The sequence below is a fragment of the Pseudotabrizicola sp. genome (genome assembly GCF_030684215.1).
Classification (GTDB): Bacteria; Pseudomonadota; Alphaproteobacteria; order Rhodobacterales; family Rhodobacteraceae; genus Pseudotabrizicola.
Genome location: NZ_JAUXOV010000021.1, coordinates 54,354 through 110,976, shown reverse-complemented (window position 1 = coordinate 110,976; position 56,623 = coordinate 54,354). Strand labels below are relative to the sequence as shown.

Below are 56,623 nucleotides of genomic sequence, written 5' to 3'. Positions count from 1 at the left end.
GGCATATGCGCCACCGCATCACGCGAGACCTTTGGCGGCACGGCGTTATCGCCGTCGGATGCGATCAGCAGCACCGGGTTGGCAAGTGAGGGCAGGCGGGCCATCAGCCCCTCTAGCCGCCATTGCGCCATCATCCCCAGAGTGCCGCTGACATGGGCTGAATCGCGCACCAACGCCAGATATTGCGCTTGGCCAGCCGCATCCAGCGGCGACCCGGTGCCTGACAAAAGCTTGGCCACCGTCGCCGGAGTGCCCCACAGCTTTGACACGGCAGAGCCGACAAAGGGCGTGGCCGCCAAGGCCCGCGCCATCAGTGGAAACATCACCCCCGCCGCGCCGTCAAAGGTGCCAAGGGCCGCGTTGATGCCAACGATCCCCTTCAGCGGCAACAGATCCGCCATGCGCAAGCCAATCGCCGCCCCCGCCGAATGGCCGATTACCGCTTGTGGGGCCACGCCCCCCGACAGGCAAAGCCGCGTCAGGTCTTCGGCCATGGCATCAAGACCCAAGCGGCGCATACCGCCCGCACGGGTGCAGCCTTGGCCCGGCAGGTCGGGCACGATCACCCGGTAGTGGTCTGACAAAACAGGGATCAGCGCGCGAAAACTGTGGCCAGATCCGCCCGCGCCATGCAGCAAAAGCAGCACGGGGGCATCCTGTGGCCCGGTGTCGATCACATACCAATCATGCGGAGTCACGCGCATACGGCGGGATTGCGCACGGTATGGCCAGTCTTGCGGCAGGCGGGCGCTGTCCATGCCCTAGCCCCCCAATGCCGCGCCCAAGACGCCCGACAGCCGCCGCGCATCGGCGCGGGGCAGCGCGAGATAGGGCGCATCCATCGCGCGGGCCATCGCGGCAAGGCTGGGTTGTGGACGGTTGGCGGTATCAATCACCACGGCGGGCATGCCGGTTGCGCGGATCGCGCGGGCAAGGCGCAGCGCGTCTTCCTCGGCCTGCGCGCGGTTGGCGCTGCCGTCCAGCGCGATATTGCCGCGACCGTCGGTCAGCAAAGCAATCGTGGGGGTCAGGCCACGCGCGCGCGCCAGTGTGGCGGTCGCCATCGCCGCCTGCATACCAGCGGCCAGCGGTGTGCCGCCGCCCCCCGGCAGACCGGCCAGGCGGCGCTTGGTCTGCACAAGGCTGCGGGTGGGCGGCAGGATCACCTCGGCCCCGGTCCCGCGAAAGGCGACCAGTGCCACGTGATCGCGCCGGGCATAGGCGGCGGCCAGCAGCAGTTCCACCGCACCCTTCGCTTCGGCCAGACGGGCAAAGGCGGCAGAGCCAGAGGCATCGACCGCAAAGATCAGCACCCGGTCCGACGCCTCAACGAACCGTTTGATGCGGATGTCGGATGCGCGCACCAAAAGCACCGCATCGGACGGTGCGGTGCGGCGGCGCAGCGGTTGCCAAGGGGCGGCGGCGCGCAAGGTGGCCACCAGATCGAGCCGCGCGCCAGACCCCAGTTTGCCGGGGCGCGACGGCAGCGGGCGCCCACGTCGGTTGCCGCCCCGTTCTGCCCCGGTGCCGGTGGCGCCCTTGGCACTGCGTGCGGCGCGGCCTGCCGCCAGTTGCGCCAAAAGGTCGGCGGGCAGGGCGGCGCGGGCGGCTTCCACCAGCATCTCCTCGGGGATGGATTGGGCTTGATGTTCCATGTCTTGCGCTTGGTCTTCGCCCGGATCGGGGGGCGGCGGTTCGGGTTGGTCTTGCGCGGTGGCATCTGGCAGCGGCAGGGCGCGGTGGCCATAGATCAGCTCGGCGGCCTGTTGCAAATCATTGTCGCCGACTGTGTCGCGACCAGCATGTGCGGCCAGCGCACGGGCGGCGGCCATCGCCAGCAAAGGCGCGCGCAAAGACCTAATGCCCAGTTCCGCCGCCGCACGGGTCAGCGCGCTTGCGGCGTCAGGGGGCAGGGTGACAGAGGGAAGCCGCGCACGCGCCTTAGACAAAGTATTGATATTCATAAATATATCCGTGGTGTCAGACCACGCCAGCCCGTCCAGATCGACAAACAGACCTAAGCGGTCGGTCAGGGCGGCGGGCAGGCCCTCGCCATCCTCGGCCGCTTCATCCAGCGCGATCAGGCAATGGCGGCGGGTATCCAGCGCATGGGCCAGCCGTGCCGATAGACCCGGCGGCACCCGTTCTGCCATGGTCAGGATCAGGGCGGCAGGGGACGAGAGCAGCCCGCGCGATTGCACCGGGCGGCCTGTTGCAAGGGTGGCAGACAGATCCAGCCCGCCATACAGCGCATCATCGGCCACGCCGGGGTGCAGGCGCACCAAGGGCAGCGGCAGGGCGGCAAGCGCCGTCGTGATCCGGTCGCGCACCGCACTGGCGCGGGCACGCAGCCACAATCCCTTGACGCCTTCGGGGTCAATCGCCAGCACGTTTAGCGCCAGGGTGATACGGTCCCACTCCATGACAGCCTTACGGCAGCACCTCGTCCAGCATGCGCACCACCCGCACGCCCGATCCGGCCTCATCCAGCGGATCACGGCGCAGACGGTGCGACAGGGCCATCACGGCCACCGCCTTCAGATGCGCACGGCCCACGGTTGCATCGCCGTCAAACGCGGCCTGCGCACGGGCGGCGCGCAAAAGCGTCAGCTCGCCGCGCAAGCCGTCAGACCCAAGCGCGATGCACAGCGATGCGCAATCGTGAAGCACGGTGGCGGGGGTTTTCAGCGCGGGCAGGGCGGCGCGGGCGGCAAGGATACGGGCCTGCAAGGCGGCATCTGCGGCCTGCCAATCGGGCATGAACGCATCATACCCCGTCTCATAGGCATCGCGGCGCAAGATCACCTCAACCCGAGTGTCCACATCGCGCGGGCTTGTCACCTCAACCGACAGACCAAAGCGGTCAAGAAGTTGCGGGCGCAATTCGCCTTCTTCGGGATTGCCCGATCCGACCAGCACAAAGCGCGCGGCATGGCGGATCGACAGGCCTTCGCGCTCGACCACGTTTTCGCCCGATTGTGCCACGTCCAGCAAAAGATCAACGATGTGGTCTTCCAGCAGGTTGACCTCATCGATATACAAGTACCCCCGGTTTGCGCGGGCCAAAAGCCCCGGCTCGAACGCCTTTTCGCCCCGCGTCAACGCGCGTTCAATGTCCAGCGCGCCGACCACGCGGTCTTCGGTCACGCCAAGCGGCAGGTCGACCACGGGGGTTGGTTTGCGGATGATCTGGGTAGACGTTACCTGTGCCCAATCGGGGCACTGGTCTGCGCGGGCGGAATTGACCGGGCAGCCTTCCACGGCGTCGATCTCGGGCAAAAGGGCGGCAAGCGCGCGCACGGCGGTGGATTTTCCGGTGCCCCGGTCGCCAAACACCAGCACACCGCCGATGGCAGGGTCGATGGCGGTCAGCACCATGGCTTGCTTCATCGCCTGCTGGCCCACAATGGCCGAGAACGGAAACGGCTGGCGCGGGGCCGCACGCGATGGCAAGGCGTGGATTTTGGGCGCGGTGTCAGCAGGCATCAGGCAGCGTCCTTTTCTGAAGTGAGCCGGGCCAGCGGATCGCCACCCTCCCAGCGGCCCACCGTGCCCAACAGGGCAAAGCGGGCATAAAGCTCTTCGGCAAACCAGTCGCCGTTGCGCACGGCTTTGATGGCCTGACCATGCGGGCCATCGCCGCGCGCAAAATGTGCCATGCTGGCAGCATCGGGCCAGACCGAAAACGTCACCTGATGCAGCAATGGCACCTCGCCGATGCCGATCTTGAAAACCACATTTGGGTCGGCACCAATCACGGCAGAGATATCAGGCACTCGGTTCCAGAACCTCAATGCACGGCTGGGGCGCACCGTGGCGCGGGTCAGCGCGATGATCGGGCCTGTGTTGGAGGCAAGATCACAGGGGGAAAACGGGTTCACCCCTGCCCATGACCCACGCGCCGAAGTCGGGTTCAAAAATACTGTCCAGCTTTCCGATGCCTTGGCGCGCCAGCGTTCAAAAACTGGGCTGGTCGCCACTGCGTCGCGCGCGGTCGCCTCATCCGGCCATGTCGCAAGGATCGCCCAGACGCCCCAGTTGGGTTTGGGCGTGAACCCCTGTCCAGTGCCCGATCCACACAGCTTCCAGAACTGCGCCCGTCGTTCGCCAGCAAGGCGCAGGCGCGCCGCCCCCATCTGGCCAATCACCCAGAGCCGGGTTGCGATCCCGTCAAAGCGGAACAGGCTGAGTGTGGCGACAGGAATGATCAGGCCTCCGATAGGTGACTGTGTAAACTTAGTCTGACATTATTTGTGCGCAAGAGAAAGGATCAACTCTGTAGTTCTGAACGGAAAGCCTATTGTTGTAAATTAAACTAGACAGGTTATCATCGCATCATGCAGAACAAACCGCACCCCGTTGCCCCGCCATCCCATCCTGATCAGGCTATCGTCATTGGGGCGGGGCTTGGTGGTCTTGCATCCGCGATGCGTCTGGGCGCCAAAGGGTATCGTGTGACCGTGATTGACCGGCTGGACCGGGCGGGCGGGCGCGGGTCGTCGATTACACAGGGCGGGCACCGATTCGACCTTGGGCCAACGATTGTGACCGTGCCGCAGGGCTTGCGCGACCTGTGGGCGGCCTGCGGGCGTGACTTTGATGCGGATGTGGCGCTTAAACCGATGGACCCGTTCTATGAGATCCGGTTTGCCGATGGCCAGACCTTTACCGCACGTCAGGATGATGCCGCGATAAAGGCCGAGGTGGCGCGGATTTCACCATCGGATTCAAAGGGCTATGAGCGGTTCCTCAAAGATTCCGAGGCGCGCTATTGGTTCGGGTATGAAGACCTTGGCCGCAAGGCGATGCACAAGGTCTGGGACACGCTGAAGGTGATCCCCAAATTTGCCATGCTGCGCGCTGACCGGTCGGTTTACGCCCATGCGGCGGCGCGGGTCAAAGACGAACACCTGCGCTTTGCGCTGTCGTTCCATCCACTGTTCATCGGCGGCGATCCGTTCAACGTGACGTCGATGTATATCCTTGTCAGCCATCTGGAAAAGGCGTTTGGCGTGCACTACGCCATGGGTGGCGTGCAGGCGATTGCCGATGCCATGGTGGGTGTGATCGAATCGCAGGGTGGCGAGGTGGTTCGCAATACCGAAGTGGATGAGATCACCATTTCAGGTGGCCGTGCATCAGGTGTGCGGCTTGTATCGGGTGAAACTCTGCCCGCATCGGTGGTCGTATCCAACGCCGATGCAGGCCACACCTATGACCGGTTGCTGCGGAATGCTCCCAAAAAGCGCTGGACGCCGGCCAAGCTGAAGCGCGCGCGCTGGTCGATGGGGCTTTATGTCTGGTATTTCGGCACCAAGGGCACGCGTGGCATGTGGGGCGATGTGGGCCATCACTCTATCGTCGTCGGCCCCCGCTACCGCGAGCATATCAAGGATATCTTCATCCACGGGCGTCTGGCCGATGACATGAGCCTGTATGTCCACCGCCCCAGCGTCACCGACCCGTCTTGCGCGCCCGAAGGGGATGATACGTTCTATGTGCTGTCGCCGGTCCCACATCTGGGCCATGACAACGGGGTGGATTGGGAGCGCGAGGAAGAACCGTACCGCGCCAAGATGCTGAAGGTGCTGGAGGAACGGCTGCTGCCGGGGGTGACAGACCGTATCAGTGAAAGCCTGACCTTCACGCCAGAGACCTTCCGCGACCGCTATCTGTCACCCTTTGGTGCGGGGTTCTCGATCGAGCCGCGCATTCTGCAATCGGCATGGTTTCGGCCCCATAATGTGAGTGAGGAACTGCCGGGCCTGTATCTGGCCGGGGCGGGGACGCATCCCGGCGCAGGGCTGCCGGGGGTGATCGGCACAGCGGAAGTGCTGGGCAAACTGGTGCCCGACCCGATGGTGCGCGCCGAGACAGCGGCGCAAACTGCGCTGCGGATGGCGGCAGAATGATCGCGCCCGCAGACATGGCGGCCTGCCGCGCCGCGATCCGCACCGGCAGCCTGTCGTTTCATGCCGCATCAAAGGTGTTGCCCGCCCGCGTGCGCGACCCGGCGCTGGCGCTTTATGCGTTCTGCCGGGTGGCGGATGACGAGGTGGATGAGGGCACAGACAAAGCGGGGGCGGTTTTGCGCCTGCGCGACCGGCTGGATCTGGTTTACCTTGGCCGCCCGCGCAACGGCTATGCCGACCGGGCCTTTGCCTCGGTGGTGGAAGATTTCGACATGCCGCGCGCATTGCCCGAGGCTTTGCTGGAAGGCTTGGCCTGGGATGCGATCGGGCGGCGCTATGAGACGCTGTCGGGGGTTCTGGATTACTCCGCCCGCGTGGCGGCGGCGGTGGGTGCCATGATGTGCGTGTTGATGCGGGTGCGCGATGCCGACGCATTGGCGCGGGCCTGCGATCTGGGGCTGGCGATGCAATTGACCAACATCAGCCGCGATGTGGGCGAAGACGCGCGGGCAGGGCGGGTGTTCTTGCCGCTGGACTGGCTGCGCGATGAGGGCGTTGATCTGGCGCGCTTTTTGACCACACCTGCCGCCTGTGACGGGGTGCGCCGGGTGACCGCGCGCCTGTTGCGCGAGGCGGATCGTCTGTATCTTCGGGCCGAAGCGGGGGTGCCTGCGCTGCCGCTTGCCTGCCGTCCGGGCATTTTTGCAGCCCGGCATATCTACGCGGGCATCGGTGGCCATGTGGCGCGCACGGGTTACGACTCTGTCAACCACAGGGCCCGCACCGGGCGCGGGCAAAAGCTGGGCTGGCTGATGTTGTCGGGGCTGCGCGCAGTCGTCACCCCGCTGTTGCCGCATTCGGCTACGCTGCACGCCCGCCCCGCCGCCGAGGTGGCGTTTCTGGTCGATGCTGCCGCGCGCAAGGCAGGCGCAAGGGGCCGCTCGGACGCTTTGTTTGAAGTGTTGGCGCAACTGGAGGCCCGGTCGCGCGGCATTGCCTGACACGTCGGTTGTTTGATCGGCCTGCAAAGAAGGGCGGCGGATAAGGCCTCTATCAAGACCAGCGGCAGCCCTTCATGGCGGGATGAAAGCGCAAACACATCGGCCATCTGCAGCATGTTTCCCAAATCGGGCACCTCACCGGAAAACCGCACCCGATCTGCCAGCTGCAATGATTTTGCCTGTTGCTCCAGTGCTATACGTTCCTGACCTTCGCCAACGATCAGCAAAAGCGCCTGCGGCGTAGTCTTCACCGCCTGAGCAAAGGCAGAAAGGAGAACGTCAAATCCCTTCTGGGGCACCAATCGGCCCGCCGCTAGAACCACAATATCAGAGTCGGCAATTCCGGCAGCCTTTCGCAACAAATGCCGCGCCTCTGGCGACAGGTGTTGCGCCGGTCTGATCTTGTTGGAGACCGTGACCAAGGGCGTTTTTCCCACGCGGGGGGACTGAATTTTTGCAATTTTCGGGCCACAAGCGATGGCGACAACAGTCATCTGACGCAGAGCGAACTGTTCAAGCCAGCCGCGTACCTTGTCTGTGAAACCCGTCGCTGCCGCCTTTTCATTGTGTATGGTCGCAACATGCGGCACCTTCAGCAACCGTGCGAGAACTGATCCGATAACTGTCGCATACAGCAGGTGCGAGTGAATAAGATCGGGTCGCCACTCAGCCAGCTCTCGGCGCAACTTCAGCATGGCACGCAGATCGGTCAGGCGCATTCCGCCCTGTGAAACCACGTCCACGCCTTGCGCGGCGAAACTGTGGGCCAGATCTGTTGCCGGTCCAAGGTTGATGATGCGCAAATGGTGTGTCTTGCTCATTTCCGAGATTTGAACATGCAGCAATTTCTGCGCGCCACCAAGACCCAGATTGTCAATGATGATAACGATCCGTCGCGGATCTTTGTCGTCAGGATGGGGCGTCATAGGGTGCTTCTGTTCAGGTTGGGCAGGGTTTTCTTGATTTGATCCAGCAACAGTTTTGCGTTCTTTCGTTGGTCGAATTCTTCGTCCACCAAGGCACGCCCTGCCTCTGCCCATTGTGCCGCTTGAGCCAAATCAGACGATATCCGGACCAGTGCGTTGGCCAGGCCGGCCTCGTCTTCCATTTCAAAAAGCAGGCCAGTCACATCATGCAGGACAATCTCGGGAATGCCGGTAAGGCGGGTCGCCACAACGGGTAGCCGGGCAGAAAAAGCCTCCACGATCACCGTGGGCAGGCCTTCGGTCTGATTGCGTGCACCAATCCGGCTTGGAACCACCAAAAGCGACGATTGCAGCATGGCAGCGCGCACGTTTTCATTGGTTTGTGCGCCTTTGAACGTGACACTTGCCGCGAGGCTTTCCGTTCGTGCCAGAGCTTCAAGGTTTGCCCTTTCGGGACCATCACCGATAATCTCTAGCTGCCAGTCTGGTTGGCGCGCACGGGCAAAGGCGCGCAGCAGCAGATCGACGCCCTTTCGCTGTTCCAGCGATCCCACATAAAGAATGCGGAAACCATCTATCTGGTCCAACGGCACCCGTTGATCGTTGTCCGTAAGGTAGGTTCCGACATGGATCACCTGCGGTGGTCGCTCTGCAAGCTGTGGAACATGCTCGATCAAAAAACGCTTGTTGAAATTGCTGATCGTCCTGACCAGCTCTGCCTCCGGCAATTTCGTCGTCAGCAAGGCCTGTGTCTCGAACAGATCATGCGCGTGGCTGCTGGCGCTGAAGGGAATTCCTGTCATCCGCTTTATAATCCATGCCGCTGTCGCTGGATGCCCGGCATAGGCGGCGTGAATATGATCTGCCTGCCAAAGCATTAGCTCTCGTGCGATACGCAGAGACTTCGGCAGAATGAAAAGTGATTTCAGAAGCGTGGCCGGGTGACGCCAACTGCCACGCAAGATATCATAAACAACGCGCGTCAGTTTTCGCGGCGCGCGCCACATAAAATAAGCCACTGCCGCAATCACATCCGGTGATGCGAAATAAGCGTAATCCCGAGCCCAGGCGCGGGTCGGCTTGGCGAAATCATGCAGCAAATCAAGCTTGTTGAAATGGGTCAGCGAGAAGATGAGCAATTCACACCCATGACCGCTGAACTCCATGACATCACGCATGATGAAGGTTTCGGTCGTCTTGGGGTATTCTGTAACGATGAACGCGATTTTGAGGGAGCTGCTCTCGAAACAGGACGAAGTTTTCTCTGGTATCATTGCGTCCATTCAATCGCTGGTTTGGCATCGTATTCACGTTGCCAAATCTGGCAGGGGCTTACCATTCGATCACTAAAGTTGCAACAAATTTAGACATACAGCCCAATTGTGGTCTTTGTATGATTTGCCAGTTTCCGCTGCGGTCTGCCACATAGTTTCTGCCCTGATGCTGCGCGAAACGTGGTGTAAGACCGCGTTTTCCACGGGTGACTGTGGGCCAAAGGGCTTGGTTAAGAGTCTGACACATAGTAGGAGATTGCTTTGATCCATCCAGATCGCAAATGTGCGATGGCCTGACCGAAACTCAAACGCAAAGCGGCGTTTCACGCAGACTGTGTCTTGCACCCGATTTGTGAATTAAGTGTATGATATAATTATGAAATATAAAAGCCACAGATTGTCCGTAGCGCCGATGATGGATTGGACAGATCGTCATTGCCGGGTCTTTCATCGCATGATGTCGCGGCGGGTGATGCTGTATACAGAAATGGTAACCGCCCCGGCGATCTTGCATGGGCCGCGCCCGAAGCTGTTGGATTTCAGTGCGGTGGAGCATCCGGTGGCGTTGCAGCTGGGCGGATCGGTGCCTGTCGAACTTGCGATGGCGGTGCGGATCGCGCGCGACTGGGGCTATGACGAGATTAACCTGAACGTTGGCTGCCCGTCAGACCGGGTGCAGTCTGGCTGTTTTGGCGCGGTGCTGATGGAGCGTCCGGCGCTGGTGGCCGAATGCGTGGCGGCGATGATCGGGGAAAGCCCGGTGCCGGTCACGGTGAAATGCCGGATCGGGGTCGATGACCAGAACCCGGCTCAGGTGCTGCCTGACTTCATAGATCAGGTGTCCCGCGCCGGAGTTCGGCACTTTGTCATCCATGCCCGCAAGGCGTGGTTGCAGGGCCTGTCCCCCAAGGAAAACCGTGAGATTCCGCCGCTGGACTATCCGCTTGTGCTGCAAATGAAGCAAGACTTCCCGGATCTGACCATTTGTATCAATGGCGGCATCAGCACATTGGCACAGGCCAAAGACCTGCTGGACCAAGGGCTTGACGGGGTGATGATCGGGCGCGCGGCCTATCACGACCCGTCTGCCACGCTGATCGGTGCCGATGCGCTGTGGGGCGAAGATTACGCCCCCGATGCGCACCGTGTGGTCCAAGATATGAAACCTTATATCGCCGCGCATCTGGCATCAGGCGGGCGGCTGCACCAGATCACCCGGCATATGTTGGGGCTGTTTGCAGGTCGCCCTGGTGCGCGCGGCTGGCGCCGCGTGCTGTCCGAAGGCGCCACGCGCGACGGCGCGGGGCTGGACTTGTTGGATGCCGCCCTCGCGCAGGTTCAGGTGACCGCCGCCTGAACCCGGACCCCGCGCGACAGGGCAAGTGCAATGGTGCCGCACACGGCAATCGCTGCCAGCATCGGCAAAGCGGTGCCGTCAAAGAAGGGTGCTGTCAACGCAATCATCACGCCTCCCGCCAACATTTGCAGCGTGCCACCCAGCGACGAGGCCAGCCCCGCGATATCGCCATGCTCCTCCAGCGCCAGTACCATCACGGTGGGAATGACCAGCCCAAGGAAGGCGTTGGCGACAAACAACCCGGCCAGCACCACGGGCAGTGAGGCAAAGCCAAGCGTGCCAACAAGGACAAGACTTACGGTGCTGGCAAAGAACCCCAAAACAGCCACCCGCACCACGCGCGCGGCCCCAAAGCGCATCCCGAACCCGGCCGCCAGTTGCGACGCTGCAAAGAACCCGATGGCGTTCACCGCAAAGGCCAGCGAAAATCCGGTCGGCGACAGACCAAAGGCCTGCGTATAGACAAACGGCCCCGAGGCGATGAAGACAAAGAAGCTTGCCATCGCAAAGCCACCCAGAAAGGTCAGTGCCATGAAACCCCGGTCGCTCAGCAAGCGCTTTGCACCGCGCAATGTATCTGTCAGATCAAAATGCTGGCGCTGCATGGGTGGCAGCGTCTCGGCCAGCACAAAGCGGATCATCAGCAGCGACAGCAGTGCGGCGACAGCCAGCACGCCAAAGATCCAGCGCCAGCTTGCCACCGCCATCACTCCAGCCCCCGCCAAAGGCGCCAGCATGGGCGAGACCGAGATCACCAGCATGATCGCCGCCATCAACCGCGTGGCCTGATGCCCGGTTGCCATGTCGCGGATGATAGCGCGCGGCACCACCATCACAGCCGCCCCGCCAAGCCCCTGCACAAAGCGCCCCATTGTCAGCCATGTGATTGACGGAGCCAGTGTGCAGATCAGCGTGCCCAGCAAGAACACCGCCAACCCGGCATACAGCGGCGGCTTGCGCCCGGCCTGATCGGCCCAGGGCCCGTAAAACAGTTGCGCCACCCCAAAGGCCAGAAAATATGCGGTGATCGTGCCCTGCATGGCCGCGACGCTGGTGCCAAGGTCGGCACCGATATCGGGCATTGCGGGCAGATACATGTCGATGGCAAACGGACCGACACAGGACAAAAGGCCCAGCACAAGCGCCGGGCGCAGCAAAGATGAAGACATGGGGCAAGACTCGCATCGGATGAGTTAGTTCACCGCTCTACACCTTTCGGTCGGTATCGGTAAGGCCGCACTGGCCCTTGTTGCAGCCGCGCGCTATCACAAAGCGCGGCAAGTCTGCCCGCCAGAAGGAGCCCGACATGCCTGACGCAAGCCTGCTGATCCCGATGATCGGTCTTTTAGCGGTGATCGGTGCCGTCGCCGGAGTGATTGCCGGGCTTTTGGGGGTCGGGGGCGGTATCGTGCTGGTGCCCGCGTTCTTTTACGCCTTTGGGGCCTTGGGTTACGGCGGGCCGCAATTGATGCAGGTCTGCCTTGCAACCTCGCTTGCCACGATTGTCGTGACCTCGCTGCGATCTGTCATGGCGCACAATAAGAAGGGCGCAGTAGATTGGGAGATTTTGCGGACATGGGCCCCGGCAATCGGAGCAGGGGCGGTCATTGGCGTCTTCACGGCCTCGGCGCTGAAATCGGTGACCTTGCAGGCGATCTTCGGCGTGTTGGGCATTATAGTGGGCCTGTATATGGCCTTTGGCAAAGTGCATTGGCGGCTGGGCTCTGAGATGCCAAAGGGCGCAAAACGTGCGGGTTTCGGCGGGATTGTGGGGTTCCTCTCAGTGCTGATGGGGATTGGCGGCGGCAGCTTTGGCGTGCCGCTGATGAGCCTTTACAACACGCCGATCCACCGTGCGGTCGCCACCGCTTCGGGCTTTGGCATGACCATTGCGGTGCCCTCTGTGCTGGTGTTCCTGTTCCTGCCGGTTGAAGGTGCGCCGCCCTTTACCTTGGGTGCGGTCAACATGCCCGCCTTTGCGCTGATCTTTGCGATGACAATGATCACAACGCCTTGGGGGGTGAAACTGGCGCATGCCATGGACCCAAAGCCGCTCAAGCGGGTGTTTGCGGTGTTCATCACGCTGGTCGCGCTGAACATGTTGCGCAAGGTGCTGGGATATTGAGCGGCGCGCGGCAATGACGGACTCTGGCTGGCGCAGGCTTGGGCCAGATCCGGCCATTGCGGTTTGGGCGCGCGCGGCTTTGCCGGTGGCAGAGCAGCAGATTGCGACCAGCACTCAGCCTTGGCGCTGTGGCGGCACATGGTTTGTCGGGGTTGATGCTTTGCCAAACGGGCCGGATGGCGCGGTGGCGGGCGTGGTCTTTCCTTGGTCTGCCCTGCCGTTGGCTCCCTTGGCCCTGCACCCGGCGCAACTGTCGGTGATCCGCCCCGGCTATCCGCAGCCGTCACTCGACGAATCCCCCGCCGCCTTTGCCTTTCGCCAGAGCCGCGATGCCGCCCATCTGGACGGGCTTTTACCCGTTGGCCCCGACCGCCGCCGGATGATCCGCGAGCCGCATGCCTGGATTCTTGGCCTGCCGCTGACCGATATCCGTGCGGCGCCCTTGGTGGTGTGGGAGGGCAGCCACAGGATCATGGCTGCCGCGCTGCACGCTGCATTGCGCCCGCATCCGGTGGCGCATTGGCACGAGATCGACATCACCGACGCCTATCAAAGCGCCCGCGCGCTGGTCTTTGCGCACTGCAAGCGTCTGGAACTGCCCGCCAAAGTCGGAGAGGCCACGCTGCTGCACCGTCTGACGGTTCACGGGGTGGCACCATGGCGTGGCGAAGATCAGGGCGACCGTATCATTGCCTATTTCCGCCCCATGCTGACCAATGTGGTGGACTGGATCGACTCACCGTAGCGCCTTGCGCTCAGCCTTGCAGCCGTGCGGCACGTCCGCCGCGGCGTTTGGCAATCAGGGGCGCGCGGCTGGGCAAGTCTGCCATGATGGCGCTGCGGGAGTCTGGTGACAAGCGCGACCACATGGTGATCTCGTCAATGCTGCGCAGGCAGCCTATGCAAATGCGCGCCTCGGGGTGAACGACGCAGAGCTTGACGCAAGGCGACTCGATTTCGGCGCGTTTCCAGATTTCGTCACTCACGGCTCGTCCTGTCGTGCTGTCATATACGCCATTCTGTCCAGCGCACCTTGCAAGATATAGCCGGCGGCGACCTTGTCGATGACTTCTTTGCGACCCTTTCGCGACGTATCCGCCTCCAGCAGGGCGCGCTCGGCGGCAACTGTCGACAGGCGCTCATCCCAGAAGCTGATCGGCAGGGTGGTGAGCTTTTCCAGATTCCGGGCAAAGGCGCGGGTGGATTGCACACGCGGACCCTCTGAGCCGTCCATGTTCAGCGGCAGGCCAAGGATGATGCCTGCCGTACCACGCGCGGTCAGCAGGGTCAGCAGACGGGTGGCGTCGAGGGTGAATTTCTCGCGCCGGATCACCTCAACCGGGGTGGCCACGCTTCGGCGCAGGTCGGAGAGCGCGACGCCGATGGTCTTGTCCCCCAGATCAAGGCCCGCGATGCCGCCGGTCCGGGGCAGGGTCGCCATGAAGTCTGCGATATCGGTCAGGATCATTCGGCCACCCCGGCCATCACGGCAGCTTCACGCAGGCCCGACAGCTCAACCGTGCGCCCGGCAAAGCGGGTCTGGGCCTCGGCATAAATCTCGCGGGCTTGCTCCGTACGGCCAATCTGCGCCAGCGAGGTGATCAAACGCGCCCAATCTTCTGCGGGGCCGCCATCGGTCGCCAGACGCGCACCCAGCTGGTCGACCATGCCTTCAATCATGGCTTGACGGTCCTCGGCACTCATCTCGGCGGCGGCGGCGATATCGCCCGCGGTCGGGCCGGGGGCGGACGCGGCGGCGGGCAGGGTATAGCGAACGCCTGCACGCTCTGCCACCTGCGGCAGTTGTGCACGGATTGACTGCACCCAAGGCGCATCGGGCGGGCTTTCTTCCAACAGGCGACGCCAGAGGATGAAGGTGCGGTCAAAGCGTCCGATCTGGGCAAACATGATGCCGGTGTAATAGCGCGCGGTGCCATCGGCGGGGTCAAGCGCCAGCGCGCGGACCAATGCCTGTTCCGCCTCGGGCGAGACGAAGCCACCCGCGGCCATGATCATCAGTTCGGCGTGCGCTGCGTGGTCTTCGGCGGTCGCCGCGTCGCCCTTGATGCGGAGCATCGCGGCCTGTGCGTCCTTGGCCGCAGCCAGATTGCCCATAGCGGCCTCGTTCCGGGCCAGTAGCTCGAAGCCGCGCAGATCGTCGGGGCGGTCCTGCACCGCTTGGCGCAGCTTGTCCATCAGGTCTAGGAAAGAGGGGTCGATGTCGCTGCGTGGCAGGCCGGGGGGGATCTGCGCCTCGGCGTCGGCTTGCGAGGGGCGGTTGGCGCGGGCCTCTTCGGCCATGGCAAAGCGGGCTTCCAGTGGCAGATCGGGATAGCCCGGCGCACCAAGACGCCAATAGCCATAAACCCCTGCGCCCATGGCAACGGCGATCAGTACCGCCAGCCCCCATCCGGCCCGCGCCTCGGCTGCGGGGGCCGCTTTTTGCGCGTTGCGGTCGGCGTCCAGCAGGCGGCGCTGGATTTCGGTGCGCAGGCGCACGCCTTCATCGGCGGGGATGGTGCCACGGGCGATATCACGCTCGATCTCGGTCAGTTGGTCGCGGTAGACAGCAAGGTCAAAGTCAGCCGCGACACGGGTTTCGGCGCGGGCGCGCCAGACCGCCCGCCACAGCGTTGCCACCACACCCGCGACCAGCAGCGCGACTGCCGCCCAGAAAACCCACAGTTCCATCCCATTTCCTCATTCAGTCCGCCTCAGCCCATGTAAGGGCTCATGGCCCCGGACAAAAGGCGGGAATTGGCCGCAGGCGGGCTAATACCACGGGTTGCGGCGCTGACCTGCGACATCAACCTGCGCCGATGTCGCAATTTTCCCTGTTGTGCCGCTTGGGGCTGTGGCGCCAAAGCGTTAAACAGTCACATACAGGGTGATACCGCCCGCCACTGTCCGAAGGATTGGCCCGATGAAACGCTATTCGGTTTTTGCCATCGCGCGTGAGGCGCTTACCCATCATCAGGGATGGGAGCGGGCGTGGAAATCGCCAACCCCAAAGGCCAGCTATGATGCCGTGATCATCGGCGCGGGCGGGCATGGTCTGGCCACGGCCTATTACCTTGGCAAGAATCACGGCATCCGGAATGTCGCGATCATCGAAAAGGGCTGGCTGGGTGGCGGCAACACCGGGCGCAATACCACGATCATCCGGTCGAACTATCTGCAAGACCCCTCTGCCGCGATCTATGAAAAGGCGCGGTCTCTGTATGAAACGCTTTCGCAAGAGCTGAACTACAACATCATGTTCAGCCCGCGCGGGTTGCTGATGCTGGCGCAGACCCATCATGAGGTGCGGGGTTATCTGCGCACGGTCCATGCCAACAACCTGCAAGGCGTGGTGACGGAATGGATTTCGCCTGAGCGGGTCAAGGAACTGGTGCCGATCATCAATATTGACGGGCCGCGTTATCCGATCCTTGGTGCGCTTTATCAGGCGCGCGGTGGCACGGCGCGCCATGATGCGGTGGCGTGGGGTTATGCGCGGGCCTGTTCCGAGATGGGCATGGATATCATCCAGCAATGCGAAGTGACCGGGGTGCGGTCGGAAAACGGGCAGGTTACCGGGGTCGAGACGACCAAAGGGTATATCGGCACCAAAAAACTTGGCATCGTGGTTGCGGGTCATTCGGGGCAGGTTGCCGATATGGCAGGATTCCGCCTGCCGGTGGAATCGCTGGCCCTGCAAGCGCTGGTATCAGAGCCGATCAAGCCCTGCATGGATGTGGTGGTGATGGCCAACACCGTTCACGGCTATATGTCACAGTCTGACAAGGGCGAGATGGTGATCGGTGGCGGCACCGACGGGTTCAACAACTATACCCAGCGCGGGTCCTTCCATCATATTGAGGAGACTTTGCGCGCCTTGGTCGAAACTTTCCCCATGATCTCAAGGCTTAAGATGCTGCGGCAATGGGGCGGGATCGTGGATATGACTGGCGACCGCTCGCCTATCATCTCGAAAACCCCGTTGGGCAATTGCTTTATCAACTGTGGCTGGGGCACTGGCGGGTTCAAGGCCATTCCCGGTTCTGGCTGGGCCATGGCCGATCTGATGGCCCGCGGAGAGCCGGGCGCGCTGGCCGCTGATTTTGACATGTGGCGCTTCCGCGAAGGGCGGTTCATCGACGAATCCGTCGCCGCCGGGGTGGCACACTGATGCGTTCGGGGAACCTTTCCGGTCTGGGCTGCGTTTGTCTTGCAATCACACATTGCAAGGAGGACCAGACATGTCCGACGCTTACAACTCAACCACGACCACACCGGGCAGCGCGCCGGGCACCGCGCCGGGCTACAGCAACCCTGGCAACCAGCCCTATGCCGGTGCCACACACACCAGCCACGTCCGCGAAACCCAGACCTCGACCAACTGGTTCGCATGGATGCTTGGCGGTGCCGTTGTTGCCGTTGGGATTGCGGCGCTTGTGTATAGTGGCAGCGACGCTCCCCCTGCACAGCCAGCCGGTAGCAACAACGTCACGATCGAAGCTCCTGCCACTGCTCCGGCAGCAGAAGCGCCTGTCACACCCCAACCTGATGCTGTTGTCCCTGTTGCCCCTGAGGCACCAGCCGTTGCAGACCCGGTTGCTCCGGCCCCTGACGCTGCGGCACCCGCTCCGGCTGGCAACTAAGACCAACCATTCTCTCTCCCTGTCCCGGCAAGGCGGGCGCTGTTCAGCGCCCGCCTTTGTCATGTCCAAAGGTGCGCCATGCTGATCCTTGAATGCCCGTATTGCGGTGTCGCGGCCGATGAAACCGAACTTTCCCCCGGCGGCGAGGCGCATCTTAAACGCTTTGGTCCCGGCTCCAGCCCGGATGAGTTCGAGGCCTATATGTTCGCACGCAAAAACCCAAAGGGCGTGCATTTTGAACGCTGGCGGCATGCCTACGGCTGTGGCAAATGGTTTCTGGCCGCACGCTGCACCGCCACGCTGGAGGTGTTCGGGACATATCCTGCGCAGTCCACGGAACCCCCCGCTGACATCATCGACAAAATCAAGGCCAAGCGCCCCGAGTGGAAGGGCTATTCATGAGCACGCGTCTGAAATCCGGCGGTCGTTTGATCGACCGTTCTGCCCCGGTTGAATTTACCTTTAACGGCAAGCGGTTGCGCGGTTGTTCGGGTGATACCCTTGCCTCGGCGCTGCTGGCCAATGATCAGATGCTGGTGGGGCGGTCGTTCAAATACCATCGCCCGCGCGGGATCGTTGCCAGCGGGGCAGAGGAACCCAACGCGCTGGTCAATCTGGGCACTGGCGCGCGGCTGGAACCCAACCAGCGCACCACCACGACCGAGTTGTTTGACGGGCTGGAAGCGCGCAGTCAGAACCATTGGCCGTCGTTGGAATTCGATGTGGGTGTGGTGAACAACTACGCCGCGCGGTTCCTGCCGGGCGGGTTTTATTACAAGACCTTCATCCATCCGCGCGCCGCGTGGAAGCATATCTTCGAGCCGATCATCCGCCACTCCGCTGGCCTTGGCTCGGCACCACGCGACCGTGACGCGGACCGGTATGAACAGGCCTATGCCTTCTGCGATCTGCTGATCGTAGGCGGCGGCGTGGCTGGCTTGCAGGCCGCACTGGTGGCAGGCCGTGCTGGCGCGCGGGTCTGGCTGGTGGAACAAACTGCCCATTGGGGCGGGCGAGCGCCGGTCGATGGCGATGTGATCGATGGTATGGCTGCGGGGGCGTGGGTTGACGCTGCTGTGTCGGAATTGTCCGCGCTGGATAATGTGACACTGCGCCTGCGCTGCATGGCCGCGGGGTCGTATGACCACGGCTATGTGCTGCTGGACGAAAAACTGGCCGACCACACCCCCGGCGACGGGCGGCCCCGGCACCGGCTTTGGCGGATGCGGGTGGGCAAGATCATCGCAGCCACCGGCGCGATAGAGCGACCCTTGTCCTTTGCTGGCAATGATATTCCGGGCGTGATGCTGGCCGGGGCGGTGCGCGATTATGTGGTGAACTGGGGCGTGTCGCCCGGTGACCGCACAGTTGTGGTCACCAACAATGATGACGCCTACCGCACTGCCATTGCGCTGAAAGAGGCGGGGCTTGATGTGGTTGCGGTGATCGACGCCCGCACCATCGCCAACGGCGCTTTGCCGGAACGTGCGCGCGCCTTGGGGATTCGCGTGGAAACCGGGCGCGCCATTGCAAAGGTCAAAGGTGGCAAGCGAGTCGAGGCAGTCGAAATCTGCCTGCAAGCGGGCGAGGGGGCTGCCAGCTCCACGATGCCCTGCGACGCGGTTGCCATGTCGGGCGGCTGGTCGCCTGTCGTGCATCTGTGGAGCCATTGCGGCGGCAAGCTGATCTGGGATGATGCGGACGCGATGTTCCGCCCCGACGCCGCCCGCCCGCCGCTGCATGAAGACGGCTCTGCTATGGTGCTGACCGCTGGTGCTGCGAATGGCGCGTTGCGCGGCGCGGTGGCAGATGCCGATGCGCAGGTAAAGATCGCCTTGCAAGCGCTTGGTTACAAGGTGAAAAAATTCGCTCCTCCGGTGCAGGTGGTGGCCGATGAATCCCCGCTGGAGCCGGTCTGGATCATGCCGCAGGGCGCATCCATCGCGCTGCGCTCAAAGATGTGGCTGGACTATCAGAACGATGTGAAAGTGTCAGACGTGCAGCTTGCCGCGCGTGAAGGCTATGAATCGGTGGAACACACCAAGCGCTATACCACGCTTGGCATGGCAACAGATCAGGGCAAGCTGAGCAATATCAACGGGCTGGCGGTTCTTGCGGGCAGCCTGAACGCGGCTATCCCGCAGGTTGGTACCACCACCTTCCGCCCACCCTATACACCGGTGCCGCTTGGGGCCCTGGCAGGCGAAGCGCGCGGTGAGATTTTCCAGCCGCTGCGCAAGACACCGATGCACGGTTGGCACGAACAAAACGGCGCGTATTTTGAACCCGTCGGCCATTGGCGCAGGCCCTATTGCTTCCAGCGCCCCGGCGAGACGCAGGAACAAGCGGTGCATCGTGAGGTTAAAAACACCCGCGAAGCCCTTGGTTTGCTTGATGCATCCACGTTGGGCAAGATCATCGTCAAAGGCCCCGATGCCGGACGCTTCCTTGATATGCTTTATACAAACGTGATGAGCAGCCTGCCCATCGGCAAATGCCGCTACGGCTTGATGTGCAACGAACAGGGGTTCCTGTCAGACGATGGCGTGGTTGCCCGGATCGACGCCGATACATGGCTGTGCCATACCACATCGGGCGGGGCGGACCGGATTCATGGCTGGATGGAAGACTGGCTGCAATGTGAATGGTGGGATTGGCAGGTGTTTACCGCCAATGTGACCGAACAATATGCGCAGGCCGCCGTGGTTGGTCCCAACGCCCGCATGTTGCTGGAAAAGCTGGGCGGCATGGATGTTTCCAAGGAATCGTTGCCCTTTATGGGCTGGGCAGACGGCACTTTAGGCGGGTTCCCCTGCCGGGTGTATCGGATCAGTTTCTCGGGTGAACTGTCCTATGAGATCGCGGTTCCTGCCAGCCATGGTGCGGCCTTTTGGGCGGCGCTGCACGCGGCGGGGGAAGAATTCGGCGCGATGGCTTACGGCACCGAAGCGCTGCACATCATGCGGGCCGAAAAGGGCTTTATCATGATCGGCGACGAGACCGATGGCACGATCATTCCACAGGATCTGGGGCTTGATTGGGCAATCAGCAAGAAAAAGGCCGACTTCCTTGGCAAACGTGGTCAGGAACGCAGCTTCCTTGCCAACCCGGACCGCTGGAAACTGGTCGGGTTCGAGACGCTGGACGGGTCGGTGGTGGAGGATGGCGCGTATATCCCCGAGCATGGGGTGAATGCCAACAACCAGCGCCGCGTGCAGGGCCGCGTGACCTCGACCTATCATTCGCCGACACTTGGGCGCGGCATCGCCATGGGCTTGCTGCGACAGGGCCCGGCGCGGATGGGTGAGGTGATAGAGTTTACACGGATGGATGGCGGCACCACCAAAGCGCGGGTCGTGAACGCGGTGTTCTTTGACAAAGACGGGGAGAAGCAGAATGTCTGATCCGGTCACCGCGCTTTCGGGCGCACGTTATGATGGCTTTGCTTCGGTGCGCGAAATTGGCCCGCTTGGCATGATCACCCTGCGCGCCAAAGAGGGCACGCCGGGGCTGGAGGCGGCGGTTCTGGCCGTTACCGGTTGCGCGCTGCCTGCGGTGCGGCGGATTGTGCGGCAAGGCGAGCGGGCGGTGGGCTGGATGAGCCCGGATGAGTTGCTGCTGGTGGTGCCTTACGCCGATGTGGCGGCGGCATTGGCCAGTATCGCGCAGGCGCTGGAGGGCCAGCATCATCTGGTCGTTGATGTCTCAGACGCGCGGGCGGTGTTCCGCATTGAAGGCGCGCGCGCCGATCAGGTGTTGCGCAAGCTGTCGCCGGTGGATTTCGACCATTTGGCGCCGGGTGAGGTGCGCCGCAGCCGCGCGGCGCAGGTTGCGGCGGCATTCTGGGCCGAGGACGCAGGCTTTACGCTGGTGTGCTTCCGCTCGGTCGCGGGCTATGTGATGGGGGTTCTGAGCGTATCGGCCCAGCCGGGGTCTGAGCTGTAGGCGTTGCACCGGGGGTTTTGCACCCCCAGACCCCGCAGAGTATTTTGGCCTGGATGAAGCTAAAGACCGACCATGCGGCGGATATCTTGTGGCGTGGCCCCTTCGGCACGGTATCTGGACAGGGCGCGCGCGTCGTCGCGTTTGGCCAGCCGCTTGCCCTGATCATCGCGGATCAGGCGGTGGTGATGGTAGAGCGGCGTGGGCAGGCCCAGCAGGCGTTGCAGCAGGATGTGGATGGCGGTGGCGTAAAACAGGTCTTCGCCGCGGCTGACATGGGTGATGCCTTGGGCCGCATCATCGACCACGACGGACAGGTGGTATGAGGTGCCGAAATCCTTGCGGGCGAGGACCACATCACCGATGCGTCGGGTGTAATCCTCGGCCGTGGTGATTGTGGAGGCGGGGTGCGTCGGGCCGGTTTCGCTGAAGGTCAGGCCCTCACCAAGCAGCGCATGGGTATTGGCAATGTTAAGGCGCAGGTGTTGGTCAGTCGGGCGAGGGACTTGGGGGGCGTGCTGCGGGCGGCAGGTTCCGGGATAGACCGGTCCATCGGGGCCATGGTGCGGCGCGCCTTCTTGCGGGGCGGCAAGGGCGGTTTCGATGTCACGGCGGGTGCAGGTGCAAGGGTAGAGATACCCCGCCTGCCAAAGCCGGTCGAGGGCGGCATGATACGCGCGCAGGCGGTCTGACTGGCGCATCGGCGGCGCGTCCCAGCAAATACCCAGCCAGTGCAGATCGTCTAGCAGCTGCGCCTCCCACTCAGGTTTGCTGCGCTGTTGATCGATATCTTCCACCCTGAGCAGGAAGGTGCCGTTGTGGCGGCGCGCCATGTCATGTGCGAGCAGCGCCGAATAGGCATGGCCAAGGTGCAGCGGACCGGTGGGCGAGGGCGCAAACCGCGTTACGACAGCCACGTGGTAAACACTTGCTTGGCGCGGTCGGTATAGGCTTTGTAGCGGTCTTTGCGGCCCCTGCGCCCGCCTTTTGCGTCAATCGGCGGGAAAAGCCCGAAGTTGACGTTCATCGGCTGAAAGGTTTTTGCCTCGGCCCCGCCGGTGATATGGGTAATAAGCGCGCCGGTCGCGGTCTCGGGCGGCGGCGGCGGCAGCGTCTCGCCCTTGATTTCGGCGGCGGCCATGCGGCCCGCGAGCAGACCCATGGCGGCGCTTTCGACATAGCCCTCAACGCCCGTAATCTGCCCGGCGAAACGGATATGCGGGTGCGTTTTCAGGCGCATCTGATCATCCAGCAGGGTGGGCGAGTTGATGAAGGTGTTGCGGTGGATGCCGCCAAGACGGGCAAAGCTTGCATTGGTCAGGCCGGGAATGCGTTTGAAAACATCAGTCTGCGCGCCGTACTTCATTTTGGTCTGAAAGCCGACCATGTTGAAAAGCGTGCCCAGCTTATTGTCACGGCGCAGTTGCACCACGGCATAGGCTTTGACATCGGGCTGATGCGGGTTGGTCAGGCCGACTGGCTTCATCGGGCCAAAGCGCAGGGTTTCGCGGCCGCGTTCGGCCATCACTTCTATCGGCAGGCAGCCATCGAAATAGCCTGCGGTTTCATTCTCATGGAACTCGGTCTTGTCGGCGGCCAGCAGCGCGTCGATAAAGTCCTCATACTGGTCGCGGGTCAGCGGGCAGTTGATATAGGCGGTCTGTTCTTCAACCGTTTCGCCCTTGTCATAGCGTGACTGCATCCACGCCACTGACATATCGACAGAATCGGCATAGACGATGGGCGCGATGGCATCGAAAAACGCCAGCGCATCGGCCCCGGTGGCGGCGCGGATGTTTTGGGCCAATGCACCAGAGGTCAGCGGGCCGGTGGCGATGATCCAGTGGCCATCGGTCGGAAGTTCGGTGATTTCCTCGTAAGATACGGAAATCAGCGGATGGGCCATGATCCGCGCGGTGACGCTTTGGGCAAAAGGGTCGCGATCCACCGCCAGAGCGCCACCTGCGGGCAAGCGATGCACTGCGGCCTGTTCCATGATCAACCCGTTTGCCGCGCGCATTTCCCAATGCAAAAGGCCAACGGCATTGCTTTCGTGGTCATCAGACCGGAAAGAGTTGGAGCAGACCATTTCGGCCAGATGCCCGGTGCGGTGGGCAAAAGTGCCGACCTTTGGCCGCATCTCGTGGATAACCACGGTGATGCCTTGCTGCGCCGCCTGCCAGGCGGCCTCTGATCCGGCCATGCCGCCGCCGATGATGTGGAGTGTTTTGCTCATCCGTGGGAGATATCCCGGCACCCGGCTGCTTTCAAGGCGTGGCATATGGCCGTGACTTATGATTGCGTCAGACCAAGGCAATCCGTTCGCGTTGGCTGGTATCGGGGTAGGGACGGTAAAGGCCGACTTCAACCGATGCGATCATCTGGTGCATCAGGTCATAGCGGCGGCCCGCGTCGTCATCTGCGGCGGCGAGTGCGGCGAAGGCGTCATCCAGCGCGGCCATGCCCGGCACATCAATCTCCAGCAGGAAATCAGGGTGCGCGCCCGAGGCAAGGCCGAATTTGCGCCGCATCAGACGCCAGCCGGTGATGAGACCACGTGTTTGCAGATGCTGCATCCAGCCATCAACGGCCTTGGCAAACGCAAGTGCCCGGCAATCCTGGCGCAGTTCGATCATGCAGTGATAAAGGTTCATCGGTCGTATCCTCCTGTGGAGAAGGATACGGTCGTTTGATGTGCAAATCGTTAAGCGCCGCCTTTGCGCCGTCATCAGCCGCCGGGCAGAAGGTCGATGATGCTGCGGCGGTCAAAAGTGGCACCGCGCTTGGCCCCGAAGTTTACCTTCACGCCAACGCCGACATATGCCTCTGATCCGATTCCGTCGATCCGCGCCTGACCAAGTTCCCCGGTAAGGTTCAGGCCTGGCAGTGCCGCCACTTCTCCGATAATGGCAAACTTGGCGGCATCGGCACCATCGACGTTCAAAAGATCAAACCGCGCGCCGAGCATGGCCGAGTCTGTCAATGAGTATTCGCCCTTTACGCCAATGACTGTGCCATTGCTGCCCCCATCCTTGGCGATGGTCAAAAAGGCCTCGGTCCCGAAGGCACCTGCCTGATGGCCAACCTCGACGCCGAAATAATTCAGATTTTCGTGCTCGATGCGATCGCGGCCGATAAATGCACCAACCGAGGTGCTTTCGTTGACATGGAAAATCGCGTGCAAACCAAAATTCGTGTTGTCCAGATTGGTTGCATTGAACTTGGTCAAGGCAAAGTCTCCCTGCACCGAAAATTGCTGCGAAAGGCCAAACTCCATGGAGCTGCCAAGCGACAGCTTGTTGACATCGGTGGCGGGGCTGCTGCCGATAAAGCTGGAATATCCCAGCGACAGTGAACCGCCCGTGACTTCAAAAGCCTGCACTGCAGATGCGCAGAAAAGACCGGCCAGGGCCAAGGAAAGGGTATGCTTCATTTCTGCCTCGATTTTCTTTGTATACGCGCATTTTTTTGCACATTGACAATAAGATACGCCCTATGACGCTGCGGTGTAAACGCGCCCGATCAGTCCTTGCCCGTTTGTGACTTGGGCGCAACAACCTCCGGTTGCCGCGTCTGCGCCGCGTGGAAAAGGGCCGTGCGGTGCTTTGCGACAAAGGCTGCATCATCTGCTGGGATCAGGCCCAGCTCGACGGCCTTGTCAAAAAAGCCGCGCGCGGGCAGGCCGCCCGACAAACGCCCTTTACACACAGACGCGCGCAACGGGTGGCCGTTGCGCGCGTCAATCACCATCAGCGCCTCTAGCGCTGCGGTCAGTTCGGCCATCCGCCAGCCCAGATCGCGGGAAAGCTGGCCATAAGTGATCGTCAGACCAGCGGCGGCCAGATCGGCCAGCCGCTGCTCCAGCTCACTCATCGGCCTGTTCGGCCACGCGGGCGACGGAGACGACCAGCTCGTCGCGGCCCACATTGAACACCCGCACGCCCCCGGCAGAGCGCGAACGGAAGCTGATCTGATCGACCGGCACTCGGATCGACTGCCCGGTCGAGGTCGCCAGCATGATCTGATCAGACAGCTCGACGGGGAAAGAGGCAATCAGCCGCCCGCCGCGCATCGCCTTGTCCATCGCCATCACGCCCATACCGCCCCGCCCGCGCACCGGATAGCCGTGCGAGGATGACAGTTTGCCCGCCCCGCCTTCGGTTATGGTCAGGATCAGATCTTCCAGCGCCGACATCTCAGCATAGCGTTCGGGCGAAAGCTGGCCTGCCGCAACGGTTTCTTCTTCGTCATCGGCCTCTGCCTCATCCTCGGCGGCGCCGGCCATCAGGCGGCGTTGCTTAAGATAGGCCTCGCGTTCCTCTGGCGTGGCCTCGAAGTGGCGGATGATCGCCATCGACACCACTTGGTCGCCCGTCGCCAGACGAATGCCGCGTACCCCCGTCGATCCGCGCGATTTGAAGACGCGGATGTCGGTGGTGGAGAAGCGGATCGCGCGGCCAAGGGCGGTGACCAGCATCACATCGTCATTTTCATCAGCAATCGCGGCGTTTACCAAAGAGACCCCTTCGGGCAGGTTCATCGCGATTTTGCCGTTGCGTTTGACGTTGGTGAAATCCGACAGATCGTTCTGGCGCACATCGCCATCGCTGGTGGCAAAGACGATCTGCAGGGTTTCCCACTCATCCTCGGGCACATCGACGGGCATCAGCGCCGCAATCGAGACGCCTTGCAGGATCGGCAGGATGTTGACAATCGCCTTACCCTTGGCGGTGCGCCCGGCCAGTGGCAGACGCCAGGTTTTCAGCTTGTAGACCATGCCATCGGTCGTGAAAAACAGCAGCCAGGTATGGGTGTTGGCCACGAAAAGCGTAGTCACCACATCATCTTCTTTGGTTGCCATCGAAGACAGACCCTTGCCGCCACGGTTCTGCTGTCGGAATTCGGCCAGCGGCGTGCGCTTGATATAGCCGCCGCTGGTGATCGTCACGACCATGTCTTCGCGCTCAATCAGGTCTTCGTCTTCCATATCGCCGGCCCAGTCGACGATTTCGGTGCGGCGCGGAACGGCGAAAAGCTGTTTCACCTCGCGCAACTCGTCCGAGATGATGGCCATTATCCGTTCACGCGATCCCAGAATTTCAAGGTATTCCTTGATCTTGCCTGCCAGTTCTTCCAGTTCGTCCGTGACTTCCTTGACGCCAAGCGCCGTCAGGCGTTGCAGGCGCAGTTCCAGAATGGCGCGGGCCTGAACTTCGGACAGGTTATAGGTGCCGTCGTCGTTCATCGTGTGGCTTGGATCGTCGATCAGCAGGATATAAGGCGCGATATCGGCGGCGGGCCAACGGCGCGTCATCAGCTTTTCACGCGCTTCCGCCGCATCGGCAGAGCCGCGGATGGTGCGCACAATTTCGTCCACATTCGACACGGCGACAGCCAGACCGCACAGAATATGGCTGCGCTCGCGGGCTTTGCGCAGTTCGAACGCGGTGCGGCGTGCTACCACTTCTTCGCGGAAGGTGATGAAATGCGTGAGGAAATCGCGCAAGGTCAGCTGTTCGGGGCGGCCACCGTTCAGCGCCAGCATGTTACAGCCGAAAGAGGTCTGCATCGGCGTAAAGCGGAACAACTGATTTAGCACCACATCGGCCGTTGCGTCGCGTTTCAACTCGATCACAACGCGAATCCCGATGCGGTCAGATTCGTCGGCGACAGCCGCGATGCCCTCGATCCGCTTTTCGCGCACCAGTTCGGCGATTTTTTCGATCATGGAGGCCTTGTTGACCTGATAGGGCACCTCATCAATGATGATGGCATACCGGTCTTTGCGGATTTCCTCGATATGGGTCTTGGACCGGATGATGACCGAGCCGCGTCCCTCCAGATAGGCTTTGCGCGCGCCAGCGCGGCCAAGGATCGTGGCCCCGGTGGGGAAATCGGGGGCGGGGATGATCTCCATCAGCGCCTCGGATGACAGATCCGGGTTTTCGATCAGGGCCAGTGTGCCGTCGATCACTTCGCCAAGGTTGTGGGGCGGGATGTTTGTGGCCATGCCAACCGCGATACCACCCGCGCCATTGACCAGCATGTTCGGGAACCGCGCGGGCAGGACCGTGGGTTCGCGGTCTTTGCCATCATAGTTGTCTTGAAAATCAACAGTTTCCTTGTCGATATCGGCCAACAGAAATGCCGACGGCTTGTCCATGCGCACTTCGGTGTAGCGCATCGCAGCAGCGGAATCCCCGTCCATTGAGCCAAAGTTGCCCTGACCGTCCAGCAGTTTCAAAGACATCGAAAACGGCTGTGCCATCCGCACCAGTGCGTCATAAATCGCAGAGTCACCGTGAGGGTGATATTTCCCCATCGTATCGCCCACCGGACGGGCCGATTTGCGGTAAGGCTTGTCATGGCTGTTGCCAGATTCACTCATCGCGAAAAGAATGCGCCGATGCACAGGCTTCAGCCCGTCACGCAGATCAGGGATCGCGCGGCTGACGATCACGCTCATCGCGTAATCCAGATAGGCGGTCTTCATCTCGGCTGCGATGTCGATCTGAGGTCCGGTGTGAACCGGCTTTTCATCTTTGGTATCAGTATCTTCTGGCGTGTCGCTCATGTGGTCGGTGCCTTCCTTGCGGGGGGGCTATATCTTGTTGGCATAACCTTACACCATGCAAGGGATGGGGTGCAATGGCACCCCGATGCCCGATTTGGCAGCCACAACGGCGGGGTGATAATAAATTGAAATCATTGATTATTAATCTGTCTTTGGCATGATTTCAAAAGGGGGAGCCTGAACAGGAGACTCATATGGAAAAAACCGAGACGGAGCTGATGCTGAAAGGCTATGGGTTGACCACGGCAGAGATGTTCTACCGGATGCCGGATTACCGCAATGTTCTCAATACTTTCGTGTGGCAGGACTATGATCTGGCCCCCGACTACCCGCGCTTGTTCAAATTCATCGAATACTGGCAGGAAAAGATCGATGGCCCGCTGCATTCGGTGCGTTTCAGCCACAAGCGACTGATTGGCCCGAATGAATGGCGCAATGTGGTGGGGGAATTCCGGCTGCATTAGGCGGCTGGCTCTGGCACCCCGGCAGATCGCTCGCTAAGGTTCCCCTCGCATGAGGGAGGAACACGGCATGACACAGCGCAGCATTCTGATCACCGGGGCAGGGTCTGGCATTGGGCGGGCGACCGCACGGGCCTTTATCGGGGCGGGCTGGCGCGTGGCGCTGGTGGGCCGGCGTGAGGATGCGCTGCGTGAAACGGCGGGCACGCATGAAGCGCTGGTTCTGCCGCTGGATGTGACGGACCCCGCGCAGGTTGACGCAGGCTTTGCGCGGGTAGAGTCGACGTTCGGGCGGCTGGATGTTTTGTTCAACAATGCAGGCATGTCTTTGCCCGGCAAACCTATTGACGAGATTGCGGTGGCCGACTGGTTGGCGCTGTCGAATGTGAACATCACCGGCATGTTCTTGTGTGCCCGTGCGGCCTTTGGATTGATGCGCCGGCAAAGCCCGCAGGGCGGACGGATCATCAACAACGGATCCATCAGCGCCGACCGTCCGCGACCGGGGTCGGCGCCCTATACCATGTCAAAACATGCGGTCAGCGGGCTGACCAAGACGTTGGCGGTGGACGGGCGGCGGTTTGATATCGCTTGCGGTCAGATCGACATTGGCAACGCCGCCAGCGAAATGACTGCCGGGTTCTCGGCTGGTATGCCGCAAGCCAGCGGCGAGATGCGGCCCGAACCCCTGATGCCGGTTGTGCATGTGGCCGAGGCGGTTTTGCATATGGCCAACCTGCCGCCGGATGTGAACGTGCCGTTCATGACCATTATGGCGCGCGACATGCCCTATCTTGGGCGCGGCTGATCCGGTTCGCGCTTAGCCAAGGCCGGGTTTGCAGAACATGTCATACATCAGCGCAATGGTACGGCTGACCTTTGGGTCTTGAATGGCATAGTGAATGGCCTTGCCCTCACGGCGGCACGACACCAGCCCTTCAAGCCGCAGGCGCGACAGTTGTTGGCTTACGGCGGCTTGCCGGCTGTCAAGCAGGCGCTCCAGATCGGTCACGGTCTTTTCGCCCGATGACAGATGGCACAGGATCATCAACCGCCCTTCATGGCTCAGCGCCTTGAGAAAGCTGGCGGCCATTGCGGCCTGCACCTCCATCGCTGCGGGGGGCAATGCTTCACAACCGGCCTCAACTGGCCGTGCGCTGTCGGTGTGATTTGTCATGCTGTCCACTGACATGGCTCCATTCCGCCCCGGTGGTTTCCGGTTCCACCAATGTAATGCGTGATGGCCCCCCGAGACAAGGGTGCCATCACGACCGGGTGTTTTGCCGCGTCAGCGACCCCTGATCCGCGGGTCAAGCGCATCGCGCAGGCCGTCACCGATGTAGTTCACCGACAAAACGGTCAGCGAAATCGCGACACCGGGCCAGATCACCCGCTCGGGGTATTGCTGGATGTAATCGACGCCATCAAACAGTAACCGACCCCACGTCGGGAAATCCGGCGGAAAGCCAAGGCCAAGGAAGGACAGCGCGCTTTCGGTGATGATGGCGCTTGCGATGCCAAGCGTGGCCGACACCATGATCGGGCTGACCACATTGGGCAGGATATGGCGCAGGATCATCCGGCGTGATGGCGTGCCGATCGACCGCGCGGCCAGCACGAATTCGCGCTCCTTCAGCGCCAGTACCTCGCCACGCACGATGCGGGCGGCCTGCATCCAGCTGGTCACACCGATAGCGAACACGATCAGCAGAAAGGTGCCGCTTTCTGGCCCCATGGCGCGGGCCAGCGGGTCGCGGAACAACATGACCATGACCAGCAGCAAAGGCAGCAGCGGCAGGGCAAGGAACAGGTCTGTCAGGCGCATCAGCGGGCCGTCAAGGCGTTTGAAATACCCTGCCGTCACCCCAACAAGCGTGCCAAGGAAGATCGAGATCAGCATGGCCACCATGCCAACCGCAATCGAGACCTGCCCGCCCTTCATCATCCGGGCCAGCATGTCACGGCCAAGCTGATCGGTGCCCAGTGGGAATTGCCAGCTTGGCGGTTTGTTCCGGGTGCGGATCATCTCTGCCCCGTTGGGGTTGATATAGCTCGGATCAACGGTCCAGATAAAGGGACCGATGGTCACGAACAGGATCAACAGCACAAACACCGTCAGGGCTGCAACGGCGCCCTTGTGTGTCTTGAACTGCGACCAGACATCCGCCCATTGGCTGCGGGGTTTTTCAATGACGGATGTATCAGTCATAGCGGATCCTCGGGTCGAGCATGCCATAGAGCACGTCGGCAATCAGGTTGAACATCACGATCAGCACGGCAAAGATAAAGGTCAGGGTTTGCACCATCGGCAGGTCAGACCCTTGGATGGCGTTGATCAGCAATGCGCCCAGACCGTTCACCTTAAACACCTGTTCGGTGATGATTGCGCCGCCGAAAATGGTGGGGATACCCAGCGCAATGACCGTAACCACCGGGATCAGCGAGTTGCGCAGCACGTGTTTCAGCACCACCACACGTTCAGACATGCCCTTGGCGCGGGCGGTGCGCACATAATCCTGCGCCAGATTGTCCAGCATGGACGATCGCATATAGCGGCTGATCTGTGACGCATTATACAGCGCCAGCACGGCCACAGGCATCGCCATCTGTTTGACCTGAAGCATGAAACTGTCCCAGTCCGTCACCTTGAGCGAGGTGTTGTAGATCGATGGGAACCAGCCAAGGTTGACCGAAAACACCAGGATCAGCACCACGCCGGTAAAGAAGGTCGGCACCGAAAACCCGATCATTGCAATGAACGTGCCCAACTGGTCGAACCATGAATACTGCCGGTAGGCCGAGTAAATTCCAATGGGCACCGCGATGATCACGCCGATGACATAGGCCGAGCCCACCACCGTCAGGGTCTGCGGCATGCGCTCAACGATGATATCCATCACCGGGCTACGCGACTGCCAGCTGACGATCCGCTGCATGCCTTGGGAATAGCTGCTGCCAAAGATGCTGTCGATCAGCACCAGCGGTTCAACATAGAAAAACTGTTTGAGCCAAAGCAGATAGCGCACGAAAATCGGCTCGTTCGCGCCCATGGCCTCGATGATCTTGAGCCGCACCTCGGGGGGAACGGTCAGGGGAATCTGGCTCATCGGTGAGCCAGGCGCGAAATCGACCAGCAGGAAGATCACCAGACTGATGAACAGAAGCGTCGGAATCGCCAGCAGCAACCGACGGATCGTAAAGGTGAGCATGGGCAACGCCTCGAGTCAGCAGTCGTTGAGGGAGGGGGAACAGAAAAGGAAGGCGGGGCGGGAGTCTGAAAAACCCCGCGCCCCGCCCCGATGTCAGATCACTTGATGCGGAACCAGTCGCTTGCGTTCCACAGTTCTGAATCCCAAGTGTTCAGAACAACACCACCAAGCGTGGTGGAATGCGCCGACAGGCGGCCACGGTGCACCAGCGGCACGATCACATAGCTGTCTTTCGTCAGCATCTCGTTCAGGCGGATGGCGATTTCGCCGCGCTTGTCCATGTCGCGGGTCGCGGCCAGTTCGGCGACCAGCGCATCATAGGCCGGATCGCAGAAGCGGTTGACGTTTTCACCCTGCCAGCCGTTCGCCGGGCTTGGGGCCTTGTCGCACAGGTATTGCGCAAGGTAGGGTTCCGGATCGGTGCCGTCGAAGTTGTTGGCATACATTTCCACGTCTGCATAGAACTTCTGGAACGTGTCCGGCGAGCCTGGGTCGCCACCGAAGTAGACGCCACCATCAATGGACTTCAGCTCGACATCGACGCCCAGCTCGTTCCACCAGCCCTTGATCAGGGCCTGAAAGTCCTGACGCACGGCGTTGACCGAGGTTTGGTACAGGATTTTCAGCGGCTTGCCGTCTTTTTCGCGGATGCCGTTGGCCCCCACGGTCCAGCCTGCTTCGTCCAGCAGGGCCTTGGCGCCGTCCATGTCCTGCGCGATGCAATCGGTGTTGGGCGAGGCAAAGGTCGCAGGCGCCGGCACCAGGTTGCAGGTCGGCTGGCCTGCGTTGCCATAGCCGACCTCGACCAGCAGGGCGCGGTCAATTGCCATCGACAGTGCCTTGCGCACGCGCAGATCCGACAGGAACGGGTGCGGATGCGCGGCGGTCGAACGCTCGCCCTCGGGCAGGTCCGGCGACGGGTTGGTCAGGTTCATTTCGATCCGCTCGACCAGCGTGCCAAAGGCCGAAACGAACTGGCCCTTGCCGCCCTTTTCCATCTGGACTTGCAGTTCGGGGTTGATTTGGGTGTTCCAGGCGTAATCGAATTCGCCGGTTTCCATCACCGCACGGGCCGCTCCGGCTGCGTCGCCGCCGCCCTTGACGGTCATGGTGGCGAAGGCCGGTTTGGCCGGGTCGCGGTAGTTCGGGTTTGCGGCCAGTTCGACCACGTCATTCACCTTGAAGTCGGTGACCATGAACGGGCCGGTGCCGATGGGCTTGAAGTTCTGCTCGGTGCAGGTTGGTGCGGCTGCACCAAGGCAATTGGCGAATTGTGCCGCCTGCAGAATGGGCGAGGTACCACCGACAAAGGCGGTGAACGGGTTCGGCTTCGGTGCGGTCCAGGTGATCTTGACGGTCAGCTCGTCAATGGCCTCGACCTTCTCGATGCCCTCATAGCGCGCGGCCTGCGCGCAGCCACCGGCAGGATCGGTGCAATATTGGTAGGAGAACACCGCATCGGCCGAGGTGAACGGCGTGCCATCCGACCAGACCAGACCGGGGGTGATCTTCCAAGTGATTGTGGTCAGATCCTCAGAGATACCGCCGTTTTCCACGGACGGAATCTCGGTGACCAAGCGCGGGATGACATTGCCATCCTGGTCAAAGCCGGCCAGCGGTTCCAGCACAAGGCTGCCCACTTCCACATCTTTGGTGCCCGAAGACAGATAGGCGTTCATGATCGACACGGCCTGCGAATACAGAACCTTGACGTTGCCATCGGCCCCGCGTTCCGCAAATGCGGCAGGCGCAAAGGCCAGCGTGGCGGCGGCACCCAGAAGGGCGGTTTTCAGTTTCATTGAGAGACTCCTTGTTGGTTGTGCTCTTTGGCCTCGAATACGCCGGTTGATCCGGCGACACTGGTATTGGGGTACAGGTGGCAGGCGACCATACGGCCCGGTTCCACTTCGACCAGTTCGGGTTTGACCTGACGGCACAGGTCAAACACCTTGGGGCAACGGGTGCAGAAGTTGCAGCCCTTGGGCGGATTGGCGGGGGAGGGCACATCGCCTTGCAGGATGATCCGCTGGCGCGACCGCGCAAGGGTCGGGTCGGGTTCGGGCACCGCTGACAGCAGCGCCTCGGCGTAAGGATGCAAGGGGCGCGCATAGAGCGCATCGCGCGGGGAAAGCTCCGCGATCCGGCCCAGATACATCACCGCCACCCGGTCCGCGATATGGCGCACCATCGACAGATCATGGCTGATAAACAGATAAGTCAGGCCCAGCTTTTCCTGCAAATCTTCCAGCAGGTTGACCACCTGCGCCTGAATCGACACATCCAGTGCAGCAATCGGTTCGTCACAGACAATGAACCGCGGGTTCAGCGCAAGAGCGCGCGCAATGCCGATGCGCTGACGCTGACCGCCGGAAAATTCATGCGGAAAGCGGTTGGCAAAGCGGCGGTTCAGACCGACCGCATCCATCAGTTCGTAAATCCGGGCGAGCTTTTGGGTGCTGTCCAGGTCGGTATGCTCATCCAGCGGCTCGCCGATGATATCGGCAAGGGTCATGCGCGGGTTCAGACTGGCTTGCGGGTCTTGAAACACCATCTGCATTTGCGGGCGTGCTTTGCGCAACGCCTCGGGGGCAAGGGTGGCGACGTCGGTGCCGTTGATGACCACATTGCCAGCGGTGATTTCATACAGCCGCAGCAGGGCGCGGCCCACGGTGGATTTGCCGCAACCGGATTCGCCAACCAGACCAAGCGTTTCCCCCGGCATTATATCGAAGCTGACCCCATCAACGGCCTTCACATCGCCGGTGTGGCGGCGCAGCAGGCCCGAATAGATCGGGAAATACATCTTCAGTCCGCGCACCTGCACCAGCGGGGTGATGGATTTCGGCGCCTGATCAAGCATGGGCCACCTCGGCTGTCCAATGGCAGGCTACGTCATGCCCCTGACCGACGGCCCGACCGTCAATCGCGCGGCGCTCAGGGTTTTCGGCCTCGCACCGGGCAAAGGCATGGGCGCAGCGGGCGCGGAACGGGCAGGCGGTGGGCGCGCCGATCAGGATCGGCGGCTGGCCTTCGATCACCTGAAGCCGCGCCTCGCGTTCGCCGGTCAGCGACGGAATGGTTTTCAGCAGGGCGCGGGTATAGGGGTGCTGCGGGTTGGCAAACAACTCTTTGACCGGGGCCTGTTCTACCACCTGACCGCCATACATCACCATCACCCGGTCTGCGATCCCGGCGATCACGCCCAGATCATGCGTGATCCAGACAATCGCCATCCCCAGCTTTTGCCGCAGGTCTTTCACCAGTTCCAGAATTTGTGCCTGAATGGTCACATCCAGTGCCGTTGTCGGCTCGTCCGCGATCAGCACATCGGGGTCGCAGGCCAGTGCAATCGCGATCATCACCCGCTGACGCATGCCGCCGGAAAACTGGTGCGGATAGGATTTCAGCCGCGCCGCCGCATCGGGGATACCGACCAGCGCCAGCAATTCCGCCGCGCGGACCTCGGCCTGTTTCTTGTTCATCCCCATGTGCCGGATCAGCGGTTCCATGATCTGGTTGCCAACCGTGAACACCGGATTCAGGCTGGTCATCGGGTCTTGAAACACGAAACCCACCTTGGCTCCGCGCACATCGCGCAGTTCATCAGCGCTGATTTTCAACAGGTCGCGGTCGCCCAACATCACAGTGCCCGCCCGCACATCAGCAGGCGGCGAGGGCAAAAGCCCGATCAACGACATCATCGTTACAGACTTGCCAGAACCACTTTCCCCGACAACGCCCAAAAGTTCACCGGGGTTGAGATGGAAGCTGACAGAATTAACGGCATGCACTTCACCCCCGCGGGTGCGAAATACGGTCTTTAGCCCCCGGACATCAAGGACGGGCGCGGCCCCATCGGCCATATGTTAACCCCCAAGTCGTTCTTTTTATTTATTTTTTCGGCGCTGGCACCAAGGGCCCGCCCGTGATTTGACCAAGTGTTAGATATTTTTCTGCATCCCGCAAGCAGCTTGTTTGCGCTTCCCTTGCGTCAGCCGTTGGAGGCTTGACCTTGCCCGTTTTTGCGGCGCACCTTTGCCACAACCGCAACAAGGACGCGCCCATGACCCAAAGACTCTCGCCGCGGCAAATCCTTGATCGCTTGGTGGCGTTTCCCACGGTCAGCCGTGACACCAACCTGCCCTTGGTGGATTGGGTAGAGACCTATCTGGCCAGCCATGGCATCACCGCTCATAGGCATTGGAATGAGGACCGGACCAAGGCCGGGCTGTTTGCCCATGTCGGCCCGATGGAGCCGGGCGGGGTGATTCTGTCGGGCCATACTGATGTAGTGCCGGTCGATGGTCAGGACTGGACCTCGGACCCGTGGACAGTGACCGAGCGCGACGGGCGGATTTACGGGCGCGGCACCTGCGACATGAAGGGGTTTGATGCGCTGTCGATCTGGGCGCTGGTTGAGGGCCAAGCGCGTGGGGTGCGTCGCCCGCTGCAGATCGCGCTGTCCTATGACGAAGAAACCGGCTGCATGGGCGCGCCGCCCTTGATTGCATCATTGCAAGCCGCGTTCCCAAAGGCCGATCTGGCAATCATTGGCGAGCCGTCGCGGATGAAGGCGGTCAATGGCCACAAGGGCGGGGCGGGCTACCGCGTGCATGTGCGCGGGTTCGAAGTGCACTCATCATTGCTGCCGCAAGGGGTCAGCGCGATCATGGAAGCTGCCCGCCTGATCATGTGGGCCAATGATCGCAACGCAGAAAACCGTGCCAAGCCTGCCTCGGCGGTGGCGGCGTTGTTCGATCCACCCTGTACCACTCTGCACACCGGTATGATCTCGGGCGGAACCGCGCATAACATCACCGCTGCCGATTGCCGCTATGTGATGGAATTTCGCGTGGTGCCGGGTGAATCCCCCGAAGACTGGTGCCAGGCGTTTGAGGCCGAGGTGGAGCAATTGCGCGCCGCCATGCAAGCTGTGCGTCCCGAAGCCGATGTGCTGCTGGAGCGGTTTTTTGACGTGCCGCCCTTGGTGCCCGAAGCCCAAGGCACAGCCGAGGCGCTGGTGCGTCGCCTGACCGGCGACAATGCCACCCATGTTGTCAGCTATGGCACAGAGGCCGGGCATTTTCAGGCGGCAGGCATTTCCAGCGTTGTCTGCGGCCCCGGCGACATCGCGCAGGCCCATCAGGCCGACGAATATCTGGAGCTTAGCGAGTTTCACGCAGGGCAAGCGTTCATGGAAAAGCTGCTGGCTGATCTGATATGAGCTTTCCGATCTCGCTGGCGACGCCTATCCGCTTTCCCGGTCCGCTGCCCGCAGCGGCCGACGTGGTGGTGTTGGGCGGCGGGATCATCGGAGTGATGACTGCTCTATACCTGGCGCAGGCCGGGCAAAAGGTGGTCTTGTGCGAAAAGGGCCGGATCGCGGCGGAGCAAAGCAGCCGCAACTGGGGCTGGATCCGCCAACAGGGGCGCGACAAGGATGAATTGCCGATCGTGGTTGAATCGCTGCGGCTTTGGCAGGGGTTTGCGCAGACCTTTGGCGACGCGTTGGGCTTCTCGCAGGCCGGAGTGATCTATCTGGCCAATACCGATGCCGCGTTAGAGGAGTATGAGGCGTTTTTGCCCCATGCGCAGGCAAATGGCGTCGATACCCGCATGCTGGCGCGCTGCGAGATTGCGACCATGCTGGGCTCCTCAGCCGCGTGGAGGGGCGCGATGATGACGCCCTCGGATGCACGGGCCGAGCCATGGGCCGCCGTGCCGCTGCTGGCAGGCCTTGCGGCTGAGGCGGGGGTGTGCATTGTAGAACATTGCGCCATCCGCGCGCTTGATGTGCAGGCGGGCGCGGTGGCGGGGGTGATCACTGAACAGGGCAGGGTACGCGCTGCACGGGTTGTGGTGGCTGCAGGCGCATGGTCGCGGCTGTTTCTGGCAGCGCATGGCGTGGCGATCCCGCAACTGTCGGTGCTGGCAAGCGTGGCCCAGACCGAGCCGATGCCCCAGATTTTCGCAGGCGGCGCCACCGACAGCCATTTCGCCTTTCGCCGCCGGATGGATGGCGGCTACACGCTGGCTCCGGGGGGCGAACATGATTTCTTCATCGGCCCCGATGCGTTTCGCAGCTTTGCCCATTATCTACCTGTGTTGAAAAAGGATTTCCGGTCAACCCATTTCCGCGCCATGGCCCCAAAGGGATATCCAGACGCATGGCGCACCCCGCGACGGTGGGGCGATGGCGCCAGCCCGTTTGAAGCAACGCGCATCCTGAACCCCGCGCCCAACATGGCTAGCCTTGGCCAGGTGCAAGACCGTTTTGCCGCTGCATTCCCCACGCTTGGCCGGCCAAAAATCAAATCCGCATGGGCCGGGATGATCGACACAATGCCCGATGTGGTGCCGGTGGTGGATCACGCAGCCATCTCTGGCCTGACCATCGCCACGGGCATGAGCGGGCACGGCTTTGGTATTGGTCCCGGCATGGGGCGGGTGGTGGCCGATCTGGTGATGGGGCGGGCCACAGGCCATGACCTGACCCGGTTTCGCCTGTCACGGTTCAGCGATGGCACCGCACCACAGGTCGGCCCGGCCCTCGCCTGATGCCTCAATTTTGATCAAAAGGTCAGAATGGCGTGCTGCCCCTCTTGAAGATGGGCGCATTCCGGCCCACCATCCGTGCAACCGATGGATAGGAGGCCCCGATGCCCGTCAAAAACCGTTTCGCCGAAATGCTGCCCGAAATCACCGAATGGCGGCGCGATTTCCACACTCACCCGGAACTCTTGTTTGAGGTGCACCGCACTGCTGCGCGCGTGGCCGACCTCTTGCGTGAGTTCGGCTGTGACGAGGTGGTGACTGGCATCGGCCGCACCGGGGTTGTCGGCGTGATCCATGGCAAAACCGACACCGCAGGCCGCGTCATCGGGTTGCGCGCCGATATGGATGCGCTGCCGATCAATGAACAGACCGGGGTGGATTACGCCTCGACCACGCCCGGCGTGATGCATGCCTGCGGCCATGACGGCCACACCGCCATGCTGCTTGGGGCCGCGAAATATCTGGCCGAAACCCGCAACTTCGACGGCCGCGCCGTGGTCATCTTCCAACCCGCCGAAGAAGGCGGCGGCGGTGGGCGTGAGATGGTCAATGACGGCATGATGGACCGGTTCGGCGTGCAGGAAGTTTACGGCATGCACAACATGCCGGGCATCCCGCTTGGCACCTTCGCGATTCGCCCCGGTGCGATCATGGCGGCGGCAGACCAGTTTGAGATGACCGTCACCGGCAAGGGCGGCCACGCTGCCAAGCCGCATGATTGCATCGATACCACGGTTGTGGCTGCCCATATCATTGTGGCACTGCAGACCATTGCCAGCCGGGGGGTCGACCCGATGAAACAGGTCGTGGTCAGCGTCTGCACCGTGCAGACCGATTCCACCGCCCATAACGTGATCCCGCAGGTGGTAAAGCTGAAGGGCACGGTGCGAACCATGGACCCCGCCGTGCAGGATTATGTCGAACAGCGGATTTCCGAGATTGCGACCGGCACAGCCACGGCACTGGGTGCCAAGGCCACGGTCGATTATCAGCGCGGCTATCCGGTCACCGTCAACGCAGACGAAAATACCCGCCACGCCGTCGAGGTGGCCAAGTCAGTGTCAGGTCAGGTCGATGACAACACCGCCCCTTTGATGGGCGCCGAGGATTTCAGCTTCATGCTGAACGCCCGGCCCGGTGCCTATATCTTCCTTGGCAACGGTGACACCGCCATGGTCCACCATCCGGCCTATAACTTCGACGACAACGCTATCCCGTTCGGCTCAAGCTGGTATGCCGGCATGGTCGAATCTCGGATGCCCGCCGCCTGAATCAGACCCTGCCTCCCCCATTTTCTGTTCACAAATATCCTCGGGGGGGGCGCGAAGCGCCGGGGGGCAGACGGCCCCCCTGCACCTTGTCAATCATAACTCAGGCTGGTCGCCTTGCCGCGGAACACTGTATAAGACAGCACCGTATAGCCAATGATCATCGGCAGCACGAACAGCGCGCCAAACAGGATGATTTTCAGGCTTTCCGGGCTGGAGGCAGCCTCATATATCGTCAGCTGCTCGGGCACGATATAGGGGTAAAAACTGTAGCCCATCCCGAAAAATCCCAGCACCATCAAGGTGGTGGCTCCGGCGAACGGGAACCATGCAAAATGGTCGCCCTTGGTTGGCAGATGGCGCAGCGCGACCCATAGCAACACAATCAGCGCCAGCGACATCAGCGGCAACGGCGCCAGCAGCACCACCTCGGGAAAGCTGAACCAACGCTCAAATATCCGGGCACTGACAAAGGGTGTGGCCAGCGACACCGCGCCAAGCCCCAGCGCCATCCCCCAGATCCCGCCACGCGCCCAAGCCACAGCCTTTAGCTGCAACGCCCCGTCGGTCTTCAAGATGACCCACCCCGCACCGATAAAGCTGAATGCCACGGTCAGTGCACCTGCGGTCAGAACCGCGAAGACCACATGGAACACCGTCCATTCCAGCCCCATTACATACATGCCCAGCATGAACCCCTGCGACGCCGAGGTCATCAGACTGCCCGCAAAGAACGCCCGGTCCCATGACGGTTTATGCGCCAGCGGTGCCTTGGCGCGGAATTCAAATGCAACGCCGCGCAGGATCAAGCCGATCAGCATGATCGCAACCGGCAGATACAGTGCGGTCAGGATGGTGCCATGTGCGGTGGGAAAGGCCACCAGCAGAATGCCGATGGCCAAGACCAGCCAGGTTTCATTCGCATCCCAGAAGGGCCCGATCGACGCGATCATCCGGTCGCGTTCGGCGGGGGCTGCAAAGGGAAACAGCAGCCCCACGCCCAGATCAAACCCGTCAAGGATGACATAAAGCAGGATCGAAAGCCCCATCAGGGCGGCAAAGATCACCGGCAGGGTTGTGGCATCAAGGGTCATCGGTCTACTCCGCTGGGACAGATATGGGAGCGTCGCGCGGCTCTTCGCGGGTCGGGCTTTTGCCATCGGCGGCGCGGCGGGCAAGGTGCAGGATGACCCCGATATAGGCGATCATCAGCGCCAGATAGATCGCAATATATGCCATCAGCGTGGCCATCACCATCGGCGCCGCCACGTCGCCCACGGCGGCCTCGGTTGTCAGCACCCCCGTTACCAGCCAGGGCTGGCGACCGATTTCGGTCACATACCAACCCGCCAGCGTTGCCAGCCAGCCCGAAAATGCCATGCCGGTCGTTACCATCAGGAAGGGCCGGGGCAGGGCATCCGCGCCGCGCCGCCAGATCAGCAGAACCCCCAACCAAGACAGCGCCAGCATTGCCATGCCGGTGCCGACCATCACCCGGAACCCCCAGAACACCGGGGCCACAGGCGGGTGCATCACCGTGCCATCCTCGGCCACAAAGTCATTCAATCCTGGCACCACGCCACTGGCCGAATGCTTCAGGATCAGGCTTGCCCCGTTGGGCACAGCAATCTCGGCATGGTTGGTGCGCGCGGCCTCGTCGGGGATGGCGAACAGCAGCAGCGACACATTCGGCCCGGTTTCCCAGTTACCTTCCATCGCCGCCACCTTGGCCGGCTGATGCTCCAGCGTGTTCAGCCCATGCAGGTCGCCCATCAGGATCTGCAACGGGATCAGGACCGCGCCAAGGATCAGGCCAAATCGCAGTTGGGTGCTCACCGTTTCGGTCCGGTCACCGATCAGACGGCGGAAGGCCGCGATCCCGGCGATCAGAAAGGCCACGGTCAGGCCCGAGGCCAGCAACATATGTCCCAGACGATACGGCAGAGAGGGGTTGAAAATGATGGCAAACCAGTCGGTTGCATGTACGATTCCGTCGCGCAGCTCATACCCCTGCGGCGTGTGCATCCAAGAGTTCAGCACCAGGATCCAGAACGCGCTCATCGTGGTGCCAAAGGCCACGAGAAAGGTCGCCAGAATATGCAGCCACGGCGGCACCCGGCGCGCGCCAAACAGCATGATGCCCAGAAACACCGCCTCAAGGAAAAACGCCGTCATCACCTCATAGGCCAGCAGCGGGCCCGCCACGTTGCCAACGGCTTCCATAAAGCCCGGCCAGTTGGTGCCGAACTGGAACGACATGGTGATGCCAGACACAACGCCAAGCGCAAAGGACAAGGCGAAGACCTTGACCCAGAACATATAGGCATCCATCCACTTTTGCAGGCCGGTTCGCGCAAAGCGGTAGCGGAAAAACAACAGCACCCAGCCGAGCGCGATTGTGATCGTCGGGAACAGGATGTGAAAACTGATATTGGCCGCAAACTGGATGCGGGAGAGCAAAAACGTATCCATGATACACCTTTCTGTTGTCCCTAATTTAGGACTCAGGTGCAGATGTGAAGACCCGTGCGACCAGCGGTCACGCCTTGTTGGCTTAGCCGCCGGTATGGCTCATGTGGCGGGTCATCTGACCGGTGGCACCGGTGCGGGTATAGTCGAAATCATGGCCTTTGGGCTTGTGGCTGATGGCGGCGCGGATCGCGGTTTCCAGCGCGCCATCCTCTGTGCTTGCCCGAAGCGGCGCGCGCAGGTCGGCCATGTCTTCCTGCCCCAGACACATATACAGTTCGCCGGTGCAGGTCAGCCGTACCCGGTTGCAGCTTTCGCAGAAATTATGGGTCAGCGGTGTGATGAAGCCGATCTTTTGCCCCGTCTCCTCCAGCCGGACATAGCGCGCAGGACCGCCCGAGCGTTCAGACAGGTCGGTGACGGAAAAGCGGTCGGCGTAACGGGCGCGCAGGTCTTTCAGGCTCCAATACTGGTCCAGGCGGTCTTCGTTGCCCAAGTCCCCCATCGGCATGACCTCAATCCACGTCAGGTCATGGCCTTCACGCGCACACCAGTCGGTGAGGCTGAACTGTTCGTCCTCGTTAAAGCCCTTCAGCGCAACCGCGTTGATTTTCACCCGCAACCCCGCCGCTTTGGCGGCTGCGATGCCATTCAGCACCTGCGGCAACCGGCCCCAACGTGTGATATCGGCGAATTTCTTGTCATCCAGCGTGTCCAGTGACACATTAATGCGCCGCACCCCGCAATCGACCAGTTCAGCCGCATATTTCGCAAGCTGGCTGCCGTTGGTGGTCAGGGTAAGTTCTTTGAGCGCGCCAGACTCCAGATGCCGCGACATGCCGCGGAAAAACGTCATGATGCCCTTGCGCACCAACGGCTCGCCGCCGGTGATCCGCAGCTTTTCCACGCCCATGCGGATGAACGTCGAGCACATCCGGTCCAACTCCTCCAGCGTCAGCAGGTCGGCTTTGGGCAGGAAAGTCATGTTCTCAGACATGCAATAGACACAGCGGAAATCGCAGCGATCGGTCACGGAAACGCGCAAATAGGATATGGCGCGCGCAAAGGGGTCGATCAGGGGGGCTGTTTTGGTCATTTGGTAAAGGTAAGAGCCCGCCGATGCTGTGGCAAGCGGTGATCGGGCCATTGCGGGCGGGTCGGGGGCATACTATCGTCGGATCATGCGTATATTGATTGCCCTGACCCTCGCCCTGACCGCCACCTCTGGATGTGCGGTGCTGGATAGATTGAAACCGGCCACAGCCGCCACAGCCGCCACTGCCGCACCTGACGCCTCAGATGCGTCAGAGCCTGTCGCCGCAGCCCCGGCCCCGGTACTTGGTGCGGGTGGCAACACTGCCGCCGCGCTGGATACCACCACGGCCGCGCAAAAGCAGGCCGCGCTTGCCGCACCCGCAGCCAGCGGTGAGCGCGAGCTTGGCAAGGTCACGGTCAGCCTTGGCAGTCCTGCAGAGCCGGGGATCTGGCTGCGCAGTGCCTTGGTGACGGCACCCGGCAAGGGGCGCGTGGTCACGGCCTCGGGCCAGTCGGTCGCGGTTGATCTGTTGCCGGGGCAAGGGGCGGCGCAATTGTCGCTGGCGGCCTATATGGCGCTTGGCCTGTCGCTCACCGCATTGCCCGAAGTGACGGTTTTCGCAAACTAAGCCGCAAAGCGGCGCAGGAGTGTTCTGATGCGGGTTTTGGTGCTTTCAGTGATTGCCTCCGTTGCAGGCTTTGCCAGCGTGGGGCAGGCGCAGTCGCTTGATTGCAACAATGCCATGACCCAACGCGATATGAACGCCTGCGCCGCGCTGGAGTTCGAAGCGGCTGACAAGGATCTGAACGCCGCTTACGGGCAGGCGCGCAACGCCATGCGGCGGATGGATGCCGAGTTGATGGCCAGTCAGCGCGGTGCCGAAGTTGCCTTGCGCGACGCGCAGCGGGCCTGGATCACATTCCGCGACAACTCTTGCACCGCTGAAGGCTTTCAGATGCGCGGCGGATCGGCAGAGCCGCTGTTGGTTTTGGGCTGCAAGGCCCGTCTGACAGTGGTGCGGGCCGCTGATCTTTGGACCTTGGCGGCCGGGGTCGAAGGCTGAGCGCGCGGCTTAGTCTTTCAGCGAGGCTTCTACTTCGGCGGCCAGAATATCAGCCAGACGTTTGCGGAACTTCGGCGCGTTCAGCCGGGTCACCACATTCTGACAGATCGCCTTTTCCATCTTAATCCGCCCGCGCGCCTGCGCTTGCGTCAGCAGGGCACGCAGATAGGGCCCAAAGTTGCGGCGTCCGCGCCAAAGCTGCGCAAAACTGGTGCGGGTCAGCGTGCCATCAATCGCGGATTGGGCCAGCGGGCTCATCACCTGCATGTGGGTCAGTGCCCAGTCTACCCGCCCAGCCAGACGCGGGCAGCGCAGATGAGTCACATGATCGCCCCGGAACAGCGCGGCGTGCATGGCGTCTTCAGCCACGTCCGGATCGTGCAGGATGAATACCCGGCCCGCGCCATCGATCATGTCGGGGGCATAGCCATAACGGCTGGTGAAATCTTTCTTGCGCGATTTCAGCGACCGCTTGTCCCAGCTGGCCCAATCGGGCGACAGCGTTGCACGAGGGCTAATGGCGATGACAGCGGCGCCGGGGGCCGCAACCGAAAACGCGGCGGCGGCATAGCCCTGCACGCCTGCGCCCATGAACAGAACCGCGTCGAAATCTTCAAAGAACGCGTCATCCACCAGCCGGTCGAAATAGCCATAAACCCGAGGATCGCGATAATAGGTGTCGCCGTCGGCGATGATGCACAGGTGCGACCAGCCTTTTTCCTTGGCAATGTCATGGCCCAAAGGCATCTGCCCCGGACGGGCGCGAATATCGTCGGCCTGTTCAAAGGTGACCAGCAGGGTCGGGTCTTCGTCCAGAAAGAACGCCCAGTGCTGGCTGCCGAGTTGTTCGAAATACCCTGCCTCGTCGCCGATCTGATCCAGCAGGGCCAGCCAGTTTGCGCGGTCTTCGTCAGCTGGGGTGACAGGTGTGGAGGTGTTGGTCGCCGCGGCGTCTGCTGACACCTTTATAGCCACATCCGCCGTCTGGGGCGGTGAGAGCGTATCCGACATAACCATCTCCGTTCCCGGCGAAAAAAAACGCGCCGAACTATCATTGTGACCACAACCTTTAGTGTCTGACTTTGGCTGATTTGAGGCAAGACCCGATGGCGCGACAAACTGTTTCTTGCTAATTCGCGTTTTTGCATCGGCAAATTTGCGCCAGACCGCGGTGTGTCAGGGCGTTTGAGGCCCGGTGAGCTGCGCCCAAAGGGCTGCGTGATGCGGCTCTGCCCTAAGTGCGGCAATTCGTGCGCGGTGCCAAGCCACTGATTTTTTGTGCATAAAGGCCAGATCTGGGTCGGCCATCATACGCGCCATCCAGTCTTGTACCCGATCATCATAGCGCCGGATCGCATCGCAGGGCTGTTTCGCCAGATTGAACCTGTCCCAATAGTCGCGTCCCATGTCCTGCCCGACATGATTGACCCGGCCGCGGTCGCGCTTGACCAGAAAGCTTTCGGTGCTGCGCAAGGCGTAGTGGTTGACCTGCGCCACGCTGTAATCAGCCGCCACAAACATCGTGTGGGGCTGCGCGCGCCAAGGGCGGCCCCCGGCCTCTTCGCGCCGCAGGTCGCGGCCCAGATCTGTGCGCGCGATGGGGGCATGGATGCCAATGCGGCCCACATTTGCCAATCCCCGGAATAGCGATTTGGCGTAAGCGTAGCCGGGGCCGTCGGCGCTTTCGGAGCGGTGAAACTGCTGGGTGACGGGCTGGTCTTCATAGGTGTGACGCCCATCGGGGCCAAAGATGCGCCATGGCACAGGAATCACCTCGGCCTGCGGTGTTGCGGCTGCGGCAAGTGCTTGTACGCTGCCATCCCCCAGCCGGATCGTCAGGAATTCATCCGCATCGCAGACCCAGATCCAGTCTGCCTGCCGCACGATGTCATGGCGCGTGGCCTGTTTCAACGCCGAGCGCTGTATCGAGGTGGCTGCCCATGGCTTTGTCGGGTGATGCACCGCCAGACCAAGCGCGTGCAGGCGCATCGCCATGCGGCGGGTGTGGTCGGCGCAATCATTGGTGCAGATCAGTATTTGGTCAAACCCAAGCGCCTTGTGATGCGCCACCCATTCCAGCACAAACGCGCCTTCGTTTTTCATCGTGGTGATGACGGTGAAGCCGCTCAATGCTCGGCCTCTCCGCTATGCTCCACGGTAAAGAAGAAATCGGGCCGCAGATCGCGGCTGTGCAGATCGGGCGGGATCACGCCGGGGCCTGCGGAAAACACCGCTGATCCAAAGTGATGCTGCAAGCGGCACAGTTTTTGCATCCGCTCACCCGTCAGTTCGGCAAAGAAATTGCGGTAGTTTTCGGTCTGCAACAATTCGGCGATCTTGGCGCGGTGGCAGGCCACGGAATGATCATGCGCGGCCCTGATCTCGGGGTCGGACAGCAGGCGGTCATATTCAGCCTGCACCGCTGGGATCATCCGCTGAATAGAGGTGTCGCGGTCGGAATTGTGGTTCATGCGAAACCAGTAGTTCAGTCCTTGGTCGCGGTCGACATGGTTGACCCGGCCCCGGTCACGCTTGACCAGAAAGCTTTCGGCCGAGCGCACGGCGTAGTGGTTCAGTTGCACCCAGTCATAGCCATAGGTCTCCAGTGTGGACCGCCAGCCGTTGCGAAACAGTTCCTTTGGCATCGGACGGCCCGACCCGTTCAGCCATTTCACCTGATCCCACAGGTCGGGTTTCAACCCCTTGGGCCGATGAACCCCCAGCTTCTTGTAGATGTCGATATTGCGAAACAGCGTCTTGAAACCCCATGCCTGATGCGGTTTGCGGATCACCTCGGGGGCGCAATCGGTGAACTGCTCCAGCAAAAAACGGTCCAGATAGGGGGCCACGTCAGAATTGCCGATCAGCCGCCATGTCAGGCTGATCATATTGGCATCTTCCATCGCGGTATACAGCGCGTGCAGTGTTCCATCGCCGATCTTGATGTTAATGAATTCATCCACATCCATGCAGATGCCCCAGCCGCAATTTTGCATCACGGGTTCAGATTCCGCTGCCTGCAAGGCTGCATGCTGCGGCTTTAACTCGCCCCCCGGCACCCAAGGGTTAACGCGGTGCTGGCATAGACCCTTGGCCTGCAACAGCTCCAGCATGGTGTCGGTGCCATCTGTGCAATCATTTGTATAGACAAGGAAATCATCGACCCCGATGGCGCGGTGATAGGCGATCCATTCCAGAATGAACGGGCCTTCGTTCTTCATGGTGGTCACAATCGCGGTGCGCCCTGCTTTCGCCGCCGCTTGCGGGGCAGCGCGCGGGGTAGATGTGGGCGCACGCACGGGTTTATGGGCGAAATAGGTCTCCGCCATGGCCAACAAACCCGGATCTTCGATCAGCGAGGTTTTGGGCGCCAGTTCTCCCGCCTGCCGCCCCGGCACCCGGATCGACATGGCGCGCAGGAACGGCACGGCTTGGGCGGTGTCGGGCTTGGCAAAGGCCACGCGCACCATGCGCCATGTATTTTCCAGACCTGCCTTTGCCGGGGCTACCCCCCAACGGGCAATGCCGCGCCGTGCATCAAACTGGCGGCAGATGTGGTCGCCAAAGCGCGGCTCGCCCTTTGGTCGCACGCGCCACGGATATATCCGCCGACCGACCAGCAGGATCACGCCATGCTTGGCCATCTGGCACTGATCAAAGGGGTTTGGCGCATCCGGGGCCAGAATATCGGTCACATCCAGCGTCAGCACGGCGCGGGCCTGCGACAGAAACCGCCATTTCAATGCTTCAAACAGGATCTGCTCGGACAGGGCTGAGCGCCACGGGTCTGGGGCGGGGGCCTCCATCCGGTCTTTGCCCGGCGCGTCCGGGGCAAACCAAGGGTGGTTAACCGGGCCTTCGTCCGGCTTGCCCAAGGGGATAGGGCTGTCCAGCACCACAACCGTCAGCCGGGTCTTGCCAAGTGCCTTTCGCAAGGCGCGGGCGAAATCCGCGCCATCGGGCAGACGGTTGACGATCAGCGCTGCGTGCAACCCGTGATGCAGGGCGTGATAGATGAGCCCCTCGGCCACCTGGGTCGGCGTCTCGTCGATGCGAAAGCCGAAAATCGTGTTCAGCCCGGCAAACAGCTCTGGTTCTGCCGGGATGGGCGACAGATCCAGCCGCGCGCCGTTGGACAGGGCCAGCGGGCCGGGGCCATCCGTCACCACCATTGCGCCGCCGGAAATCTCGCGCAACTCCAGCGGGGTGGCGCAACCGGACGCGCCATCGGGCAAGAACGCCGCCGGGCTCGTCCCGGTGCCAAAGGTCGTGAACACCCGGCCATCCGGGGTTTGCACACAATCCAAGGCCCGCGTCAGCCCGTCTCGGCCCAAATCGCGCGCCATCAGGGTGCGGTGAAACACATCCGCTGTTGCCAAAGGGCTGCCCGCCATGCCCGCTCACCTTTTACTGCCTGCGGTCTGTTGCCGCGATTGTGGACTGGCATAGCACGGCTGCCTTTGTGCGGCAAAGCAAAGGCCGGATAAATTGTGCCATTCCCTTGGCAAAGCGCCGTAATTTCGCCAGACTGTTTCTTTATGGCCAACAATGTGTGGTCTTTCAGGGGTTGTTTGCAGGCATGGTCAGGGTCAGGGAAGTCGGCACGCTGTGGATCGGCGGCAGCCTGTCGTGGATGGAGCAGCTTTGCCTGAAGTCCTTTGTCGATCGCGGCCAGAAAATCACCCTGTTTTCATATGCCCCGATCCCCAACGTGCCCCAAGGCGTGATCTACCGCGACGGGCGCGAGGTGCTCGATACCGACAACTTCTTGAAATATGAAAAAAAAGACAGCTTCGCGCTGTTTGCCGACTTGTTCCGCCTGCATATGATTGCGCAAAATCCCGGCATGATCTGGGTAGATACCGATGTCTACTGCCTGCGCCCGATGGACTATGACAGCGATCATGTTCTGGGGTTTGAATTGCCGGGTGAAACGCGGGTGAACAATGCTGTGCTGGGCCTGCCTGCGGACGGTCCGCTGCTGCGCGCGATGCTGGAGTATACATCGGACGTTTACGGCATTGCGCCCTTTGTGAAGGAAAAGCTGCAGGTTGAGTATCGCGCGGCAGCGGCAGCGGGCACCCCAGTGCATGTCAGCCAGCAGCCTTGGGGGGTCTGGGGGCCGATGATGGTCACGCATTTCACCCACCAACTTGGGCTTGTGGGCGAGGTGCAGCCGCTGGATGCATTTTATCCGGTGACGTTTCCCGACCGACTGAAATTCCTGCGCCCGGCTGCGGTGGCCGAGGCGATGATCACCCCACGCACCACCGCGCTGCATCTTTGGGCGTCAAACAAGCGCGAATTGGGCCTGCGCCACCATGGGGTGCCGCCTGTGGGAAGTTACCTCGACAAGCTGCTGAAGCTGCATGAGATTTCGGCAGAGGCCGCCCCGATCAAAGGGCGGGGCAAGCGTGTGTTTGATGCCGGGCTGGTCGACCGTCTGGATGTGGCCGACCTGCAAAGTTTTGCTGATCTTGGCGGCAATGCGCAGTCTCTGGCCTTGGCCGCTTGGCACAAATGGGACTGTGACATTCACCTGATCGACCTTGATCACAAGGGCAATTGGCCAGACGCGCCATCGCCTTGGATCGCGCCCTATGTCGGCTATCTGACGTCGCATGGCGTGCCGGAGGCGAAGATATCGCGCATCGCAAGTGTGCAGTATTTGCGGCCCGTGGATGTGATCGCCAATCTGTCTGGCTTTGGGGATGTAAACAAGATCAAGCATTTGGGCGATGTTCTTAAGGTATCACTGCACGCTCAGACGCTCATGATTACCGATATCCGCAAGGGATCAGGCGCCTATCCGTTGCTGAACACCTACGGCAGTTGTGACACCATCACCACGCGTGAAGCTGATGGTGTGACCATCACCCGTGCGCTGTTTCGGGCCGGGCCGCAGGTGGTCTCAAAAACGCCGGTTGCCAAGGCGGGCGATAAGGGAAGCTGGGCCGAAATCGCCACAACCCTTGCCGGTCGCGACGGATTTTACCGCGAAAGCCCAGAGCATTCGTTTCTGTTCATGCAGCGGTCAGACACGCTGGTCGTGACCTTTGACAACCTTGATATCGCCATGGGCAAGCGCGAGGATCGCAGGCCATGGGGTTTTGCCTTCATCGAAAAGCAGGGCTGGTCTATGCTGGGGGTGATGGCGAACGGCTGGACATGGTATCGTGATCCGTGGGTCTGGCAGCAGTTTGACGATCTGCGCGACAGTGGATTTTTCAAGAAATTCAAGCGGGTGGTGTTCTATGGCGCGTCGATGGGGGGCTATGCCGCCTGCGCTTTTGTCGCCGCCTGTCCGGGGGCAGATGTGGTTGCGATTTCCCCGCAATCCACGCTGGATAAGGCGCTGGTCCCGTGGGAGACGCGCTATCACACCGCTTGGGGTCGCGATTATTCCGGCCCCTACGGCGATGCGTCACAGGCCAGCCAGGCGGCGGGGCGGGTGTTCATGCTGTATGATCCCTACGAGCCGCTGGATACCGGCCACGCCGACCGTTTCACCGGCGCGAATGTGGTAAAGCTGCGCACGCCGCTGTTGGGGCATCGCTTGGGGTCGAGCCTGCAACAGATGGGGATCTTGGCCCCGATCACGCTGGCTGCGCTGAATGGTACGCTGACCGAGGGTGAGTTCTACCGCACTTTGCGCGCCCGCAAGACGTTTCCGCGCTATCAGCGCGAGCTGTTCAAACGCGCGCTGGACCGCGGGCGGCCGGGGCTGGCGCGCAAACTGGGGCGCTGGGTGTTGGTGCGGGGCGACAACAGGTTTATCCGGCAGGGGATGCTTGGACTTTGAAGCCGGGTGCCTGTGGTGTGCGGCGGACGCCTCCGGCGGGAGTATTTGGAAAGCAGCAATCCCGCAGGGGCTAGTCCCTTGGTCGTAGCCGCGTGGTTGATGGCTTGACCCTGCCAGACCTTGTGACCAGCATGGCCGGGTTCAGGGGAGGATGCTGTGTGATACCCGTTCCGTCCACGATTGAAGCAACCGAAAGCATGTTGGCGCAGCAAGGCTATGTGGCCAGCCGCGCTTTGGCTACGGTGGTATTCTTGTCGCTGAAGCTGGGGCGGCCGCTGTTTCTTGAGGGCGAGGCCGGGGTTGGCAAGACCGAGATCGCCAAGACGCTTGCACAAGCGCTGGGTCGGCGGCTGATCCGGTTGCAATGCTATGAGGGGCTGGATGCAGCCTCGGCGGTGGCAGAGTGGAATTTTGCCGCGCAGATGGTGGCGATCCGGGCTGCGGAGACCACCGGGGGCGGCACGGCCAAGGCTGATCTGTTCACCGAAGAATTCCTGATCGAGCGCCCGCTGTTGGCGGCGATGCGCCCGCAGCCGGGCGGCGCGCCGGTGTTGCTGATCGACGAGATCGACCGCACGGATGAGCCGTTTGAGGCGTTTCTGCTGGAAGCGTTGTCGGATGCCCAAGTGACGATCCCCGAGCTTGGCACCATCCGCGCGCCAGAGCCGCCGATCGTGATCCTGACCTCGAACCGCACGCGCGAGGTGCATGACGCGCTTAAACGCCGGTGCCTGTATCATTGGGTGGATTACCCCGGATTTGACCGCGAGTTGCAGATTTTGAACGCCCGCGCTCCCGAAGCGCAAGAGGTGCTGAGCCGCGAGATTGTGGGCTTTGTCCAGCGCTTGCGGCGTGAAGATCTGTTCAAGCGCCCCGGTGTGGCTGAAACCATCGACTGGGCCAAGTGCCTGCTGGCGCTGGATGTGATCGCGCTGTCGCCTGAGGTGATTGCCGATACGCTTGGTGCGATCCTGAAATATCAAGATGACATCCAGAAGATCCAGGGGTCAGAGGCCAAGCGCCTGTTGGAGCAGGTCCGGCAGGAGATGGTGAGCGCATGAGCAGGGGGCGCTGATGGCGACCTATGCCCCGCTGGAAATCCCTGAAGATGGCAAGCTGGCGCAGAACGTCACCCATTTCGCACGCGCGCTGCGTAGGGCGGGTTTGCCCATCGGGCCGGGGCGGGTGCTGGACGCCATCCGTGCGGTGGAGGTGGTGGGGTTTTCTGAACGGGTGGATTTCTACTGGACCCTGCACGCCTGTTTCGTGAGCCGCCCCGAAGAGCGGGTGATTTATGAGCAGGTGTTCCGCCTGTTCTGGCGCGACCCGAAGTACCTCGACCATATGATGAGCCTGCTTTTGCCCTCGATCCAGGGGTTGCAAGAGGACCGCGCGGCATCTGCGGCGGAAAAGCGGGCGGCAGAGGCGCTGCTGGACGGGGTGGAGCGTGACCTGCCTGCGGGGGATGACGACAGCGCTGATGGGGACGGCGAGATCGACATCGACGCTTCGGCCACCATGAGCCATGAGGAGCGCCTGAAAACGCTGGATTTTGAGCAGATGTCGGTGGCGGAGGTGGCACAAGCCAAGCGGATGCTGGCGCGGCTGAGCCTGCCGGTAAAGCCCTTGGTCACGCGGCGCAGCCGGGCTTCGACCACGGGGGCGCAGGTGGATATGCGCCGCACCTTGCGCGCGTCTTTGCGGCACGGCGGCGAGATCACCCAACTGTCGATGAAGACCCCGCGCCTGCGTTGGCCCAATCTGGTGGTGCTGTGCGATATCTCTGGCAGCATGAGCCAGTATTCGCGGCTGGTGCTGCATTTCATTCATGCGGTGGCGAACCGGCAGGGGCAGGGCTGGGCGCGGGTGCATGGGTTTACCTTTGGCACGCGGCTGACCAATATCACCCGCCATCTGAAAAACCGCGATGTTGATGCTGCCTTGCGCGCAGCGGGGGCCGAGGCGCAGGACTGGTCGGGCGGCACGCGGATCGGGTCTTGTCTGGCAGATTTCAACCGGGACTGGTCGCGGCGGGTTTTGGGGCAGGGGGCGGTGGTCTTGCTGATCACCGATGGGCTGGACCGCGACGACAGCGGACAGCTTGCGCGGCAGATGGAGCGACTGCATCTGTCGTGCCGTCGGCTGATCTGGCTGAACCCGTTGCTGCGCTGGGATGGGTTCGCCCCAAAGGCGCAGGGCATCCGGGCCATGCTGCCCCATTGCGACGCGTTCCGGGCCGGGCATTCGGTCGCGTCGCTTGAGGCGCTGGCTGCGGTGATCTCTGACCCCGGTGACGGCGGCGAAAAACAACGTCTGTTGCGGATGATGTCGGGAACCTGATCACAGGCTCGTGCGTTAAAGGGCGTGAGTTGGCGTGGTCTCTACCGGTTCGTGGCGTTGTTATCGCATAGCAAAGCCACACTCCTTAGGGTCTGACCATGCTCAACGGCGGTGCGAGTCGCAGATGCGACGCTCATTGATGCCATGCGAAAGGAAGACCATGAAACGCTTGCTCTCTACTACCACGGTTCTGTCACTTGTTCTGACGCCGATAACCCCTTGGCCCTTGATGGCGCAGGTGTTTGACGCGGATATAACTGTGAACGACGACGGGTCCATTCTGGATGCTGAAGGTGCTGTTCTGTGTTCGGTGCTGGCCGGTCAGACCTGCAACGCTGAGGCGATCGCGCTGCAGGTGCTGGCAGGAAACGCCGACCAGCTAAAAGCTGACGCTGAACTGGCTATTGAAGCCGCTGTAGTGGCGGCAGACGAAGCCGCAGCTGAGGCCGCGCGTTTGGCTGAAGAAGCCGCGGCAGAAGAAGCCCGCATTGCTGAAGAAGCAGCCATTGCTGCGGCAGAAGCCGCCGAAGCAGAAGCGCGTGCGGCAGAAGATTCGGCAGCAGCAGATGCGGCAGCGGCAGAAGAAGCCGCCCGTGCCGAAGAAGCTCGACTGGCCGAAGAAGCAGCCCGTGCTGCCGAAGCCGCCGACGCTGCGGCCGCTGAAGCAGAGGCCGCCGAAGCTGAAGCGCGCGCGCTAGAAGACGCGCTTGCCGCCGAAGCTGCGGCCGCCGAAGCTGCAGCAGAAGAAGCTGCAGCAGCAGAAGCTGCGGCTGCCGAAGCGGTAGTGGAGCCGGTTGTGCCCGTCGAGCCAGAGGTTGCAGCCGAGGCAGAAGTGGAAGCTGACCCTGTGGTAGAGCCAGAAGTCGCGGCTGAAGTTGAGGCCGAAGCTGAAGCTGAAGTCGTTGCCCCAGAAGCAGTGACGGAAACCGCGCCAGAGGTGCCTGTTGCGCCTGAAGCCGTGGCCGAAGCAGAGCCGGTTGATGTGCCGGTTGTCAGCGAAGAAGAAGAACAGACCTTGTTCGGTTTGCTGACCGCGCCAACCGCAACCGATGCAACCGATGCAACCGATGATACCAGCAACCCGCTGACCGGACTGGCCGCCGCTGCCCTTGCGCTGGGGCTTGGTCTGAACCCGGACGGCACCGCCCCGGCAGAAGGCACCGAGGCACCCGCAGCTCAGCCTGAGCCGGACAGCGTGACCGTAACGACCGTGACCGAAGAAACCACGCGGTCGTCTTCCGAAGAGTTCACCGCAGCCCCGACGGCTGTGGGCAACAACAAGCGCTCTGGCCTGTCCAACCTTGAAAAGGTCGGCCTGCTGGCGCTGGGCGCGCTTGTGGTTGGTAAGGTGCTGAGCGATGGCCGCGAAGTGGTGGAAAACACCGGTGACCGGGTTGTTGTGCGCGATCCACAGGGCAACTTTGTGGTCTATAAGGATGATGACACCCTGCTGCGTCGCCCCGGTGCAACCGTGCGCACCGAGACGTTCAGCGATGGCTCGACCCGGTCCACCGTGGACCGCGTTGATGGCACGCAAGTGGTCACCATCCGCGACGCCTCGGGTCGGGTTCTGCGCCGTGCGGTCTATGATGCGCAGGGCCGCGAAGCGGTGCTGATCGACGATCTGGTGCGCGAAGAGCGGATCGACGTATCGACCCTGCCGCGTCCGCGCCCGGACCGGGTGACGATCTCGACCAACGATGGCGATGCGTCGTTGAAAGCAGCGCTTGCACGTGAAGAAGCCCGCGCCATTGGCCGGACCTTCAGCCTGCGCCAGATCCGCGAGATCCCGCAGGTGCGGGCACTGGCGGCGACGATCGATGTCGACAACATCACCTTTGACTCTGGCTCTGCGGTCATCCGTCCGACCGAGGCGCGCAAGCTGGCCTCTATTGGCCGGATCATCGACGATATCCTGCGCGACAATCCGGGTGAGGTGTTCCTGATCGAAGGGCATACCGACGCCGTCGGCTCGGCGTCCTATAACCTGACGCTTTCGGACCGCCGCGCGGAATCGGTGGCCCTGGCCCTGACCGAGTATTACGGCATCCCGCCGGAAAACATGGTGGTGCAAGGCTATGGTGAGGGTGAATTGCGCATAGAGACTCAAGCGGACGAGCGGCGCAACCGTCGTGCCGTGGTGCGGGTCATCACCCCGCTGATGCGGACCGCTGCCCTGCGCTAAGACGCGTTTGGGATCTGACAAGACAGGAATGCCGCGGGTGTCATGCCCGCGGTATTTGCCATTTTGGCGCATGGCACCTTTTGCCAGTGGCACCGCACACAGGGCTGGCCCATACTTGGGCCTGATCCGCCCTGTTATGGGCAATGAGGGTGACGATGACCGCAGCAGATCACGACCGTATTCCCGAAATCGCGCTGGACTGGCACCGCGCCGGGCGGGGGGCCGCCCTTGCCACCGTGGTTGAGACATGGGGATCAGCCCCGCGTCAGGCCGGCAGCCAGCTGGCGATTTCGGGCGCGGGTGACATCATGGGGTCGGTCTCGGGGGGCTGTGTCGAGGGTGCCGTGGTGACCGAGGCGCTGGAGGCGATGGCCGATGGCGTGCCGCGCCTGCTGACCTATGGGGTCAGCGATGACAGCGCCTTTGCGGTGGGTTTGGCCTGTGGCGGCACGATCCGGGTGCTGGTAGAACCTGTGGGGGAAGGTGGGCATCGCCTGCCGCCTGATCTGCTGGGTGATCTGGTTGCAGCCCGCGCGGCGCGTCTGACGCTTGGCTATACTGTAACGCTTGACGGCTGGGTGCGCAGCTTGGTTGCGCCGGGGCAGGACGGTTCGGTGGATGCGCGGTTGCGGTCTGACAAATCCGGGATGGAGCAAGACGGGCGCTTCATTGCCGTGCAAAATCCGCCGCTGCGGCTGATCGTGGTGGGGGCGGTGCATATCGCGCAACCCTTGCTGAGCATGGCGCGGGCCTGCGGCTATGCGCCAACCCTGATCGATCCGCGCGGTGCTTTCGGCTCGGCAGAGCGCTTTCCGGGTGAGGTGATTCTGGACGACTGGCCGGATGAGGCGATGACGGCGCTTGCCCCAGATGCGCGCACCGCCGTTGTCACCCTGACCCATGACAGCAAGCTTGATGATCCTGCTATTCTGGCGGCGCTTGCCTCCCCGTGCTTTTATCTGGGCTGCCTTGGCTCTACCCGCACCCATGCCAAGCGGTTGGATCGGTTGCGCAATGCTGGTGTGCCAAAGGCCGACATCGCCCGCATTCATGCGCCGGTGGGCTTGGATATCGGTGCCAAGACCCCGGCGGAAATTGCGGTGTCTATCCTCGCGCAGATCACCCTGACCCTGCGGAGGGGCGCATGATCTTTGGCGAAGTGCCGCTGGATCAGGCCGAAGGGGCCATTCTGGCCCATTCGGTGATGGAGGGTGAAGGGCGGCTGCGCAAAGGTGTGGTGTTGGGGGCGGTAGAACTGGCCCATCTGCGCGCGGCTGGCGTGCGCTGTGTCACTGTCGCGCGGCTGGAGCCGGGCGATGTGGCCGAGGACAGCGCTGCTACCCGGCTGGCGCAGGCTTTGGTGCCCGATCTGGCGGCGGCGCGGCTGGCGCTGACCACGGCCTTTACCGGGCGTGTCAACCTGAATGCAGTCGGGCCGGGGGTTGTGTTGCTGGACGCCGGCGCGGTTCATGCGCTGAACC

50 protein-coding genes and 1 pseudogene (2 of these 51 only partly in view) are annotated in these 56,623 nt (G+C 62.1%); 23 read left to right on the top strand and 28 right to left on the bottom strand.

Features of this window, described 5'->3' with window-relative positions; genetic code table 11:
* The 4 genes in view from bchO to crtA are tightly spaced (at most 7 nt apart) and all read right to left on the bottom strand, a layout consistent with a single transcriptional unit that may run on beyond the window.
* Nucleotides 1-758: the 5' portion of an alpha/beta fold hydrolase BchO gene (bchO, locus tag Q8K08_RS02650; RefSeq protein WP_305249119.1), read on the bottom strand. Its footprint begins 106 nt before the window's first position; 758 of the gene's 864 nt are visible here — the first part of the coding sequence; it begins with the start codon at nt 756-758; its stop codon lies off the left edge, out of view.
* A 3-nt stretch (nt 759-761) separates the two neighbouring features.
* Nucleotides 762-2,423, bottom strand: a complete 1,662-nt coding sequence (locus Q8K08_RS02645; protein ID WP_304797215.1) for a magnesium chelatase subunit D — start codon at nt 2,421-2,423, stop codon at nt 762-764.
* Between the two features lie 7 nt (nt 2,424-2,430).
* On the bottom strand, nt 2,431-3,486 hold the full coding sequence (gene bchI, locus Q8K08_RS02640) for a magnesium chelatase ATPase subunit I (RefSeq protein WP_305249118.1): 1,056 nt from the start codon (nt 3,484-3,486) through the stop codon (nt 2,431-2,433).
* The gene (gene crtA, locus Q8K08_RS02635; protein WP_370870489.1) at nt 3,486-4,205 is read right to left on the bottom strand and encodes a spheroidene monooxygenase; all 720 of its coding nucleotides are present in this window, start codon (nt 4,203-4,205) and stop codon (nt 3,486-3,488) included. The genes bchI and crtA overlap by 1 nt, the downstream gene beginning before the upstream one ends.
* A 132-nt stretch (nt 4,206-4,337) precedes the next feature.
* Here crtA and Q8K08_RS02630 point away from each other — a divergent pair, with 132 nt between their 5' ends.
* Nucleotides 4,338-5,912, top strand: a complete 1,575-nt coding sequence (locus Q8K08_RS02630; RefSeq protein WP_304797219.1) for a phytoene desaturase — start codon at nt 4,338-4,340, stop codon at nt 5,910-5,912.
* On the top strand, nt 5,909-6,913 hold the full coding sequence (crtB, locus tag Q8K08_RS02625; RefSeq protein WP_305249116.1) for a 15-cis-phytoene synthase: 1,005 nt from the start codon (nt 5,909-5,911) through the stop codon (nt 6,911-6,913). The genes Q8K08_RS02630 and crtB overlap by 4 nt, the downstream gene beginning before the upstream one ends.
* A 38-nt stretch (nt 6,914-6,951) precedes the next feature.
* On the opposite strand, the pseudogene Q8K08_RS21905 reads toward crtB, so the two are convergent.
* Nucleotides 6,952-7,839, bottom strand: a pseudogene (locus tag Q8K08_RS21905) (glycosyltransferase); the annotation flags it as partial.
* Complete coding sequence (locus tag Q8K08_RS02620) at nt 7,836-9,122, bottom strand: glycosyltransferase family 4 protein (RefSeq protein WP_305249115.1); 1,287 nt, start codon at nt 9,120-9,122, stop codon at nt 7,836-7,838. The pseudogene Q8K08_RS21905 and the gene Q8K08_RS02620, both read right to left, overlap by 4 nt.
* A 367-nt stretch (nt 9,123-9,489) precedes the next feature.
* On the opposite strand from Q8K08_RS02620, the gene dusA reads away from it, so the two are divergent.
* Nucleotides 9,490-10,470, top strand: coding sequence for a tRNA dihydrouridine(20/20a) synthase DusA (gene dusA / locus Q8K08_RS02615; protein ID WP_305249114.1), 981 nt, complete (start codon nt 9,490-9,492; stop codon nt 10,468-10,470).
* Here the strand turns inward: dusA and Q8K08_RS02610 are convergent.
* Nucleotides 10,452-11,639, bottom strand: coding sequence for a multidrug effflux MFS transporter (locus tag Q8K08_RS02610; RefSeq protein WP_305249113.1), 1,188 nt, complete (start codon nt 11,637-11,639; stop codon nt 10,452-10,454). The two genes, dusA and Q8K08_RS02610, sit on opposite strands and share 19 nt — an antisense overlap.
* A 137-nt stretch (nt 11,640-11,776) precedes the next feature.
* Between Q8K08_RS02610 and Q8K08_RS02605 the strand changes: the two genes are divergently transcribed.
* Nucleotides 11,777-12,595, top strand: a complete 819-nt coding sequence (locus Q8K08_RS02605; protein WP_305249112.1) for a sulfite exporter TauE/SafE family protein — start codon at nt 11,777-11,779, stop codon at nt 12,593-12,595.
* A gap of 13 nt (nt 12,596-12,608) precedes the next feature.
* Entirely contained in the window at nt 12,609-13,340 is a 732-nt protein-coding gene (locus tag Q8K08_RS02600) for a hypothetical protein (protein WP_304801998.1), read from the top strand.
* Between the two features lie 10 nt (nt 13,341-13,350).
* On the opposite strand, the gene Q8K08_RS02595 is transcribed toward Q8K08_RS02600, so the two are convergent.
* The 3 genes from Q8K08_RS02595 to ccmI are packed head-to-tail and all read right to left on the bottom strand — an operon-like array spanning nt 13,351 to nt 15,286.
* Nucleotides 13,351-13,581 (bottom strand): DUF1289 domain-containing protein, encoded by a 231-nt coding sequence (locus Q8K08_RS02595; RefSeq protein WP_304802000.1) that lies wholly within the window; start codon nt 13,579-13,581, stop codon nt 13,351-13,353.
* Entirely contained in the window at nt 13,578-14,063 is a 486-nt protein-coding gene (gene ruvX / locus Q8K08_RS02590) for a Holliday junction resolvase RuvX (RefSeq protein WP_304802002.1), read from the bottom strand. The genes Q8K08_RS02595 and ruvX overlap by 4 nt, the downstream gene beginning before the upstream one ends.
* On the bottom strand, nt 14,060-15,286 hold the full coding sequence (gene ccmI, locus Q8K08_RS02585) for a c-type cytochrome biogenesis protein CcmI (RefSeq protein ID WP_305249111.1): 1,227 nt from the start codon (nt 15,284-15,286) through the stop codon (nt 14,060-14,062). Before ccmI ends, ruvX begins: the two co-directional genes overlap by 4 nt.
* A gap of 232 nt (nt 15,287-15,518) precedes the next feature.
* Between ccmI and Q8K08_RS02580 the strand changes: the two genes are divergently transcribed.
* The 5 genes from Q8K08_RS02580 to Q8K08_RS02560 all read left to right on the top strand — a co-directional run bounded on the left by Q8K08_RS02580 (nt 15,519) and on the right by Q8K08_RS02560 (nt 21,183).
* Entirely contained in the window at nt 15,519-16,766 is a 1,248-nt protein-coding gene (locus tag Q8K08_RS02580; protein WP_305249110.1) for a sarcosine oxidase subunit beta family protein, read from the top strand.
* Between the two features lie 70 nt (nt 16,767-16,836).
* Nucleotides 16,837-17,238 (top strand): hypothetical protein, encoded by a 402-nt coding sequence (locus Q8K08_RS02575; RefSeq protein WP_305249109.1) that lies wholly within the window; start codon nt 16,837-16,839, stop codon nt 17,236-17,238.
* 78 nt (nt 17,239-17,316) lie between these two features.
* On the top strand, nt 17,317-17,640 hold the full coding sequence (locus Q8K08_RS02570; RefSeq protein ID WP_304799813.1) for a sarcosine oxidase subunit delta: 324 nt from the start codon (nt 17,317-17,319) through the stop codon (nt 17,638-17,640).
* The gene (locus Q8K08_RS02565; protein WP_305249108.1) at nt 17,637-20,642 is read left to right on the top strand and encodes a sarcosine oxidase subunit alpha family protein; all 3,006 of its coding nucleotides are present in this window, start codon (nt 17,637-17,639) and stop codon (nt 20,640-20,642) included. The genes Q8K08_RS02570 and Q8K08_RS02565 overlap by 4 nt, the downstream gene beginning before the upstream one ends.
* Entirely contained in the window at nt 20,635-21,183 is a 549-nt protein-coding gene (locus Q8K08_RS02560; RefSeq protein WP_305249107.1) for a sarcosine oxidase subunit gamma, read from the top strand. Before Q8K08_RS02565 ends, Q8K08_RS02560 begins: the two co-directional genes overlap by 8 nt.
* 59 nt (nt 21,184-21,242) lie before the next feature.
* On the opposite strand, the gene gluQRS is transcribed toward Q8K08_RS02560, so the two are convergent.
* The 6 genes from gluQRS to gyrA form a co-directional block, all read right to left on the bottom strand.
* Entirely contained in the window at nt 21,243-22,097 is an 855-nt protein-coding gene (gene gluQRS / locus Q8K08_RS02555) for a tRNA glutamyl-Q(34) synthetase GluQRS (protein WP_305249106.1), read from the bottom strand.
* Nucleotides 22,085-23,416, bottom strand: coding sequence for a methylenetetrahydrofolate--tRNA-(uracil(54)-C(5))-methyltransferase (FADH(2)-oxidizing) TrmFO (gene trmFO, locus Q8K08_RS02550; RefSeq protein ID WP_305249105.1), 1,332 nt, complete (start codon nt 23,414-23,416; stop codon nt 22,085-22,087). Before trmFO ends, gluQRS begins: the two co-directional genes overlap by 13 nt.
* 67 nt (nt 23,417-23,483) lie before the next feature.
* A complete protein-coding gene (locus Q8K08_RS02545; RefSeq protein ID WP_304799184.1) occupies nt 23,484-23,834 on the bottom strand; it encodes a DUF6614 family protein in 351 nt (116 codons plus the stop codon).
* A 74-nt stretch (nt 23,835-23,908) separates the two neighbouring features.
* Nucleotides 23,909-24,613, bottom strand: a complete 705-nt coding sequence (locus Q8K08_RS02540) for a hypothetical protein (RefSeq protein WP_304799177.1) — start codon at nt 24,611-24,613, stop codon at nt 23,909-23,911.
* Between the two features lie 89 nt (nt 24,614-24,702).
* Complete coding sequence (locus Q8K08_RS02535) at nt 24,703-25,053, bottom strand: hypothetical protein (RefSeq protein ID WP_304799170.1); 351 nt, start codon at nt 25,051-25,053, stop codon at nt 24,703-24,705.
* Complete coding sequence (gene gyrA / locus Q8K08_RS02530) at nt 25,046-27,754, bottom strand: DNA gyrase subunit A (RefSeq protein ID WP_304799164.1); 2,709 nt, start codon at nt 27,752-27,754, stop codon at nt 25,046-25,048. Before gyrA ends, Q8K08_RS02535 begins: the two co-directional genes overlap by 8 nt.
* 194 nt (nt 27,755-27,948) lie before the next feature.
* Between gyrA and Q8K08_RS02525 the strand changes: the two genes are divergently transcribed.
* Nucleotides 27,949-28,218, top strand: coding sequence for an usg protein (locus tag Q8K08_RS02525; protein ID WP_304799156.1), 270 nt, complete (start codon nt 27,949-27,951; stop codon nt 28,216-28,218).
* A 67-nt stretch (nt 28,219-28,285) separates the two neighbouring features.
* Nucleotides 28,286-29,023 (top strand): SDR family oxidoreductase, encoded by a 738-nt coding sequence (locus Q8K08_RS02520; RefSeq protein WP_304799148.1) that lies wholly within the window; start codon nt 28,286-28,288, stop codon nt 29,021-29,023.
* Nucleotides 29,024-29,035: 12 nt separating this feature from the next.
* Here Q8K08_RS02520 and Q8K08_RS02515 read toward each other — a convergent pair whose 3' ends face one another.
* From Q8K08_RS02515 to Q8K08_RS02490, 6 genes are all read right to left on the bottom strand, one after another.
* Nucleotides 29,036-29,392 (bottom strand): ArsR/SmtB family transcription factor, encoded by a 357-nt coding sequence (locus tag Q8K08_RS02515; protein ID WP_370870483.1) that lies wholly within the window; start codon nt 29,390-29,392, stop codon nt 29,036-29,038.
* 111 nt (nt 29,393-29,503) lie between these two features.
* A complete protein-coding gene (locus Q8K08_RS02510) occupies nt 29,504-30,424 on the bottom strand; it encodes an ABC transporter permease (RefSeq protein ID WP_304799140.1) in 921 nt (306 codons plus the stop codon).
* The gene (locus Q8K08_RS02505; RefSeq protein WP_305249104.1) at nt 30,417-31,424 is read right to left on the bottom strand and encodes an ABC transporter permease; all 1,008 of its coding nucleotides are present in this window, start codon (nt 31,422-31,424) and stop codon (nt 30,417-30,419) included. The genes Q8K08_RS02510 and Q8K08_RS02505 overlap by 8 nt, the downstream gene beginning before the upstream one ends.
* A 98-nt stretch (nt 31,425-31,522) precedes the next feature.
* The gene (locus tag Q8K08_RS02500) at nt 31,523-33,223 is read right to left on the bottom strand and encodes a peptide ABC transporter substrate-binding protein (RefSeq protein ID WP_304801640.1); all 1,701 of its coding nucleotides are present in this window, start codon (nt 33,221-33,223) and stop codon (nt 31,523-31,525) included.
* A complete protein-coding gene (locus tag Q8K08_RS02495) occupies nt 33,220-34,284 on the bottom strand; it encodes an ABC transporter ATP-binding protein (protein WP_305249103.1) in 1,065 nt (354 codons plus the stop codon). Before Q8K08_RS02495 ends, Q8K08_RS02500 begins: the two co-directional genes overlap by 4 nt.
* Nucleotides 34,277-35,287 (bottom strand): ABC transporter ATP-binding protein, encoded by a 1,011-nt coding sequence (locus tag Q8K08_RS02490; RefSeq protein ID WP_304799805.1) that lies wholly within the window; start codon nt 35,285-35,287, stop codon nt 34,277-34,279. The genes Q8K08_RS02495 and Q8K08_RS02490 overlap by 8 nt, the downstream gene beginning before the upstream one ends.
* 200 nt (nt 35,288-35,487) lie before the next feature.
* On the opposite strand from Q8K08_RS02490, the gene argE reads away from it, so the two are divergent.
* From argE to Q8K08_RS02475, 3 genes are all read left to right on the top strand, one after another.
* Entirely contained in the window at nt 35,488-36,648 is a 1,161-nt protein-coding gene (gene argE / locus Q8K08_RS02485; RefSeq protein ID WP_305249102.1) for an acetylornithine deacetylase, read from the top strand.
* Nucleotides 36,645-37,982: an FAD-binding oxidoreductase gene (locus tag Q8K08_RS02480; protein ID WP_305249101.1), complete on the top strand. Its 1,338-nt coding sequence runs from the start codon at nt 36,645-36,647 to the stop codon at nt 37,980-37,982. Before argE ends, Q8K08_RS02480 begins: the two co-directional genes overlap by 4 nt.
* 101 nt (nt 37,983-38,083) lie before the next feature.
* Entirely contained in the window at nt 38,084-39,250 is a 1,167-nt protein-coding gene (locus Q8K08_RS02475) for a M20 aminoacylase family protein (protein WP_305249100.1), read from the top strand.
* 89 nt (nt 39,251-39,339) lie between these two features.
* Here the strand turns inward: Q8K08_RS02475 and Q8K08_RS02470 are convergent, their stop codons facing one another.
* The 3 genes from Q8K08_RS02470 to moaA form a co-directional block, all read right to left on the bottom strand.
* Complete coding sequence (locus Q8K08_RS02470) at nt 39,340-40,341, bottom strand: cytochrome d ubiquinol oxidase subunit II (protein WP_304798878.1); 1,002 nt, start codon at nt 40,339-40,341, stop codon at nt 39,340-39,342.
* A 4-nt stretch (nt 40,342-40,345) separates the two neighbouring features.
* Entirely contained in the window at nt 40,346-41,719 is a 1,374-nt protein-coding gene (locus Q8K08_RS02465; RefSeq protein WP_305249098.1) for a cytochrome ubiquinol oxidase subunit I, read from the bottom strand.
* 82 nt (nt 41,720-41,801) lie between these two features.
* Entirely contained in the window at nt 41,802-42,812 is a 1,011-nt protein-coding gene (moaA, locus tag Q8K08_RS02460; RefSeq protein WP_305249097.1) for a GTP 3',8-cyclase MoaA, read from the bottom strand.
* A gap of 85 nt (nt 42,813-42,897) precedes the next feature.
* On the opposite strand from moaA, the gene Q8K08_RS02455 reads away from it, so the two are divergent.
* Nucleotides 42,898-43,380 carry a hypothetical protein gene (locus Q8K08_RS02455; RefSeq protein WP_305249096.1) on the top strand — a complete coding sequence of 161 codons (483 nt, stop codon included), beginning with the start codon at nt 42,898-42,900 and terminating at the stop codon, nt 43,378-43,380.
* A gap of 27 nt (nt 43,381-43,407) precedes the next feature.
* Complete coding sequence (locus Q8K08_RS02450) at nt 43,408-43,815, top strand: lysozyme inhibitor LprI family protein (protein WP_304801057.1); 408 nt, start codon at nt 43,408-43,410, stop codon at nt 43,813-43,815.
* 9 nt (nt 43,816-43,824) lie between these two features.
* Here the strand turns inward: Q8K08_RS02450 and Q8K08_RS02445 are convergent, their stop codons facing one another.
* The 3 genes from Q8K08_RS02445 to Q8K08_RS02435 all read right to left on the bottom strand — a co-directional run bounded on the left by Q8K08_RS02445 (nt 43,825) and on the right by Q8K08_RS02435 (nt 48,209).
* Entirely contained in the window at nt 43,825-44,826 is a 1,002-nt protein-coding gene (locus tag Q8K08_RS02445; RefSeq protein ID WP_305249095.1) for a phosphoadenosine phosphosulfate reductase, read from the bottom strand.
* Between the two features lie 165 nt (nt 44,827-44,991).
* Entirely contained in the window at nt 44,992-45,945 is a 954-nt protein-coding gene (locus Q8K08_RS02440) for a glycosyltransferase family 2 protein (RefSeq protein WP_304801060.1), read from the bottom strand.
* Nucleotides 45,942-48,209: a glycosyltransferase family 2 protein gene (locus tag Q8K08_RS02435; protein ID WP_305249094.1), complete on the bottom strand. Its 2,268-nt coding sequence runs from the start codon at nt 48,207-48,209 to the stop codon at nt 45,942-45,944. The genes Q8K08_RS02440 and Q8K08_RS02435 overlap by 4 nt, the downstream gene beginning before the upstream one ends.
* A gap of 185 nt (nt 48,210-48,394) precedes the next feature.
* Here Q8K08_RS02435 and Q8K08_RS02430 point away from each other — a divergent pair, with 185 nt between their 5' ends.
* The 6 genes from Q8K08_RS02430 to Q8K08_RS02405 all read left to right on the top strand — a co-directional run.
* Complete coding sequence (locus Q8K08_RS02430) at nt 48,395-50,617, top strand: hypothetical protein (protein WP_305249093.1); 2,223 nt, start codon at nt 48,395-48,397, stop codon at nt 50,615-50,617.
* Between the two features lie 197 nt (nt 50,618-50,814).
* Nucleotides 50,815-51,678: an AAA family ATPase gene (locus Q8K08_RS02425; RefSeq protein ID WP_370654125.1), complete on the top strand. Its 864-nt coding sequence runs from the start codon at nt 50,815-50,817 to the stop codon at nt 51,676-51,678.
* A 13-nt stretch (nt 51,679-51,691) separates the two neighbouring features.
* Nucleotides 51,692-52,957, top strand: a complete 1,266-nt coding sequence (locus Q8K08_RS02420) for a VWA domain-containing protein (protein WP_304800146.1) — start codon at nt 51,692-51,694, stop codon at nt 52,955-52,957.
* 160 nt (nt 52,958-53,117) lie between these two features.
* Nucleotides 53,118-55,142: an OmpA family protein gene (locus Q8K08_RS02415; RefSeq protein WP_305249092.1), complete on the top strand. Its 2,025-nt coding sequence runs from the start codon at nt 53,118-53,120 to the stop codon at nt 55,140-55,142.
* A 155-nt stretch (nt 55,143-55,297) separates the two neighbouring features.
* Complete coding sequence (locus Q8K08_RS02410) at nt 55,298-56,290, top strand: XdhC family protein (RefSeq protein WP_304797694.1); 993 nt, start codon at nt 55,298-55,300, stop codon at nt 56,288-56,290.
* Nucleotides 56,287-56,623, top strand: the 5' end (the start) of a protein-coding gene (locus Q8K08_RS02405) for a molybdopterin-binding protein (protein ID WP_305249091.1). Its footprint extends 674 nt past the window's final position; 337 of the gene's 1,011 nt are visible here — the first part of the coding sequence; it begins with the start codon at nt 56,287-56,289; the stop codon falls past the right edge of the window. Before Q8K08_RS02410 ends, Q8K08_RS02405 begins: the two co-directional genes overlap by 4 nt.

What these genes read in the sequence shown, in the direction of transcription:
- Q8K08_RS02645 (WP_304797215.1), bottom strand. Translation starts at nt 2,423, where the DNA reads ATGGAGTGGGACCGTATCACCCTGGCGCTAAACGTGCTGGCGATTGAC.
- bchI (WP_305249118.1), bottom strand. Translation starts at nt 3,486, where the DNA reads ATGCCTGCTGACACCGCGCCCAAAATCCACGCCTTGCCATCGCGTGCG.
- Q8K08_RS02630 (WP_304797219.1), top strand. Translation starts at nt 4,338, where the DNA reads ATGCAGAACAAACCGCACCCCGTTGCCCCGCCATCCCATCCTGATCAG.
- crtB (WP_305249116.1), top strand. Translation starts at nt 5,909, where the DNA reads ATGATCGCGCCCGCAGACATGGCGGCCTGCCGCGCCGCGATCCGCACC.
- Q8K08_RS02620 (WP_305249115.1), bottom strand. Translation starts at nt 9,122, where the DNA reads ATGGACGCAATGATACCAGAGAAAACTTCGTCCTGTTTCGAGAGCAGC.
- dusA (WP_305249114.1), top strand. Translation starts at nt 9,490, where the DNA reads ATGAAATATAAAAGCCACAGATTGTCCGTAGCGCCGATGATGGATTGG.
- Q8K08_RS02610 (WP_305249113.1), bottom strand. Translation starts at nt 11,639, where the DNA reads ATGTCTTCATCTTTGCTGCGCCCGGCGCTTGTGCTGGGCCTTTTGTCC.
- Q8K08_RS02605 (WP_305249112.1), top strand. Translation starts at nt 11,777, where the DNA reads ATGCCTGACGCAAGCCTGCTGATCCCGATGATCGGTCTTTTAGCGGTG.
- Q8K08_RS02600 (WP_304801998.1), top strand. Translation starts at nt 12,609, where the DNA reads ATGACGGACTCTGGCTGGCGCAGGCTTGGGCCAGATCCGGCCATTGCG.
- ruvX (WP_304802002.1), bottom strand. Translation starts at nt 14,063, where the DNA reads ATGATCCTGACCGATATCGCAGACTTCATGGCGACCCTGCCCCGGACC.
- ccmI (WP_305249111.1), bottom strand. Translation starts at nt 15,286, where the DNA reads ATGGAACTGTGGGTTTTCTGGGCGGCAGTCGCGCTGCTGGTCGCGGGT.
- Q8K08_RS02580 (WP_305249110.1), top strand. Translation starts at nt 15,519, where the DNA reads ATGAAACGCTATTCGGTTTTTGCCATCGCGCGTGAGGCGCTTACCCAT.
- Q8K08_RS02575 (WP_305249109.1), top strand. Translation starts at nt 16,837, where the DNA reads ATGTCCGACGCTTACAACTCAACCACGACCACACCGGGCAGCGCGCCG.
- Q8K08_RS02570 (WP_304799813.1), top strand. Translation starts at nt 17,317, where the DNA reads ATGCTGATCCTTGAATGCCCGTATTGCGGTGTCGCGGCCGATGAAACC.
- Q8K08_RS02565 (WP_305249108.1), top strand. Translation starts at nt 17,637, where the DNA reads ATGAGCACGCGTCTGAAATCCGGCGGTCGTTTGATCGACCGTTCTGCC.
- Q8K08_RS02560 (WP_305249107.1), top strand. Translation starts at nt 20,635, where the DNA reads ATGTCTGATCCGGTCACCGCGCTTTCGGGCGCACGTTATGATGGCTTT.
- trmFO (WP_305249105.1), bottom strand. Translation starts at nt 23,416, where the DNA reads ATGAGCAAAACACTCCACATCATCGGCGGCGGCATGGCCGGATCAGAG.
- Q8K08_RS02545 (WP_304799184.1), bottom strand. Translation starts at nt 23,834, where the DNA reads ATGAACCTTTATCACTGCATGATCGAACTGCGCCAGGATTGCCGGGCA.
- Q8K08_RS02540 (WP_304799177.1), bottom strand. Translation starts at nt 24,613, where the DNA reads ATGAAGCATACCCTTTCCTTGGCCCTGGCCGGTCTTTTCTGCGCATCT.
- Q8K08_RS02535 (WP_304799170.1), bottom strand. Translation starts at nt 25,053, where the DNA reads ATGAGTGAGCTGGAGCAGCGGCTGGCCGATCTGGCCGCCGCTGGTCTG.
- gyrA (WP_304799164.1), bottom strand. Translation starts at nt 27,754, where the DNA reads ATGAGCGACACGCCAGAAGATACTGATACCAAAGATGAAAAGCCGGTT.
- Q8K08_RS02525 (WP_304799156.1), top strand. Translation starts at nt 27,949, where the DNA reads ATGGAAAAAACCGAGACGGAGCTGATGCTGAAAGGCTATGGGTTGACC.
- Q8K08_RS02520 (WP_304799148.1), top strand. Translation starts at nt 28,286, where the DNA reads ATGACACAGCGCAGCATTCTGATCACCGGGGCAGGGTCTGGCATTGGG.
- Q8K08_RS02515 (WP_370870483.1), bottom strand. Translation starts at nt 29,392, where the DNA reads ATGACAAATCACACCGACAGCGCACGGCCAGTTGAGGCCGGTTGTGAA.
- Q8K08_RS02510 (WP_304799140.1), bottom strand. Translation starts at nt 30,424, where the DNA reads ATGACTGATACATCCGTCATTGAAAAACCCCGCAGCCAATGGGCGGAT.
- Q8K08_RS02505 (WP_305249104.1), bottom strand. Translation starts at nt 31,424, where the DNA reads ATGCTCACCTTTACGATCCGTCGGTTGCTGCTGGCGATTCCGACGCTT.
- Q8K08_RS02500 (WP_304801640.1), bottom strand. Translation starts at nt 33,223, where the DNA reads ATGAAACTGAAAACCGCCCTTCTGGGTGCCGCCGCCACGCTGGCCTTT.
- Q8K08_RS02495 (WP_305249103.1), bottom strand. Translation starts at nt 34,284, where the DNA reads ATGCTTGATCAGGCGCCGAAATCCATCACCCCGCTGGTGCAGGTGCGC.
- Q8K08_RS02490 (WP_304799805.1), bottom strand. Translation starts at nt 35,287, where the DNA reads ATGGCCGATGGGGCCGCGCCCGTCCTTGATGTCCGGGGGCTAAAGACC.
- argE (WP_305249102.1), top strand. Translation starts at nt 35,488, where the DNA reads ATGACCCAAAGACTCTCGCCGCGGCAAATCCTTGATCGCTTGGTGGCG.
- Q8K08_RS02480 (WP_305249101.1), top strand. Translation starts at nt 36,645, where the DNA reads ATGAGCTTTCCGATCTCGCTGGCGACGCCTATCCGCTTTCCCGGTCCG.
- Q8K08_RS02475 (WP_305249100.1), top strand. Translation starts at nt 38,084, where the DNA reads ATGCCCGTCAAAAACCGTTTCGCCGAAATGCTGCCCGAAATCACCGAA.
- Q8K08_RS02470 (WP_304798878.1), bottom strand. Translation starts at nt 40,341, where the DNA reads ATGACCCTTGATGCCACAACCCTGCCGGTGATCTTTGCCGCCCTGATG.
- Q8K08_RS02465 (WP_305249098.1), bottom strand. Translation starts at nt 41,719, where the DNA reads ATGGATACGTTTTTGCTCTCCCGCATCCAGTTTGCGGCCAATATCAGT.
- moaA (WP_305249097.1), bottom strand. Translation starts at nt 42,812, where the DNA reads ATGACCAAAACAGCCCCCCTGATCGACCCCTTTGCGCGCGCCATATCC.
- Q8K08_RS02455 (WP_305249096.1), top strand. Translation starts at nt 42,898, where the DNA reads ATGCGTATATTGATTGCCCTGACCCTCGCCCTGACCGCCACCTCTGGA.
- Q8K08_RS02450 (WP_304801057.1), top strand. Translation starts at nt 43,408, where the DNA reads ATGCGGGTTTTGGTGCTTTCAGTGATTGCCTCCGTTGCAGGCTTTGCC.
- Q8K08_RS02445 (WP_305249095.1), bottom strand. Translation starts at nt 44,826, where the DNA reads ATGTCGGATACGCTCTCACCGCCCCAGACGGCGGATGTGGCTATAAAG.
- Q8K08_RS02435 (WP_305249094.1), bottom strand. Translation starts at nt 48,209, where the DNA reads ATGGCGGGCAGCCCTTTGGCAACAGCGGATGTGTTTCACCGCACCCTG.
- Q8K08_RS02430 (WP_305249093.1), top strand. Translation starts at nt 48,395, where the DNA reads ATGGTCAGGGTCAGGGAAGTCGGCACGCTGTGGATCGGCGGCAGCCTG.
- Q8K08_RS02425 (WP_370654125.1), top strand. Translation starts at nt 50,815, where the DNA reads ATGTTGGCGCAGCAAGGCTATGTGGCCAGCCGCGCTTTGGCTACGGTG.
- Q8K08_RS02420 (WP_304800146.1), top strand. Translation starts at nt 51,692, where the DNA reads ATGGCGACCTATGCCCCGCTGGAAATCCCTGAAGATGGCAAGCTGGCG.
- Q8K08_RS02415 (WP_305249092.1), top strand. Translation starts at nt 53,118, where the DNA reads ATGAAACGCTTGCTCTCTACTACCACGGTTCTGTCACTTGTTCTGACG.
- Q8K08_RS02410 (WP_304797694.1), top strand. Translation starts at nt 55,298, where the DNA reads ATGACCGCAGCAGATCACGACCGTATTCCCGAAATCGCGCTGGACTGG.